The following is a 57,671-nucleotide window of genomic DNA, read 5'->3' on the forward strand; positions in this document are numbered from 1 at the left end:
CTACAATTTTGGATGCAATTTATTTACTTTCGGATCCCAAACAGAAGCCTCCAGGCTTTAATACTACTCTAGAGCTGTTGGCATATCTCCACAACGTTAAAAAAGGTAATAAATTTATATATAGGTTTTATAATACTGCATCTCCTCCCGTGCTTAGAGGAGATGAGATAAAATATGATGACATCATAAGATACGTTGAAAGTGGAAAAAGCAATGAGGTAAAGGCTTTATATTTAAGCCCGAGATTAATGTCTCGTTACACTAAATTTATCAAAGATAATTGGGAGGAAATTTCTAACTATACTGAAATATTTAATGAGATATTTAATGAAATTAACGAGATTAATGTTGAAGAATATTTAACAATGACGTTAGAACCTTTCGGCGGGACTTACACTTTTTACCTAATCAGAAAGGACGGCAAAAGGGTAAGGCTTTACGATGTTGGGGAAGGTGTGAAAATCTATATAATTTCAAGGATATTATATGAATACTTGAAGCCTAGTATAATTCTATGGGACGATATTGAGTCTCACCTGAATTCTTCATTACTAGGTAAAGTTATTGCTTGGTTTTCTGATATACCTTCCCAAGTTGTAGTCACTACGCATAACCTTGAGGTAGCAAAAGATATTGCAAAGGACGGTAAGTGCATTGTTGTTGATATAGATAAGGATGGTATATTAAGGGTAAAAGAAATACAGGATCTTGAGGAATATTTAAAGTTAGGTTTAGATCCTAGAGCAATAATTAGGGCGATAGGTAGTGGTAAAGATAAAGCTATTAACCCCTAGCTTATCTAGTGACTTCAATAGAGTGAAAAAAGAACTAAATAAGTATAACATTAAAATTTCGGAATCTAAAGATCAAAACGAGAATATTGACGCTTTAATATTTATTCTAGATGGTGAAAGAGACTTTAGAGTAATATTAACTATGGCAGCTATTGTATTAAATTGTAATAAAACTTTAGCATTTACAAAAACTTCGTATTTAGGAACAACTGGTATAGATAATTGGAATACGGTACTTAATAAGCTTAAGCAAGATGAGAGTGATATTTACAAACGAGCTAAGGTAATAGTTTTTATAGGTGATATAGACAACCAGCGTAAGTATGAAAATTTAATGAGCACTTTAGGGAATAACATCAAGGAAGATATTGACGGGGTTTATATTTTTCATGATGGTGATAAAATTGTCATTATTACTTATAATGGTGATTTAAATGATAATAGATTTTCATCACATGAGATAGAAGAAGATATTATAAAATTCCTAAAAGGAATCAATGAGCCTAAGGTCAATGAACGTATTTCAATGCTAAGAAATATTGTTGATGCAAAAGATTTTTATGATAAATTAAACAAAAATTTTAGGAATTTCAGATTAGGCTCTGAACTTTTTGATAACTTAGATAAACTTTTGATATATTTAATGATAAGACATAAGGAACATTGTAGAAAATCATTTTATAGATTAGATCATACATTAAGACTTATAGCCAATCCTTAAGATACATGGAAATTGTTCAATATATTTAATAGATGGTAGTTGTGCAATCGAAATAGACACGCAAGAGCTTATTCTCTTTTCCGATTTCGAGTTAACATAATGTGTGATGACATAAAAAATAACTTTAGGAAAATTAGGGAAAAGCCATTACGACTTTGTCGTAATTTCGTGATGAAATAAGGTTGTCACGGTGGAAATACACGAACTATCTATGTATAAGGAGAGGGAATTAACTCAATATATGGAGAAATTTCGCTTTTGTGTAAGATATATAGAATTATTTATACACTAAGGGTATTATACCTAAAGGGGATTTGAAAATAAGGCTTTTCATTGTGGCCAATAAGGATATTATAAATAGATTAGATCGAGAGGTAAATAAGATGAAGAGTTTTATACGTATTTTGAAAGGGATATAGGTATGAAATACTATATAGATAAGCCTATAGTACTTGCGTGCAAATCTTTGAGCGAAATTTGCAGTTATTAACAGTTTCTAATAAACCGTGAATTATGTATTTTATACGCAAAGTATTTCTTAGAAAGCTTTCTACCGCATTGTGTCTTGAAAGGTAGTAAGATGTTATGTAAGATGTGAAAATTTTCCATACGCTGTTGTGGATTATCCCGCTAAAAGGACAGAGAAGAATTAACGGGCAATGTCCCTAACTTCAGTGAAGCCCGAGGGCTGAGGATTGGATACAAATTCATGAAAATTCCATAAAACGTAGAAATTTAATATTAGAACTTACCATATATTTTTCCATAATAGTTACTATACTCTCTTAGTGAGGTTAGCATACTCACCCAGATAATAAAAGAAGCTTAATTAAAGTTTTTAAAACTGGCAAGAAATATGATATTGTGGCAAATCATATAAGATATGTTATTGATGCTTATACCACTTCTACCTTTACCCCTAATGATATCCAACGTAGGTTGCCTATAAAATTAGATCAAGACGTAAGGATAAATAAAAGGGGGCATAGAGTTATAACTATAACTTTTAGAACACCGGAAGATCAGAGAATTCTGGGATGTGGAGAGATTGATGAGATTTTATTAGGCTTAGGAATTTCGGCTTTCAGAATAATAATATCTAGAGTTATAACATATGAGATTGAAGGAGGAGTAATAGGCAGTAGTGCTGGTGGAACTGGAAGTTATGCGTATACCAAAAAACCTGACGTAAGTTTACTTATCGCTGTTTTATCCGGAGTAGCGGGATATTTAGTAGGAAGTACTGTGGAGAGAGTGGAGAAAATTCTGAAAGTTTGCAGAAAAAGGAACGGAATATGGGAAAATCTTTCAGAGAACGAATAAAGAAACGTGTTAATGATTTCTATGCATTGTATCTTTCAAGCATAGAGAAAAATGTTAGTAGAGATGTTTCTGCGTTTCTTTTACTTTGCGCCATAGAGGAGGAATCAAAGTATATTATGGAGTATTTAATTGAGAAGTGTAATGATCCTATATTAAGAAGGGATTTCAGAAGTAGATTATATAAAGACCATTTAATAAAATATAAAAATTACTTAGCTCTATCTTTGTTTTTAAGCGAGACTTCAGAACATGATATATATACTATAATAAATAATATTGTAAACGAAAGTAATAATTGGGTTAAGATAAGGAAAAGATATTTAGTAAAAGTTCATGAGGCAGAAAAAGAAGTAGATGAGAAAACTCTTAAGGAGTTAGAAAAGTATTACCTTTCAAGTAACGAAATTGAAACTTTCATTAGTGGGTTGAACCAAAGTGAGAGTTGTGAGATACTTAAAACATTATATCAGTTTTTAGTATAATGACTGTACTTTAGATCGTAGATTAATCCCTTTGTCCCTATATTTTCATTTTATCTTAAATCATGATTGGGTGTAAGGACTTATCTCTCGTAAACGAGTATTAGAACTCTTTAAAGCCAATTGCACTAAGGTCACGTTTCTGTCTTTTAGCCATATCGATATGAAGGATTATCTTGAGTGTGAAGATAGTATCGTCATTATGGTATAAATTTATTAATTAATGAAAATCTCTATAAGGAGAAGATACTAAGAAAAAGTTTTATACATCCTAATGTGAATCCAGAAATATAAATACCTTAGTGACGACACTATGTCCACACTCCATAACTTAAACAGTATCTCTAAGTTCATAAAGGATATTGTCTTGCCTTATAAGCTCTGATAAAGTATAAAACATCCAACAACAACACAGTAAGTAAGAAAAATAATAAATAACTAAAATCTCAGTTAAGCATAATGAAAGATGAGAAGATAAACATCGTGCTAAGAATCCTTTGGAAAGGAGGAGTTACTAGAGTTGCGGTTGAAGAAGCCAGAAATATGAAAAGCACACTAATAGTTTACAGACATGCCGGGACACAATATGACTTATCTAACATAGATGTGAAAGTCCTTTTTGACGGTAAATCTAAGTGGATTTTTAAAGTGTTAACATCTATTTATGCAGGTCAGAGGGGAGACGAGGCCACAGTAGACTTAGACAGAATCATAAAAGCCAGTGATATAATTAAAGGACCCGCATTATTTCACGATCAATTCGCCGGGTTAACGGGGTATTTAAGGAAAATAAAACACGGAGAAGATTACGCAATTTACATTCACGAAACCTCTTTTGATAACAAAGGAATAAAATGGGCTTTACCCAAATTTATGGAGAAAAAAATTTTAGAGAAGAGCAAATTAATAATCACGAACAGTAAATGGAACAAAGAGATCTTAGCTAGTAAGGGCTTTAGCGCTGAAGTAGTATATCCCGGTTGTTACCCCAGAGAGAGGATAAATCTTGAGAGAGAAAAGATTGTCTTGGCAGTTTCAGTATGGGATTCTGGAAGAAGGCCCGAGATTTACGGGGAGATTAGTAAAAAAATTAAGGGAAAACTGGTAATGGCGGGATATTGGACTAGACAAGACACATTAAACGAATTCATGAGTAAATATAAGGAGGTAATAATAACCGGGCCTATTTCAGAGAGTAAACTGCAAGAACTTTATGATAAAGCCTCAGTGCTAATACGATTCGGTTTTAATGAAAAAGGGCCCGGTATGGGAGTTTTAGAAGCTATGGGGGCTGGAATGCCCGTAATAGTAAATGAGGGTTTAGGTAGTAAGGAACTAATAAAAGATAACGGATATGTGGTAAGAGATTGGGATGAAGCTGTGGATAGAATAAATGAGATATTGGAAGATGAAAGTCTAAGGAAGAAAATGAGCATTAACTCTTGGGAAATTGCTAAAAGCTTGAGTTGGACTAACCATGCTAGAAAATTATATGAATTGTTAATGAAAATATATGAGTAAATGAAAGTGAAATACACTAGTTTAGATAATAATTTGACCATGCTTCGTGGAATTCAATTTTCTAGGTTTTAAGTCTTAAATTTTTGTAAATCAAGCATTAATTCAAAAGCAAAGTCTAACGTTATCTCTGATAAAAATTCAGCCCTAATCCATAAAGTAATTTGAGTGCGGACAATAATTTTGTTAATTCAAAATAAATTATATGAACTGTTCGTGTTCTATTGACAGAATGCGACGTAATACCTTTTTAGGGTGAGCACGGGAGTATTAATTGGGTGATACTACGGGAACTAGGTGGAATGTTCCCGTGCTCACCCAAGTAATATTAGTTTTAATGGAGTATATTAATCTTAAGCCTAGGCACGGGGAGCCGGACAAGGGGTATGAGGACGAGGGTTGATATCAAATATCATGAAACCCTATAAAAGTCCAACCCCTATGATCTAGTTACGACGAATAAAGTTTTAAATTTGAAGAAGAAAGAATATATGGGAATGTAAATGTACTCTCAAGAGTTTTACGATAACGGCTTTTTACCTCTCAACACCTCAATTAATGCACCGGTTCAGAGTTTCTCAATCAATTCTGAATATCCGAGAGTTGAGGAGTTTGCCGATGGCATTTTTATAAGATTTGGCGGAACTCCACGCGACGTAGAAGATCACGACGCAACAGTTCAGATCTGGAGGGACGAGAGAGGGAGAATAGTGTCCATAGACATAGTCTACTTGGATGACGAAGATGAGGCTCCTAAGTGAGTACGAGATAGTATCTATGTCTCCCGGTGTTATAAAAGCCAAGGTTAGCGGAGAAAACTTGATAATAAGGATATTCCTGGTTCCACTGCATGTCTTCGAGAATGAGGGGAAGTTCAGCGTTCAAGTGACTGCAGTAACTACAGCTGACACTGACAAGCCCAAGTTTGGGGAGGTCTGTTTACCTCAAAAGACGATGAGTCATAACGGTGTCCCCCCAGAGTCAGTCGAGGTTATAGTAAAACCGAGGCTGGAAATTAGAGTGGGTGATAAAGTAATAGAGGGCACTTTGGAGGTAACTAACGTAACCGTTTTCCCAGACTTGAGAGATCCGAACGGTAGTCCGTGTGTGATGGTCTCTTGGGTATTGTTCCAAACTGTGAGGTAACTGCTCATGCTTCGAGAAGGTTGGAAGAGCACGCTAAGGTTCTCATGTCTAAGGGGTTAAGTCCGCAAACACTTTTAGATGCTATAAGGAGGGTGTGCGAAAACCCCGACAGTTACGATAGAAGTCGAGGAGGAATAAGGTTTTCTTGTTTTTGTCTCGGCGAATTTTATATAGTTATTGTATATAAACTGACCTCCTTATATAAAACATATTAGTCAGATCTGCGTAATACAGATCTGACTGGGGTTGAGGCCGTTGACTTCCTTGGGCTCAAAGCTCGACGGGGAGCTTGGCCCGCCTCCAAACCGGAAGTTGGGCTTGAAGCCCGAATAGCATTTTACGTATTTTTCCTTCTCTTGAACAGTTTCTTAATCCCACCCAAAGACTGATACTTTTTATCATCCTCGATATTCTCTTGGCTCCCAACCTTAAGCCAAGAGAATACTTAAATGAGAGAACTAAGAGGAGGGAGAGGGCTTTCAAGGTTATGAAACCCTTGTTCCTAGCCCATGTGAGGAAAGAGCTCTTCTCTAAGCCTAGAGCTTTTAGCTCCCTAATTACTATTTCAATATCCCAACGGTTTTCCCATGTTATGTCTTCTGGTGTGTTGGTTGAGAAGAAGTATCTTTTTCCCATACCTTTATATTGTGTGTGTCGTATTAGTTGTACTGGGTGGTCTTTTACTATTTTGATCAAGTTTTTGCTATTTTGTCCAAGTTTTTTAGTACTGTTTCGTAGTTTGTGTTTGTTTCTTGTGCTATTTCTGTTGTTGTCCCACCAATTACTCCTCCTAGTACTAGTCTTTTCTCGCGTTAGTCAAGGCTGTGAAGATTTGTTGTAATGCTTCTTGAAGTTCCTTGTAATACTCTTAGAGTAATGAGTTTGATTCATCCGATATTTTGTTTGGTTAATTTTTAAAAAGTTTTTAAGGTTCCCTTAAACTGCAAGGATTTTCCTATAAATGCTATCCATAAAGTAATTTTGGCATAGAACTTTATATGCAAAGCCATAAAGAGAAACAATAAGCCTTCAAATTACGCGGAAACCCTATTTCAAGAATACCATGTCCTTTAGTTTTTCTTAGCCTACAGACAGAGTCGTTATTAAATTATAAATTTATTAGATAGAGAAACTCTCCATATAAAGTCATAGGAGCTCAGTCTTTCAGAAAAGTATTATAGCTTAATAATGATACTATCATTTATGTTTTTAAGTGATACGAAAATTTTCTTTATATTATTTATGTTATATAAGTGAAATTATACCTTCTCAATTTTTAACTTTCTGGAATTATAACATAGTTCTTTAACTTATCGTTTAATTAAATAGTTTTAGGTCAATAGTTAATAGTTTAGTATTTTCCTTTATATCAAGATAAAGAAATGCTGAAGCATAAAAAGGTAACTTCTCCCTCACAGCTAAGTTAATAGCTTCCATAGCAATATCCTTAACGTAAACTATCTTACATACTTTCTCTGTAAAACCTAGAGCATTTCTTAGCTGTGTAGCATTCTAGTTATCACTTAACAATACTATCCTTTTCCAAAGGAAACCTCAGCAAATGCTAAATCTAACATTAAGAAATCTTCATTATTCTCTTCTTTTTTAATTACTTTATCTGTAAAATTATCTACAAAGAAAAATGAGATTATAATAGAAGAAATTAGTCTTGAACTTCTATGTCTATTATAATTAAATCTGAATTACTTATATTTTTCATTTTAATTAAATTATTCTTTTCCCTTCTATAGATTTTCGTATTGACTCCTTCCTTACTCTATCCTCTATATACTTACTTATCTCCTTTTGCCAATCCACATTTACTAAATTTATTAATTCCCTTAGATTTTTTGATATCCATATACTATAAATGGTAGACACATAAATAGATTCTCATTAAAGTTAAAATTAATTAGGTTAGTAGTTTTTTAGGAAATTCCCTTAGGTTTTTAGCCGAGGAACTCTTCGATATAAGAATACAGTGTAATTCTATGTAAACGTATCCATAATAGAGGTACTAATTAGAAGTGATTAAAAAAGTATATGCTCTGTCAGCCTTTATAGGATCAAGATGTTCTTCTTAAGGTCTTATATTAACTTGTAGAGATCGTTGCTCTTTGAGCTATGAGCAAGTATAAAAATTGTGCAAAATCTTGAATCACAGTTTTTATCTGAACATATCTACTTTAGATGATGGAAGCAATTTTAAACATGGCCAACAATTAGCAATCCTTATTAGAGTTCTTACTTAAAACATTTATTATGGTAGATTATATTGCAAGATATGTCTTGCGGGATAGAGAGATTATTGTAAAGTACACTGCAGAGAATGACGATGAGAGTATTAAGCTAGCAAACTCCGTATGCGAAAAGTTAGGAGAAAGGGATATAGAAGAAGTGATAATAGGTAAAATTGTTGGTACAATCACTGGTGCTATTATGTGGCATTCAATTTCAGAAGATAACAGCATTACAACTGCTATATTTAGTGCAATTACCAATGCCTTAATAGGGCATATTGTAGATAATCTCATAGTAAAAGAAATTTACAGTAAGAAGTACCCTTGTATCAGACCAAGACAACTGTCAGACCTACATAAGTATATTGATATTAGGAAGTTAGAGGACGCAGTTAATGCACGTTGATGAAGTATTGCAGAAATGTGATCAAACATACGTTATTTTTGATACAAGCATAATTTTAGATTATATAAGGCTCTCAAGTAGAGATAAAAATCACAGGTTAGAAGTTTTATCGTATATAATAAATAACTGTAGGAATAAGGTCATTACTCTGTTAAATCTTGAGGAAATATTAGTAGGTAACATTGGAAATAAAGAGGAGATAGAGAATTTTATCTTCTATTCCTTTAAAATACTCAATATTACAGAGAAAGAGGCAGAAGTAACAGCAGAACTTGAAGTGAAGGTTAGAGAAGAAGGGCTAGGATTTAAGGGCGAAAATTGGAGGATAGACCTTTTTATTGCATCATTTGCATATACACGCTCTTACTACATCCTTACTAAGGACTCAGACTTCAAGAAAATATTGGATTGTAAATTACATTTATTACACATTATACACTATTTAGAGCTTCACGCTCAAGGAATTCAACGGCCTACAACCCCAAATTACTCAAAGCTAACCAATATGTTTTGTATATGGAAGTCGGATTACCAGACGGATGGATAATCCTATGGCAAGCCCTCTAGGCCCATCTTTATCCTTACTCTCACATATATTCAATGGTTGTTAAATACTTATACGCTTTGTATAATCTTTCAATCTATCCAGGTCTTTATCGTTAGAGAGGACATTAACTCCTTGTCTTTTAGCAATTACAGCCATAACTGCATCAACTGCGTCTACATCTCTGTCAAACATTAATGTAAACGCATCCGTAAAATCCTTAATGTCAGGATAGGCGAGTTGGGTGTTCTGTTGATATAATATTTTCAAAAATTTCTGACCGAATGCCAGATATTTATTCGCGACTTCCGGTTTATTTTTCTTCTTAGATTCAATTGCATTTTCCCTTATTACTTTCATAACTTCTGTAATAATAAGATCGGAAAATATAGGATCGTAGTTCTTAAGAAAATCAAATATCATGTCTCTCTTTTGTATAATGATATTTGTATCTACTAATACTCTTTCTCTCAATTCCATCACTATTTAGATAGCCAGTAGAGTTGTTGGAATAGATGATCCTTATATTTCTCCATCGTAAACTCTCCACATACCGGAACAATTTCTTTTCCTACGCCGTTAATTAGAGTAAACGCTAGGACTATGTATTCCGCCCTCTTTACCAGACTGCAGTCATTCAAATAGATAATTATAACCTCTGGGTCTACGGGGGTAAGATTATGCTTGATTTCCAACTTGTATTCCCAGTTAAGGTCTTTCAATACTTTTTCCAACTCCAGTGTCTTAACCTCAGGTAATACTATTTCTTCTAAATCTGAAGTCCTCACATATTTTAGCCACTCCTCATAGGTAGTGAAATACATAGGATTTCCTTCATTATCGATCTCTACGCGTAATATTTTTATCACAGGTAAATTCCATATGCTGCCAATCGAATAAGAAAGCTGTAAAAACGCATAGAGTAGGAATCTCTGCCCCGCTATTGTGTTCACTAATTGTGAAGTCTCTATCTCACGCAACTTTTCGTTGGTTAGGCTTATGCTAATTTTTCCTCACCTTTTACTATCTTTTCCACTTTATCGAGTAAATTCTTAATTGTCTCTATATTTACTTGCTTGTCTCTATAAATTATTTCAACTGCAGACTTTTTGGGATCATAAATATAGGGAGAAATGGCTATAGATAACAAGTATTCTGACTCTCTTAAGTTCCCTTCACCGCTATAATCTACTAATACGTATCCGGCTTTTTTATACTTAGATACTCCTCGCAGTTCGGCATCTAAAACATAAGATAGCATTACTTCAATTAAGTAGTTTGTAGTTAATAGCCTACCCAGTTCCGAAAGCTTAGAAACTGTATCTGCAACTTTTTCAATTGTAGTTTTACCTAAAGCTGATTGAAGAGTAATTTTCTTTTTATCGTTAAAGGAAACCTCATACATTAGTAATGATAACTCATCATATGATATAGTGGTAAAAGGAGGAGAGGGAATAGAAAACTTAAGATATGGTGCTTCATTCAGCGAGACTGAAGGTAAGCTTAGATTTGTCCTCTCGTTAGAAAGTATCTTCAAAATTACATCCTTTCTGGAATCTGTGATAAGTGAAACGGAAGCATACTGAAACTCAGTCATAATTAAAGTTTGAAGTTAATGTTAATAAGCTTGAACCTCCTTATCGCTTGCATGCCCGATTTTCATGGAAATAAAGCTAATAGACGTGGGTTCGCAACAGTAGGAGAATGTTGGATCTTCTGATTAGCACTTATAGGAAAATCGTTATATTTTTACGTTAGTTAAACATAAGTAAGAAATATTGTCCTATTAACTGAAAAATTGTTTCTGATAAACTAAATAAAGTAGGGGGAAGTAAATTCAAAGTATTTATTAGTTCATGAAAAAATATTATAACTTTTTATGGTAAGAGAATTTCCTTAAACTACTATCTTGGCTTAAGGTTGGGAGCCAAGAGGATATCGAGAATGATAAAAAGTATCAATCTTTGGGTGGGATTAAGAAACTGTTCAAGAGAAGGAAAAATACGTAAAATGCTATATGGGATAATATAGCCCTTTTCATAATAATTGTAAGGGACAAGCTTTACTTTAAGATGTAAAAGTGAGCTAAACAACAGAGATGACAAAATATACTTTGTACCGATAAATGTCATTTACCCTTTACATTTACTATAAAAAACACTATAATATTTGATCCTCATAAAAGTATCAAACTTAAATCCTCATTTCACCCCTAATATTAACTCTCTTCTTATTCAGTTCATCGGCATAATGTGGGATCACTAACATTCATGTAAGAACCGATTTGTCGTCCCCTCATCATATCATAAATTGATATAATAGGTATGGGTATATCTATTAAAATCTCAATAGCACCTCCTTTAAAATTGCCAGAAGGCTTAACAATACCAGAATACTTTATATGTCTAGGATCAACATCAGCTAACCTAAATCCACCGATCCTAAAAAACTCACTTTTATCTACAGCAAGCCAATTCCTAGCAATTGAAGGGGAATCTGTGAAAAGCGTAGTCCAGTAGGTTCCTTTGGGATTCTTCGTAGAGTAAACTATACCATTCTTTAGAATGAAACATAACTCTGCTCTATCCACATATCTATAAAGATAACCCGAATCATATATGAATACCATAAAGAGAATTAATCAACATTATTTAAAAACTTCTCTTTAATTCTGGTTTGTGGGTTACTTCTTTTTTCTCAAGGCTAATGTGGAACTTATTTTAAAACAACACTTTTTTTTAAAAAAAAAAAGATGAGTTTAACATCTGCAAAATGAAGGATTCAACAAGGCTGTTCTTACATGGGAATACATTCATTCAATACTTCGGATATCGCATTCATTATTATGATTGCATCATTAATAACATTATTAAGTGAAAGAGTAACGCGTAACATCCTATTCTGTACAACTGGCGTAACTTTGGCTCTATAAACTTCTTCATTACTCACACTAACTAGGGAACCGTTCCATATGAAACAATATGTATCCCCCCTAAGCGTATTTCTCTCTTCTATTCTAAGGTTTTCAATAGAAAGGGAATAAGTTTTTGAATCTACTATTGGGATACGTAATTCATCTTCTTCTTCCTCTCCTATCTTTCTATTACTTGCTGTAATTACTATTCTCTCTGAGTCAAATGGGTATAATTCATACTCCACAAAGAGGAAACCCTTCTCTTCCGTAAGCCTTCTTTTAACTTCATGCAAAGCTAATTCAAAAACCTCCGTTAAATATTTTAGATACTCACTCTCTAAGATGTGTACTGATCCCTTGTGTACTGATCCTTCTTGCATAAATAAAAAATAGTTATAACTCATATATAAGTCATAGAGCTTCTCACCATTATTATTCATAGAAGATGTTTTTTGTATGGCCTTCAATAGCCCGTTCTGACTTACGTATAATTGATTATTACAATTAGTAGTGTTTACCCGTGGCGTAACTTCCCCTTACTTTTAATCACTTCTAATTCCGCCACGGGCACCCCTCTTAAGGGATCATACACAGTCACCCTTAAATCATTGGGGCTGGTCGAGGGAAACACCACTACCCTCCCATCCACCTTTTTCATGAGATTAAGAGGTGCAATAGAATCCCTTTCTAACAATACTTCACCGCTTTCCAAGTACCTAGCATTCACCTTGAAAACTTTAATCACCCTACCCTCGTGAGCAGTGCCCGTCATCAAGTAGGGGTTAAAAACCTTGACAACCCTCTCAATGAGCTGCTTACTTTTCTTTAACTTCTCTCCAGTGAACGGGTTGAGAGAGGAAGTGTAAGATTCAGAAACCTCCGTAACTTCTATCGGCTGAGTTTTTAACATCTCAGTAAACTTGACTACGCTCCACTGGTGAATCCTATGCCTAAGCTTACTACTTTTATCACCCTCCATCCTCTTCTTAGCCCTTGAAGAAAACTTGCCAACAATAACTCTTGCATTCAAGTCCCTAGCTAACTCTACAATTCTCTTAACAGTCTTCCTCAGCACGTCAAGTTTCCTCTCCCTTTCCCTTAATCTCCTCAGCTTTTTCTTAATTAGCTCGTCCTTAGTTGAATATCCTTTAGTAATTTCTTTCCTTCTTATGGAGTAATTAACGACAATCCTCCCTAATCCAGTCTCATAACGCCTTATCTCCTTGAGCTTGAAATCCTCAAAAACTGCTAAGGTGGCGTTATTCTCATTAACGTCAATAGAAACGTAATTACCTTCTTTCGTCTCCACCTCAACCTCCTTCTCAAAAGTTAACCAAACTAGTACTTTCCTACCTACTAGCCTTAGCTTAAGCTCTTGTGAAACCCTCCAGCCTTTACTCACGTAATGAATAAATTGTTTAGTTACCTTGAGGGGAATATCAATCCAACCCTTATGAGTTAAGATGCTGACGGATATCTTGTTAAACCTCCAATTAATCGTGTTTGGAATAGAGATCATAACCCTTCTGTACTCTGGCTTATCCTTCCTCGTTAGTCCCCTCTTTTTCCTCTTTCTGAAACTCTTGATTATCCTACCAGCAATGATATAAGCACCTTCGATAACCCTAGATGGCAAGAAGGGATATTTCTTCTTATAATAATTGTAAAACCTCTCGTGTAACTTCTTCCTTGTAGTGGGCAAGTCCTCGGAGAGTATGATGTTAATCATTTCATTAACGATCACTTTCTGATACTCCTCAACCTCCTTTAACACATGATACTTCCAGTAGTTAAGAGGGTCGCTCTCTAGCTTAACAGTCCTTTTCAACGTCTTCAACACATTTAACCACCTTCTCGTACTTATGACCGTAGATCCTGGAGGCGAATGACTTGACTATTTCCACGAAGTCCTCCACCAGCTCTTGCATGTAGTCCTTTGGTTCCTCTTGAAAAGCAACGACTACGTCAACCCCATAAGCCTTGAAGAGCTCTACTAAGTAGTTGAAACCGAAACGCGTCAGCCTGTCCTTGTAAGCTATGACGACGGCGTCTATTTGCTTCCTCCTAGCCAACTCAATCAGCTTCTTTAAACCCCTCCTGTCCTCCTTCAGTCCAGACCCTACGTCCTTGATCTCCACAACGCTCACATCGCCGTAATTCTTCTTAACCCATTCCCTCAACGCGTTTAATTGCCTTTCCAGGTTGTCCTTTTGTGTATTAGACGAAACCCTAGCGTAAATTGCGATCTGTTTAAGCCTACCGCCACCGCTTAATAACCTCTCTACTTCGCTGTAAGGTATCCTCCACCTGCCGTTAATTTCGATGGCCTTTATTTTCCCTTCCCTAATCCACTTTATCACGCCACTCCTGCTCATCCCGAATATTTCGGCAACCTCACTGGGAGTTAGGTATCTCTCCACAATAATTAGAAGCGATTAAAAGTATTTAAAAGTTACTTAAAAATGCTACAGTCTAAGGAAATTCTCTTCATAAAAATATTTGCTCACAGAATAGCAAATACTGTAAACTACATTATCTATTTTTATTGCTTTCTGGCAAGAAATCTTCAATTAGTGATGAGGATGAAGGGTTTTATTTTGGGACGTTCAGTAGTAAATCTCTCGGTTTTCAAGTATAGTGTTAGCCGAGGTCTCCACGTGGGCCTAAGTAAGTTCTTGTAATGCGCATAAAAAGTCCTTAAAACTTCTGAGGTTTTGAATCCTCTCAGAACTAACTTCATTTAAATAATTAGGAAGCTGGTATTTTTCATAACTCCTAGTTCTTTTCAGCACATCAGAAGGTTTATGAACATTATGGAGAATCCATTCTTCTATCTCTTCATCAAATATTATTATAAAAATTTTCTTACCAACATTGCTATTTAATTCCTTGAGATGGGATCTGACTTCTTCATAAACTTCTTCTCTGTTTCTCCCGTCAGCATCTTGAAATATAAGGATTTTATCACATTTATCAATAATGTTCTTTATTATTCTCCTCATTTTATCTGTGCAAAGCTGGATTTTTCTATATGTATCCTTCCCCTTACAGATGTAAATTTCGCTATTAACGACCTTTAGCTCTATCAACCTCTTAATTACTCCTTCAATAAATGCGGGTGCGTATGTATCTTCTGTTAAAAGCGCTACTGTTATTCTATCCCCCATCTAGGAATAGAATAAGTACTCACTTAATAATAACCCTTTCTCACTTAACTCCTTTTTAAGCTCCTTAACATTACTAATTCTCTTCATTATACTCCTACCACCCTCTTTCTCAACCATTATTACATCTTCTACCTTTACCAAATCTATAACCATAGGCGAGTGGGTAGTGACAATTATCTGGGGTTCCGAATATTCGAAAACATCTGTAAGCCTTTCTAAAAAGTTAAGGTGTAACGAGTTCTCTACCTCATCAATTACTAATAATGAAGGCTTAAGCTTGTATATTACGGTCATTATGGCTATCATCTTAACAACTCCAGAAGGAATAGCAGATGAGTGTAAAAATACCTCCCTGTTTCCGACCCTCTCTAAAATATACATCACAAAGTTCCCCTCTGGGCTAACATCTACTTTAATAGCCATGTTTAGTTCTGTTAAGAATTCCTGAATTGGTTTAGGTAAATCGTTCAACAACCTGGGTAACCCAAAACCGTCTATTCTAATCCCGTAAGGGGAATTAAACGGTACCGGGCTTAACGCAGTATAGGGGTTTATACGTAATACTACAAAGTCACTGCCGAGCTTTGTTAAAAGGTCGAGTAGTTGAGGAGGGATAGGGAAACTAGATAGAGTCATGGGACCTATTCTTTGAACAGTATGGAATATGCTCAGTGAAGGGTCAATTTCGTACTTTTTATCATCGACGTAGACCTCATTATACCTCCTAGATATTTTTACACCTTGATGTTCTAACTCCTCTTCCAGCACTCTTAACCCGTCCTTCCCGTTAATTACTGTGCGGTAGTGGTAATTATCCCCTTGTACTTCAATTTCAACGTTTAAACTCTCATCGTTCATATAAACTAAGTTCTTATACCCTCCCCAGTAAAGAAAGGGGTAAGGAGGAAGTGATGAAGGTCTAATAAACTCCCTTAAAAACAAGAATACATCAACAAAATTGCTCTTCCCCGCTCCATTAGGCCCAACAAGTACATTAACCTTATGAAGGTCTATCCTGAGGTCGTCAAAGCTCTTAAAGTTCTTAACCCTTATCCATTGTATCATTTTAAAAAATAACAAAACCCTAAAAAATAACTCTTTCGATCAAAACTGCCGTTGCTAACAGTTTCAGATAAGTCATGAATTATATTCATTCAATTTTTCAAATCCTTTTAACGCTATTAGATAAGCTGAAGCCATATGCCTATCAAAACCTCTCTCCCTCATTAACCTCTCGTGCTCCTCAGAATTAGTAGTACCCTTTGGGCTAGGAGGGAGTCTGATAAACCAATCTTCATAGAGACTGTTGCTCTGATTGGGTTCTTTCCCCTCCTAGCTATTAAATATTCACTAGAAAAACCCATATTTAAATATATATCCCCGCCCTGAACGGTAGACCCAAAATCACCTCCTTAAAAATAAATCTATAGTATTAATAAGTGTTTCCACCAGATTAAATAGGGAATTTTCCAAATTTAGTAAATCTTCAGGGAACAAGAGGATCAGTAGTCGTCTGAACTCTTCCCTACCCATCACACTCTTAAATATAGTGTAGAAGGAGTAAAAGGCCATGGCCAGCACGAAGATCAGCGTGCGAAAGACGAACTTAGTGGAACTAGTGAAGGGAAGGAACGCCTTAATGTCACGATAAGAAGTCTCTATGGGGCCCCTTACCTTATTATACAACTTCAACACGTCCCCCTTTTTTAGGTCAAGGTTAGTAGCCCTAGCGAAATAAACGACCTCCCTCCTCTTCCTCCTAACCTTCTCCTTGCTATACACGAGGAGCCTAAACTTAACTTGCTCCTCCCTCCTCTTCCTCTTACTGTTAGTCGTGTACTCCCCGTCAAACTCCTCATAAACCTTCACGTCCCCAACGGGGACACCGATTATGTACTTAAACTGCGAAATGAAGTTAAGCACACCAACTGTATAGAAACCCGCATCAAGAGTTATCAACCTTATCTTTAACCCCATTGCGACGACTTGTTCCACGAGGGCCTTCACGATATCTTCCTTTGTCATGCCGTTCACTTGTGTGATGAAAGCCAGTAGGAGTATTTTCCCTCCATATTTGGTCGTCGCTGTCGCGTGGTTCCACGAGTTTCCCTTTTCCGAAGTCCCCAGTCCTTTAACTTGTTTCCCGTACCAAGTTTTGGTGGTCCAGTCTATTGATATGTCTATTTCCTTTACTCCCTTTAGTGTTTCCAAGGATATTTTCCTCATTTGTTCCAAGAGTTTCTCGACTACTTCTATTCCTTGCTCTTCTACGTAGTTCCTCACGGTCTGTGGCGACACGTTGTATGCACTTGACTTGTTTTCTATGGAACTGTTCCATAAGCACGCGGAGATTAGTGTCTTCCCTACGTCCTCTGCTTTTTTCCCTTTGAAGTCTAACATGGAAAGTAATTTATATCCTATCCGTTGGACGTTATTTTGGTGAGGGAGGTTTGGTATTACCATCTTGTCCTATCACGTGGTAATACTCCTCCTCCCTCACCATAAACCTTTCTCCAATTTATTGAATTCTTCATATCGTTATAAATTCAGTTATCTTATGTGAGTTTAATATTATCCTATGGTAATTATTTTTACTAATTAGATTTTGGGTCTACCGTGAAGGATGAGACTTTCAAACTTTTGTAAACTACGAATTATAGCATCTAAAAATTCTATACAGTAAAAATCTTGTCAAATAATCTACTACAAGGAGATGAAGCCATTACAGCGTCGACTGGGACATTACACCTTATTAATTATCCGTTTTTAAACTCGCATCACTCTATTTCAAATTCAGCGCCATGATAACCTTTAAAGTTCTATATCTTCAACCTTTTTACCATATAACGTTTTAAAAACTTTGTAATTAGACGAGCTTTAATTAACTGCATCTTACATCATGCACTGGTTCACTTCAAAATCTCCATATTAACACTTCTCAATGGCTCACATGAACACCATAAAATTCTTACGACTCTTATCGAATTTCTTTGAGAACACTTCCTCATTAAATAATATCTCTACTTATTCTTTATTCCAAATTTGGATTACTCGCATTAGGTTTAAAATTGTGTTTAAACATAAGTTTAAACATGGCAAAGACTATCACGATTTCTGAAGAGGCGTATAGGTTATTATTAAGTGAGAAGAGGGAAGGAGAGAGCTTTTCCGACGTTATTATAAGGTTGGTGAAGAGTAGTAGAAAAAATATTATGGATTATGCTGGTATTTGGGGAGATATGAATGATGAAGAGGTTAACAAACTGTTCGAAGATTTAAAGAAGATGTGGGAAAGATGGAATGTAAATGCTTAGATAGCGATATACTTATTGATTTTCTAAGGGGTAAGGAAAAGGCAGTGAAGTACATTGAATCCGTAAGAGGGAGTAGTAGGATAGTAACTACAGTAATTAACGTATTTGAACTGTATTATGGGGCTTTAAAATATAATAAGGATGTTGAGAAACTTGATGAATTTTTACAATCAGTAGAAATACTCCCATTTACAGTATCTGAGGCTAAGAAGGCTGCTGAAATAGAAGTAGACCTTGAAAATCGAGGAGAGGTAATAGGTTTAAAAGACGTGTTAATAAGTTCTATTGCATTAAATAATAATTGTACTATAGTTACCGGAAATGTTAAACACTTTGAAAGAATTCAAGGGGTTAAAGTTGAGAACTGGAAGTAAGAAAAGTAATATAACAAACTATCTGCGTACTTACTATAAAAAGAGTAAGCTAACTTGGCTAAAATAGCCGATAATTATTGGAAGAAGATGAGTCTATAAGAGGAATTATATGTCAGATTACTTCAGATTAAACTAATTACCTTCGTTATCTTATAAAGCTTTATTATCATCTATTTTCTGGTTCTGTAAAAGAATTAAAAATCATTTTGTCCCAGAAAATTCATAGTGTGTTATTGAGTTATTTCTATAAATGTAGACGTAAATTAATATGTTAATTTGATATTTATCTTTTTATAAAGAAAGCTCATTTATATCAACTATTCTAAGGGTCACACAAGCCTCGCATGTGTTATAGAAATCACTCCTATCCCTTCCCAACCTTATATTAACTTCTCTTACTTTCACGAGCGAGCGTCCAATGTGTAATTAATGTGAATAACTAAATAAAGTAAAAAGTTATAAAACACGTTTACCTAGAATTAAACTCACTTAATTACGACAAGTATGATAATATAAAATCAATTTATTAAATGTAGTTACAAATAATTCCGTAATTTTTGATAATAAAGGCTAAGAAAGCTTCTCTAGTATGTTTTATAACATAGAGTTTAACACAAAGTATAATCTAGGTGTAACCTCAATTAAGTATTACTATACCAGTTGAGTCTGTGATACTTATTTTTCATATGAAAATTTTGTTAATAAAGTAAATTACGTTAATTACGAATTAGACGCTCTCTCGAGGTGGTTTAAAAAAGTTAAGGCTATCCTCAGCTTTTAAATCTTTTATAAAATAAAAAATAAGTTAATAATAGTAAAAATTCATAATGTTTATTGACATTCATTATTGACATTCATTGACATAAAGTAAAGTTTATATCCAGCCTATTCAGATATAATATTATGGTAAGTAGTCTTAGTAGTAGGGATAAAGAATTGCTTACACCGAAAGAGGCTTGTGACATGCTGAATATTTCATATAGGACTTTATTGAGGTGGATAAATGAAGGGAAAATAAAGGCGGTTAAACTAAACAGTGGTAGAATAAGAATACCATTAGAAGAAATTGAAAAAGTTATGGAAGAAGAAGATAATGACAAAGACATAACTGCTATGATTATAAATGAATTTATGAATAGCTCGGAGCAACGAAAAAAGGACTATAAAAAATATACTGAGCTTGCTAAAGAGTTTGCTAGAAAGTTATTAAATAATACCATTATCCATATTTCGGTTTTACCTTCTACATATGAGAAATGTGGAATTGCGTGCTCTGAGGGGATCTCAATTTTAGGTAATATCTACGTATCTGAAGGTTTCTTTTCATTGCCCGAAAGCGTTAAAGAGTTTATAATAGCACATGAAGTAGCTCACATAATAAGAGGACATTCTATTACTAAATACGTGCTATCGATCTTCACTGGAGTATTACATGAAGAAGCACGGCAGTTAACAATGAGTAGTTTTAGAGACTCTAGAATCATTAAGAAAATAGCCAGGTTTTTTATTGGCGCTATTTTAGAAGCTTCTGTTTTATACGCAGATGCTACCGCTAACGCTCAAACAATAAAGCAACAAGAACTAGAAGCGGATAGCTATGCTGCTAAGTTAGTTGGTACTGAAAAGACAAAGGACTTTATTAAATTCCTTGAACTTTATAGGCAGGATTACAATAACATAAGCCATACCTCTCTTTTAGGGTTTCCTGCATTAACGATAGACGAGAGGATATCTAATCTAGAGAAATTAATTAAAGGAGGGTTAGATTGTGCCAATTTATGTTAATATGGTATTATTAAAGCCAAACAGTGACCAGATTACTGCATATTATATACCTCAAGAGGAAATACGAGGGAAAAACCAGAGTCAACTTATTAATTCTATAAAAATGCAAGAAGACCTAGTAGTCTCATGGTTACCTTTTCAATATGAGAATTATAAACAGGGATTATACGTAACAACTATTGATAACAATGAGCTGCCTTCAAGCTTAGATGAGACTTTAAGTATTAATATGGAAAAGGTAAAGATAGGTTCTTCTTCATACGTAGCAACGAATTTATTGAGAAACGCATTTAAAAAGAGTGCACAAAAGGACTTAACTAGATTTAATTGTAAGAAAGAGTCTTTTGGCGAGGATTTCTGCATAGAATTAGACCACAGAGACGCATTGAATTTAAATTTATCTGACTATCTATTCGATAAATTTTGTGATATTAACCCAGAGTTATGTGGAGAGAAAGATTCAGAATGTTCAAAATTATTTAATGTAGTTAAACGATATTTCTTTAAATTCCAGCACGTGAAAGAAGGGAATAAAGACGCTATTTATCTTGTCATAAATTTTTCTTATGGGGTTAGACAGAACCTCGTACTAAAACATATTATTTCTCTAATTGGAAATAATATTAACTATGTTATAGGTACAATTGTTAATGTTAAACATAATAGATCATATACTGAAGTCTGTAGTGTAAAATCAGTTGATATAAAATCTAATAAAATTAAGCTAGAATGTTATGGGAAAGAGAGGGAATTAGATATGGATAGCGATGCATTAATTACCATAAATCCTGTCTATAAGTCGTCAAGGTCACTCTTACAAAAAATATGCGCAAACTTTGATGAACATAAATATGAATTGAGCTCAAAAGTTAATCCAAAAGTATTTTATGATATTATTACAAATGACTTAAATACATTAGTAAAGTTAATTGATCAATACCTAGTATTAAATGGAATAAAATATAACCTGGATAACAAGTTAGCTGTGGTGATCTAAATGGAAATATTATATAATTTATATGAAAATTGTAAAGTCTACTACCGTATGGGATCTTCTGGTACTAACTTAGTGGACTCCAGATACTATATAATTAGGTTCGGTCCATATTCTAAAGCTTCTCCTACAGATCCTAATATTAATGTAGACCATTATAAGAAAGTGTTGATAATTTGCAATAGGAAAGATAAAAGACTATGCGATAACCTTAAAAATGACCTAGAGAAAGGCCTCCCTAACAATCTGATATTTAAGCCTTTTAATGAGATTTTTGGGACTAAACTAGATTTCCAAGTAGTTGAATACGACTCTGATAGATATGATGAAGAAAAAATTATGAAAGTGTATGAGGACGAATATGAACCAAGGACTTTTCCCCTAGTTATTACTCCTAAATTAGCAAAAAGCCAGATAGATAGTATCTACTATAGGGTTAAAGCGAGCTTCTTAGATAGTGGATTAGAAGAAAGGGCTACTCCGACACAAATAGTTACTGTGGATTTGCTTAAACAACGTGATGAAAATAAGAATACAAACTATAGCTGGTCATTATTGCCAATAGCAGTTCAGATGTTCACCAAGATGGGTGGTATACCGTATGCTCTTAAACAGAGCTGTATTAACATAGGAAGTGAATTTAACGTACACTTTATCGGTTTAGGGCTTACTAGTGATCCTAGGAATAAGTTGAAGAGAGTAGGATTTGTAACAATATTTAATGACAATGGTAGTCTTAGTTATATGGACTCTAATATTCTAGAGGATAATAAGACTGAATCTTATGGTAGGATAATATATAATGCTATAAATAGAATTGTTAACTTAAGTAACACTAATAAGAGCTCGAATTATAATATCCTTGTAGTCCATTATAGTGGTAAAAGTCTTAGTAAGGATGATGACCAACTTATTAGAAACGCAATTCAAATAGCTTTAAGTAAAAAAAGAAATATTGAGGTTTATGTAGCAAAGGTCAGTAAGTCTAATATATTCCTTATAGATACTGACAGCAAGACTACAGATAAACAAGGTAGCCTGACTTACCATCCTAGAATAGGAATAGTTCTTAAACTCAAAGATAATCTCTACCTTATGAATATGGGAGGAGCTATAACAGACAGGAAAATAAATTTACCTACTGGTGGATTTCCTTCTACTTTACTTATTTCTATCCATAAGGAACTCAGTAGTGGCGAATCTCTTGATGACGATGATCTAGTCAAAAGTGTGTTCATTATGTCTAGGGTAAGTTATTCTAATTTATCTAATCCAGTATTGAGTGAGCCTATAACAATCAAGTATTCTAGGAGTATAGCATATTTAACGTTGAGATTATCATACTTAAACGAGAAAATAGAGTTACCAGAACATATCAAAAAAGTAATGTGGTTTATATAGATATCTATTTACAGTTTGTATTATCAAAATAACATTTACATATTTTCTCCTCTTTTTCATACATCTCGTTTTCTTTTTTCTTTGTTTGTTTTGCTAGGTACTTATCATATGCGGATAACCCTATTATAATAATTAAAGGTATAATAGTAATTATACTTATTAATGAACGATAGATAACAAATAGTACACTGGAGGAGATTACACTTGAAAGCGTCGTTAGTAATGGAATTAAGTTGTTAGTAATATTATTTAATGAAAGAGTATATTTATCTATTTTACTATGTTTATCTTTTAAATCATTTATCTCCTTTCTTAACTTATCAATTTCATTATTTAATTTTTCATAATCTGATTTTACTCTTTTAAATTCCTTATCTAAATAATCTACAATTCTCGAAATTGCTGGATCTTTAGAAATTATATCAAAATGCTCAGCAATCTCATCGTTAACAGGTAACATCAGAAAATTTTTATAATGTTCAAATTCCTTTTGAGCGTTATCGATGTTCCCAGAGCCAAGTTGAATTAGTATTAGACTCTTAAAGAAGTAAGCATAGCTAAACTCATCTATGTCTATGTTATCGATCATTTTTCTCATTTCATCGCAGACTTCTTTTGAATAATTTATTGAAATTATACGTTTAAAGACTTCATTAAGTACTTCATACATCTTCTTCTCATCATAGCTAAATTTAATCCCATTAGTCCCAGTGAATTCATCATGAATTTTGTTAAATAGTTGTACAGCTTTATCCTTTTGTTTCTTTACAAAGAGTAAATGATAGGCGACTATCAAGTAAGGGTAATATGGAGAGGATAAACCAACAACTTTAGTGGAGGATCCGGTGCCATATACTAGATCATACAAATAGAGGTAGATGGGATGATCGGACAGTTTTTTAGAGTCATCTAAAGAGAGCTGAAGAATTAAAGAGTCGAGCAAATCACGTAAGGTATCGGTGAAGTAGTTTTCGGCCATAATTTTAAAACACCCAGTTATTAATTTTATGTTATATCAAACTGTTATATATTTATTAGACCAATAGACATGAAATTAGAGTTTTCGCAAATGTGCAGTTTGAGTAAATAAAGTTTAGAAGTAAGAATAAAAAAGATATAAAATGTATAAGTTTAGGACAAAAATTAGTTATACTAGAATTATAAATAGGTACTATAGTTTCTCTAAGAACCTATTGCCTTACTATTAATATATATAATTATATCTAAAATTAAACTTAATGATGCAATACATATAAGAAATTCCATAATTTTAGCTATAAATAGTATATCCTCTACTAGGAATGCTATATTATAATATGCTAAAATGGATATACTTACGGAAAATGCTAATAGTATAACAATTGATACTTTAACTATTGTTACTAACAAATTGTTTATAAACTCCAATATCTTGCTCATTTTAAAGAATTTAAGCTCAATCTTGTCAGACGGGTCTTTAATCCTAGCTAGCTCATTATCAGAAATACGTTCAATTAAAATCCAAATAACAACAAGAGAAATATCTAAACCAAAAATTAGAGCATCAACTATTGATGAAGCGTAGTCTAAAGGTAAAAAGTGAGCCAGACCGTTAAGTAAAGTTAGAAGTAAGGGGCCTATAATACTTACCAGAAATAGAATTGCATTAGTAATAGTTATGAATAAAATAGGAATATATAATATACAAGGTATAATAATACCGTAAATTCCTCTGATTATTTCTCTTTTTATATTGTTGTTGAAAGATCTAAAGAATAAAAATATATAAATAGCGTAAAGTCCAATAATTGCTAATAAATCTAAAAGAATATATTCAAGATCTCCTACTAACATACTTACATTATATATAGTATTATCTAGTTCTTCTTCACTAGCATTATAATATATTATGTTAAACACAGTATAGTTAGCCGTAAATGTTTCTGCACTATTAAGATTTTTTAGTGTTTTATTTAATGGGGAAAATATATAGCTAAATATTAATTTTTCAGTATTACTATAGATACTAGCCGAAGAAAAATATAAAATAAAGCCATATACTACTAGAGCAATTATAATAATTGCTATGATGCCAGGTATTATGTAATAAATTTTTTGAATCATTACTAAGACACCTTCTTATATTATCTCTAAAAATAAAAACTTTTTAAATTCATTTATGCTCTAATGTATCTGAATGAAGATTTTTCGGTAACCTTATTCGGGGTAGCATTTGTAGGAAAATCGTTATATTCTATATTTTAATTAACATTCTACAAATATTTATTACTAATTCTAAGATTATTGTAATATATAAGTGTTTTAAAATAGAAGACTTATAATTTAAAGCTTGGTATTGTTGAAAACCATCTATTCCTTAAATTTTCCGTAAAATGTTATATAGTAAGAACACACAAATCGGCATTAAGAGTGAGAGTGATTAGCATTTTACGTATTTTTCCTTCTCTTGAACAGTTTCTTAATCCCACCCAAAGATTGATAAATACTTTTTATCAACCTTGATATCCTCTTGGCTCCCAACTTCAAACCAAGGAAGTACTTGAATGAGAGGACCAGGAACAAGGAGAGGGCTTTCAAGGTTATGAAACCCTTGTTCCTAACCCATGTGAGGAAAGAGCTCTTCTCTAAGCCTAGCGCCTTTAGCTCCCTAATTACTATTTCAATATCCCAACGGTTTTCCCATGTTGTTATTATGTCTTCTGGTGTGTCATTTGTGTTGGTCGAGAAGAAGTATCTTTTTCCCATACCTTTATAATTGTCTATTACGAGTAGTTTTATGGGGGTACCTAGGTATTCTACTAGGTATTCCCCTTCGGGGAACTCGGCAACTGGCACGTGTCTGCCACCCTCGACAACACGTGAGTTTGCCTTGAGTTCCCCGATAGTGTTAGGTAGTAGGGTTTTTGAGTTTACGTACCATGAGTCGAATGAGATGGTGGTAACGTTGTACTCGTTTAGGATTGTTGGTAGTGTTTCTAGGTATAGTTGGATTTTTGTTTTGTATTCTGCTTTTTCTCCTTGAGTATTTCGGCAACTTTTTGTGGTATGTATGGTATTATTGTTACCACGTAGGTTTCGTTTGTCCTCAGGTCTTTTATTGCTATTATTAAGAGTTGTATTGCTGGTTCGTATCTTTGTGTTCTCTGCAGTAAAAGGCTTGTGTTCCGTTTCTTGATACTGGTATTGCTCTTGCGTATTCTTTGTGGTTGTGTGTGTCGTCTATTATTAGTTGTACTGGGTGGTCTTTTACTATTTCTTTTACTATTTTGATCAAGTTTATGTTTGCCAATTTGTCAAGGTTTTTTAATACTGTCTCGTAGTCCATGTCTACTGCTTGTGCTATTTCTGTTGCTGTCCCACCCATAACTCCTCCTAGTACTAGTCTTGTTAGTGTGTCTTTTCTCACGCTAGTCAAGGCTGTGAAGATTTGTTGTAATGCTTCTTGAAGTGTCTTGTAATACTCTTGGAGTAATGAGTTTGTATTCATCCGATATTTTGTTTGGCTAATTTTTAAAAAGTTTTTAAGGTTCCCTTAAACTGCAAGGATTTTCCTATAAATGCTAAGTGATAAAAAACATTAATAACTTTTGCATAACCGCTTTGCTGTTTCTATTGAAATATTTATGTATACAAGACTATCTAAAGTCTGGTCGTTTAAGCATAAATCTAAAGTCCATTTCCAATATTGCCCGTGAATAAGCTCAGTTTTAAGGTAAACTACTGCGTAAAAAGGTAGTTGTTGTAACGTTATAAAGACTCTGCGATAGAGCCCACAATGGATAATACCTTACCTAACATCCTTATTATCTGCATGTCGTTATTTATATATAGATAAATTATAAAAATTATCAATTCAATAAATATTATTATAGTCACTATAATAACCCATATATCCATAGTCATCACCTAGCTTTTCTTATTGGTAAGAATCGTTTTCATAACCATAAGAATGAGAGTGAGTGAAAAAATAAAAACTTTTTGCGTTTTTAAAGTTTCGATTTTTTGATATATTTGTTAATTAGTTAAGACAAAGTTAATTTTTGATGATATTAACTAATGCTTTTTTAGTAAGTTATGTTATTATAAATCTGTATTATTTGTGCATTGAATTATACTAATATAATAGAGAAAATTATAATTAGCAAAGGACACGTAATAGACATAATACTAACTGAAGATTTCTTTTTAATGAACAATAAAAATAAGGAAGTAAATTCAAAGTATTTGTTAGTTCATGAAAAATACTATAACTTTTTTATGGTAAGGGAATTTCCTTAAACTACTAATCATGAAAAGAATCTGTAGCAAAACTTTATCTATTTACGACTTCATTACGATTTATTATTACAGATAACTACCATAATGGTTATACTAAAACAGAACGCTAATTTTGTATTTAGCTAATTAAAAGCGTGGATTTGACGTAAAATATCACTCAGCGTATGTAGAGCATTTAGATCCCCATGTTTTTACTATTGTATGATTAAAGAACCTCGTCTCGACACACTAAGTTTGTTAACTTATAGCTCTTAAAATAGTGGATACGAACTTTAAGCCACGCGGTAAAAAGCCTTCTATGATTCTAATCTCGTCCTCACTAATTATCTTAAATAATTTGAAGACAGAGATGATAACAACTACTATTAGGAAATCCATAAAAACTGGGTCAACAATTATTTCATAAGCACCGATAAGAGGAGTAATTGAAAGGAGGATAAGTTCTTTCTTAGCCGGAATGAAAACTGAGGTTCTAATTGCATAAAACAGAACAAAGAGAGAAGAAATAGTAGCTACAATAATCTGAGATATAGCCCCTCCCATTATCCCTATTTTAGGAATCAACAAATAGGAAGTGAGCACTACTAGGCTACCGTTTAAAACTGAGAGGATGAGAAAAGGTCTCAAATCCTTCTTAGCCGCAATAATGAAATTAGTTAAGGATCCAATAGAAAACGGGATGGTAGTTGAAATTAAAAGTATTATAAATACTTCAAGTCCAGCCTTATATGCCGGAAAGAAGCGATTAATTACTATCTCACCTATGGGAATAGAAATTATTACAGCAAGAAAAGTTAAGAGCGATAGAAGTCTAAAGGAAAGAGAAGACATCTTTTTCTCGTCTTTTCCTAAAGCTTTGTAAAAAGACGCTGTTGGTAGTAAAACGTTTCCTAAAGCTCCTAAAATCATCGAAGGTACTCCGGCTACTAACGCAGAAAATTGATAAATGCCTAGGTAATAAGAACCCAACAAGTATGCTGTGGTTACTCTATCCCCTTGAGAAGAAAAGAAACCAGATAAAGAAGAGAGATAAAGAGGTAGACCTTCCCTGAAGTGCTTAAAGAGAAAGGCAAAGTCTGGAGAAGGAAAGACTAATCCGACTTTTCTGCTCAGAAATGCATAATTCATAGAGACTGAAATTATCCCTCCTAAAGTCCAAATCTCGATGAAGAGATAGATATTATGTAAAAGTACAGCGATTATTGATATTCCCCACCTTATAATTAGAAAGAGATTTCCTGTTATTGCTGATTCAGTGAACATGTCCATCCCTATAATTATTGCTGTTAATACGTTATTAAGGAGATAAAGGAAGAGATAAGGTATTGCTAACTTAACGTAATTTGGGAAAATGAGAAGAATGAGGAAAAATGGAATAGCCAGAAAGGGAAATGAGAGAAATTTTCCTATTATGCTCTTATTTACTTCTTTTCTTGCGTAAAGGTATGATATTTCCCTTGTTATTATTGCACCAGGAATGAAGTAAAAGAAGGCCGACGTAACTACTTCGAGGAGTTGGATTATTGCAACTTTTCCGAAGAATGCAGGGTTAGAAATTTTAGCAGTAATAATAAAGAATATTAAAGCAACTATGACATTAGTAGTAGTCACGCTGAGGCTCTTTAACGCATTCTTTATTGGATTCATTCAGTTTAGGTCTTCAGAAGTAAAATATTAAAGCTTTTCTCTAGTAGCCTTAGCTTTTTAAGGTCAGTTATGTTTCATAGTGTAACATTAAGCTGTAAATCCTCTTCCTAATATTCCAAACGTATATAAGACTATCAGTTTAACTCCTTCTTCATAAAGATTGGCTAACTTTAGGTTAATGGCGCCACTATTCCACACTCCCATTTATTTACTAGAAACTCATTTTCAGTTCACTACAAGGTTTATTAAATAAAAAAGATCTTATTTTAATATTTTTAAAATTTTACTGTACTATCTAACGGTTAACAGAAGGAGGACTTGATTAGAATTTCCATAATTTGAATCACTAGTCCAGCTTTTTACTTATTTAAATTTTTACTCCATATAAAATAAAACTTTGAGTGAAAGTTAACTACATCAATAAGTGGTTAGCATTTATAGGAAAATCCTTGCAGTTTAAGGGAACCTTAAAAACTTTTTAAAAATTAGCCAAACAAAATATCGGATGAATACAAACTCATTACTCCAAGAGTATTACAAGACACTTCAAGAAGCATTACAACAAATCTTCACAGCCTTGACTAGCGTGAGAAAAGACACACTAACAAGACTAGTACTAGGAGGAGTTATGGGTGGGACAGCAACAGAAATAGCACAAGCAGTAGACATGGACTACGAGACAGTACTAAAAAACCTTGACAAATTGGCAAACATAAACCTGATCAAAATAGTAAAAGAAATAGTAAAAGACCACCCAGTACAACTAATAATAGACGACACACACAACCACAAAGCAAGAGCACTACCAGTATCAAGAAACGGAACACAAGCCTTTTACTGCAGAGAACACAAGAGATACGAGCCAGCAATACAACTCCTCCTAATAACACTAAAAGACTTGAGGACAAACGAGGCCTACATAGTAACAATAATACCATACATACCACAAAAAGTTGCCGAAATACTCAAGGAAAGGGGAGAAAAAGCAGAATACAAAACAAAAATCCAACTATACCTAGAAACACTACCAACAATCCTAAACGAGTACAACGTTACCACCATCTCATTCGACTCATGGTACGTAAACTCAAAAACCCTACTACCTAACACTACCGGGGAACTCAAGGCAAACTCACGTGTTGTCGAGGGTGGCAGACATGTGCCAGTTGCCGAGTTCCCCGAAGGGGAATACCTAGTAGAATACCTAGGTACCCCCATAAAACTACTCGTAATAGACAATTATAAAGGCATGGGAAAAAGATACTTCTTCTCGACCAACACAAATGACACACCAGAAGACATAATAACAACATGGGAAAACCGTTGGGATATTGAAGTAGTAATTAGGGAGCTAAAGGCTCTAGGCTTAGAGAAGAGCTCTTTCCTCACATGGGTTAGGAACAAGGGTTTCATAACCTTGAAATCCCTCTCCCTCCTCTTAGTTCTCTCATTTAAGTATTCTCTTGGCTTAAGCTTGGGAGCCAAGAGAATATCGAGGATGATAAAAAGTATTTATCAGTCTTTGGGTGGGATTAAGAAACTGTTTAAGAGAAGGAAAAAGACGTAAAATGCTAAAGTGGTTTATAATGCATTTTAAATCCAAACGAAAATGCTAGTTTATACATTCCATATGGTAATCTTTTCACTATCTTTGAAACACCTTTGTCTAAGTTCAATCTATTTATAGAAATATACGACGAGTTTATAATATCTTCTAGTGTAGATCTTATTACTCCTACATACTTAAGTCCTCCTTCACTTATCATCCCAATGAAATCTCTCTCATTAGATCCTTCAGAATTTTCGACTAGTATTACATTAGCCCTCTCATTAAGAAACTTACAAATATTCAAATAAAACTTTCTATGTAACTTCCAACTTTCATCATAAACTTTTAATAACGTAATTTGATCATATTGAACGTAATTTTTAAGCGTATTTTCATTAAAATGTGGAGGATTACTTACTACCAAATCGAACTTTTCATTATCCGGTATTCCGTCCAACACATCTGAAACATAATACCTTACCTCTTAACTTGGTTTCCTCTATTGTCATTTTAACGTAATTAATAGCTTCAGGATTAATATCAGCAACTACCAATTCCTCACAGAGATTATGCGCAAGTAAAGAAAAACCTATAAATGCCGGTCCAGAAAATGCCTCAAAACACGTTTTTAATTTTCCTATAAGCCTCTTTATAATAAGTACGTAAAGTTGACCGAAAGAAGTTCCTCCCCCATCTAACTTTTCATCATAAAATATTTTTATTCCCCTAACACTGAACACTTTCATCATCTCACCTCTTATATATTAACCATCCTTGCATATACATTGCATCAAAACCTTTTAAAGCGAAGCTCCTCATGGCGTCCTGTGGTGTCTCAACTAATGGTTCACCGGCGAGGTTAAATGAGGTATTCATTATTAGCCCCTCACCCTTAATATCCTTGAACGCCTTAATCAAATCATACCAAGTCTTATTCTGATCCCTAGTTACAGTCTGTGGCCTAGCAGTCAAATCAACATGACAAGTGACCGGAACACGCTTACACACCTCCTCATCCTTATAACGTAGCATCAGTATCATGAACTCGTGGGAAACGGGATCTTTAAAGTAAGTGCCTTTGTCCTCATCTAGCAAAGACGGTGCTAATGGCCTCCACCACTCCCTACCCTTAATATCGTTGACCAGCCTCCAGTACTCCTTCCTAGTCGGGTCAGCAACAATCGAACGATTACCGAGTGCCCTAGGGCCCAACTCAGCCCTACCTTGATACCAAGTTACAATATAACCCTTAGCAACTAAGTCAGCAACAGCATTAACATCATCACCAACATACTTAGCCTTAAACTTACTATCTTGAACAACCTTCTTAATCACATCATCGTCATATTCCGGCCCTAGGTAAACGTTCTTCAGCCTTTGTCTCTTCATTTTGCCTCCCAACACATGCTCATAAACGTAAGCTGCAGCACCTATTGGCCCACCAGCGTCATTAGCAGCTGGAAAAATAAACATATCATTGAAGATCTTGGCGTAATGCAACTCCATATTAGCCTTAGCATTTAAAGCTACTCCTCCAGCTAAGGCAACTTTATCCTCACCCGTGTGATCTTTTGCCCACTTTGCAGTAGCTAAAACAGCCTCCTCAGTTACTTTTTGAACAGCCCAAGCAATGTTTACTGCATCTTGATTCAACTCACCACGGGGATCCCACTTAAGTTTACCACCTATAACCTTTTCAGCTATTTTACTATAGATAGCTTGATATATAATCTCATAATATTTTCTTCTTCTTATAACTTTATCATCTGAAATGTAAAATGGGATGCCATCATCTGAATTAATATTAACGAACGATCTTAATCTATCATAATATAGAGACTTTTTACCGTAAGGTGCTAATCCCATTCCTTTTCCAGGACCTTCCAGTCTTTCAAAAGATATCCCTACCATCATAGCCTCATAAAGAAATCCTAATGAACCATAAGAGGAGTACATAGATAAAATTTTCTCGAATTCTCCATCTTTTACCTTCCATATAACAGTAGCCTCGTACTCACCTGAACCATCTAAAGTGATTACAGTAGCAGAGTTAAAGCCAGAAAAATAATACGCTGAGGCTGCATGAGCTAAATGATGAGGCACAGAAAAAATTTTTATTTCTGACGGTATTGTTTCATGAGATTCTAAAATAGCTTTTGTAATAACTCTTTTGGCTAATGGTAAGAAATCTCCTCTTAAGTAACTCCATATATAATTATGTAACTCTGTAACTCCTACCAGCCCATGCATCACTGATATCTTCATAGTAAGATCGAAAAAACGATGTCGAGCTTCACTTGGAAGTCAGTATGGGAATCTCTTTTTTAGCGTAAAAAACGAGATGAATAAAATTCAGAAAAGAGTCAGAAGAACGCTAATTTTTGTAGAAAATTTTGTATATTAGAGGGCGGACCTTAACATATGAAGGGGAATGAAGACAAAGGGACTAAATCCTACAATAGGGACTTCGTCCGGTCCGCCCTCAAACTAATCTACACCTTTCTAACTAATATACTTTTCCCCGAAGAACTCCTCAAAACCTTACTTAAAGCTAGAGGAACCTACTTGAGTAGGCTTGGGAACGAGGGGAGGAGAGCATTAAAGCTCTTGAACAATATTGATGTTGATGATGTTAGAAAGGCATTAAGGGAGATGGGTAAGAAAGTCTTGAGGGAGACTAGGAATAGGAGAGTTGCTATTGACCTCCATTCCCAACCACAGTACCACAAGGATAAGAGTTTATTGAGTAGGATTAAGCCTAATAAGGGTACTTCTTGGGGTCTCGCTCAAATTGCAATTTTCCTCTTGAATAGGAAGAGTATTTTCCTTGATGTTTTACCTATAACTGTGAAAAATATTGCTGAGGATTTTAAGATGGTTATGCAAGTTGTTTTGGAGGAGTTGGACAAGTTTGATCTTAGGCTTGTTAGGGTTTATGCTGATAGGGAGTTTGCGGTGAATGAGGTTATTAAGTTTCTCTTGGGTCTTGGCGTGGATTTTGTTATTACCGCTAGGTATCAGATGTACAAGAAGTATGAGGATAAGTTGAGGGATGTTGATATTACTTATTGTGGTGTTAGGTATACTGGTTTTCTTTGTGTTAGGCATGTTAGTGGTGCTTATCTTGTTATTTTGAGGAAGGGGGATGGGATTATAGCTTTTCTTGTTAGTGGTGAGGTTGATGTTAGGACTGCTGTTGTTTTGGCTGAGGATTATAGGGAGAGGTGGGGTGTTGAGAATGCTTTTCGTTCGCTAGAGGAGTTTAGGGTTAGGACTAGGACTTGTGATGTTAGGAAGGAGTTGGTTCTTATTCTCCTCTGTTATTTTCTTTTGAATGTTTGGTTTTTGGTTCGTTCTTGGAGGAGGGTGAGGTTGTGGGAGTTCTGTCAGTCTCTCGTTGATTTTCTAGTCCTCAAGGAGATGAGGGAAGTTATTACACAAGGTTTACCTCAAGTTGGGGAGTTATTTTTCGTGAACTTCAGCTGACTCTATGCAACCCTTTTTAACCACGTGAAATTAATTCAATATTTCCTCTTTTTTTAATAAAAATTGATTTAATTATACTCTATATTATAAAATATATGTGGTCTTATTTGAATGGTACTGGTTTTGCTCAATTTTGGCTAATGTTATCATTTATCTCAGAAAAAAGAGATTCCCATACTGAAGTAGAGACAGATCCCAGTTTATTGCATAAGCGTCAATATCTTTTGGTTTAAATCCCATTTTCTTTAGAAATCTAAATGCTTGTATAAGTGCATTTAATGGCGGTTCTAATGGTGAATGTTTGTGTCTTGTGTATCTTTCTTCTTCAACAGCGAATATAAGCTCACCGTTATATATGACTGCAACTGCATGATCATGTTCTAAAGGCCAGTTAAAACCTATTACTATCATTTGGTAAGATTATATGTTTTGCTATATAAGCTTTACTAGGAATAGCAGTTATTCTACTTTCTCTTGGTAATATAAGATTCTCAGTACTACAGATAAAATTTTTAACTTTAACCCTAGACCCCAAATTCATTTTACAAAAACAATTCTAAGGATAATTATCAATTATATTGAAAAAATTTAGTAATTAGAGAAAAAGTTAAGGTGGATGGAGTGGTATTACCTTAAGGGAAGTAATACCTGACAATACCAGCCTCCATCCACAAACACTTGCACAAATCAAGAAAAAACACTTTCTATCATAAAATTCAAGGGTAGAAAGGCTGAAGAAGCCAAGCGAACACTTGTCATAGTAGCGCTAACAAATGATTCGGTAGAAAACAAGGCTAAGGAGTTTAACATATCACCACAAACAGTTAGAAACTATGTCAGTATGGGAATCTCTTTTTTCGTGTAAAAAATTAGATGAACAAAATTCAGAAAAGAGTCAGAAGAATGTTAATTTTTGGAGAAAATTTTGTATAAGCGAGGGCGGACCTTAACATACGAAGGGGAGTAAAGACAAAGAGACGAAGTCCTACAATAGGGACTTCTTCCGATCCGCCCTCAAACTAATCTACACCTTTCTAACTAATACACTTTTCCCCGAAGAACTCCTTAAAGCTTTACTCAAGGCAAGAGGAACTTACTTGAGTAAGCTTGGGAATGAAGGGAGGAGAGCATTAAACCTCTTGAACAATATTTATGATGTTAGGAAGGCATTAAGGGAGATGGGAAAGAAAGTCTTGAGGGAGACTAGGGATAGTAGAGTTGCTATTGACCTCCATTCCCAACCACAGTACCACAAGGATAAGCGTTTATTGATTAAGCCTACTAACTTCTTGGGGTCTCGTTCAAATTGCAATTTTCCTCTTGATTAAGAGTATTTTCCTTGATGTCTTGCCTATAACTGTGAAAAATATTGCTAAGGATTTTGAGATGGTTATGCAATTTTGGAGGAGTTGGACAAGTTTGATCTTAGGCTTGTTTATGGTGATAGGGAGTTTGCGGTGAGTGAGGTTATTCTCTTGGATCTTGGCGTGGATTTTGCTATTACCGCTAGGTATAAGATGTATAGGAAGTATGGGGACAAGTTGGGGGGTGTTGATATTATTTATTGCGGTGTTAGGTATACTGGTTTTCTTTATGTTAGGCATGTTAGTGGTGCTTATCTTGTTATTTTGAGGAAGGAGGTTAATAAGAAGGGTGAGGAGGATGGTATGATTATAGCTTTTCTTGTGAGGTTGATGTTAGAACTGCTGTTGTTTTGGCTGAGGAGGGGTGGAGTGTTGAAAATGCTTTTCGTTCGCTAGAGGAGTTTAGGGTTAGGACTTGTGATGTTAGGAAGGAGTTGGTTCTTATTCTCCTCTGTTATTTGGTTTGTTCTTTGGGTGAGGTTGTGGGAGTTCTGTCAGTCTCTCGTTGATTTTCTGCCTTAAGGAGATGAGGGAGGTTGTTGCACAATGTTTACCTCAAGTTAGGGAGTTGTTTTTCGTGAACTTAAGCTAACTCTATGTACCCCTTTTTAGCAACGTGAAATTAATTCAATATTTCTTTGTTTTTCTAATAAAAATTGATTTAATTATACTCGATGTTATAAAATATATATGGTCTTATTTGAATGATACTGGTTTTGTTCAATTTTGATTAATGTTATTATTAGTCTCTGAAAAAAGAGATTCCCATACTGACGTGTAGCATTTATAGGAAAATCGTTACATTTTTACGTGACGTTGAACATAAGTAAGAAATATTGTCCTATTAACTGAAAAATTCTTTCTGATAAACTAAATAGAGTAAGGGGGTAAATTCAAAGTATTTATTAGTTCATGAAAAAACATTATAACTTTTTATGGTAAGGGAATTTCCTTAAACTACTAATAGGAGGTGTACTAGGTTTGATGAAAATCTTTAAGCTGCGTTAAAGTAGAACAACTGTTATAAGTATAATTAAGTTAATCAATCTTAAATATGAGAAGGCCCTAAAGTAGAGGGTTTATAGATTAATGACAGTCTATTTGTCTTAGCAAGAATAATATAGCTGAACTCTAAGTCAAATTTGAAATAGTTCTTTATTATCCTTATCAAGGTCTCCTATAATTCCGTATCTAATAGCTCTCAAAGCCCACTTAAACCCCTTACTATAACCTAGAACCTCACATAACACAAATAGATCTCCTATTATTATTTTCCAAAAATTAGGATATATTCTTCTTCTTATCCATAAGTATACATCATTACGTAACATGAGATAATATCGCAAGAAACTTGAGTAGTAAGAGTAGTACTCAAATTTTTTATTTTTATTATTTTTATGACGTAAAGTATACAACGTATATAATGCAGTTAAAAACAACTTCCCACAAAATCTAGAGAATTGTCTTAGTCCTTCTCCGGGCTTATGTAATATCATTCTCTCTTTATATACTAATGGTAATACGCCTTGTCTCCTTGCTCTATAAGTATATTCAAGATCTAATCTATCTAAAAATAGATTTTCTAAAAAGGGATTTTTTCCTATATAGTCTATACGTACTATCATACCGCTATTTACGATTATCTTAGCATTGTAAAAATTAGAGTCAGATATCTTCTTCTCTATGGCCGTATTATCAATGTTAATGCTTAATATTTGTGGATCAATACCCTTAGCCTTTAGTTCTTCCGCTTCCTTCACAACTTTATTTGGATTAAAATTATCTAATATTACTGTGTCTTGATCTAGAAACATTAGATACTCTTCTCCTATTTCCTTAGCGAACTTAGCGGCATAATTATATGCTTTACCTAATCCATAATTTTTATCAAATTGAATAAAATAATCTGTAGATTTTAATTTTTCTAAGGGTTTTCTTGAATGATTATCTATGATAAGTATTTTATAATCTTTGCTTTTCTCTTTAATTTTAGAAACCATTTCAGTAACAAATTCCTCATCTGGGTTGTAAGTAACTATTGTTATAAGCATCTATTATTAAATATTACCAATTATCTTAATAAAATTAAGGTAAGAGAATATGGATCCATTTATTTCAGTTATAGTAACAGCATACCAGTACAGACCTTATATTATAGAGGCCTTAGAAAGTGTTGTAAAACAAGATTTGGATAAGGAGAAATACGAGGTGATAATAGTTACTAACTATGATGAGAATCATATTTCTAAGTATTTACACAGTAGCTGGAAATTTATTCAATCCAAAAACAGATGGATAGGGCCAAAAGTTTTTGAAGCACTCAAAGAAAGCTCTGGGGAAATTATAGTCTTTCTAGAAGATGATGATTTATTTGAAAGTAATAAGCTAAGAGTAATATATAATATATTCAAAGAAAAGTCAAGGCTCGGCTTTTATAGGCATAAGGTTAAAATTATCAACGAGCACGGTAAGGAGGCAAAATTATCTGATGCTTTATATAATTCACAAAAAATTCTAATTAATAAACGTCAATGCGATCTTAGAACTGCGTATCTTACGGTTTATAAAAATAGAAGTGGTTATGCATCAGTTTCATCTATGGCAATGAGCAGGGAAATCTTAGAACAGTATTCAGATTACTTGAAACAGATTCGTTTAGCAATTGACTCATTTTATCTAACAACTAGCTTTTTATCTAAATACGATATGCTATTTGATAATATAGTCCTTGGAAAATACAGATTGCAAAAACAATCTGGAACTTCATACTTAATAGATTTAAATGGTTTTATTGATCACTATTTCTTTGAATATTCAAATATATGCAAAGATCTCCAGATAAATTATAGATTGGCTAAAGGCTCTGACATTGAAGAATTTATGCTTCACGATTACTTATTTTCAAAAGTATTATACAAACTTTTTATTAACCCTACTAATAAAAATAACTATTATTATGATAAATGTTGTAAATTAAGCTTTTATGAAGTAGTAAGGATTTTAAATAATCCGTACGCTGAAGATACTCTTAAAAGGTTTATATTAGGAATAGTATCATATCTTCCATTTAAATTAAGGAAAATGGTTCTAAGAAAAATCTATGACTTTAGATTGAACATGTATAATGAATTATTTAGTCATTAAATATAATCAAATTCCATTCTCTTTATCTAATCGTATTGCAGTACATTGATAAAACTTAAAAATTAGACGGAAACAATAGTTTTAAAATGTTAAGTTTAAGAAAAATTAAGGTTTCGTTTTTATTACTTTATATAATACCCTTTATAATTGATAGTATACTATTATATACTTATTTAAATGGAGGAATAATATACTGGCTAGACTCAAATTTTCCTTTCAATCCCGCTTTATGGATCCGCAAAATCCTTTTTTACTACTGGAACGACCCTTTCTTTCCTGGGGCGCCACTTGCGTATAGCCAAGACTCCTTATTTACGGGGCTCATTATTTTCCTATTAGTTAATGTGCTTCATCTATCCTTAGAAATGGCTGAATTTTTTTATTTATTGATTTTTATTTATCTATCTCAAGTAGGATTTATCAGTCTATTAAGGATTATTCTAGGTCTTCTCGGTAAAAGGTATAACCGCAATCTTATTTTTATAGGCGGATTAGTAGGAGGGTTTATATATTCGTGGGGATTTTATTCTTATACGCCACCTATATTAGGGGTTAATTATCCGTTTTTCATCTTATATTCACTTTTTCCTATAGCTTTGTATCTAAGTTTAAAGTACATATTCGATGAGAAATTTGTTTCTATAACGTTAATTGCTTTATATCTAATTCTTCTGAGTGGTACTCAATTTTCTGCATTTACATATTTATTATGGGTTATAATAATATATACGACAATCATAACGTTTATCTGGATGTCTATTCGAAAGCCTTCTTTTATTCAATTTATTATAAAAAATGTAATTATAATATTTATTACAGTTATAGCTGGATTAGAACAGCTTTACCAAATATATAATGCGTCGTTAGGAGCATTTTATGTAGGCGTTCATGACAAGTTTTTGGGAAAACCGATAGTTATATCAGAAACAAACGCACAATACAATAGTTTCCCTTTAACTTCTTTTATATCTCTTTATACACCAGAAAAATATGAAATAGTTGGAGCATTGCTATTTGCATTAGTACTCTCTTCACTTCTTTTTACAAGAGATAAATCTAGCAGATTTTTCTCATTACTTCTATCTTTACTGCTAATTATCGGAGGAGCATCTAGCGGTGTGATAAACGTTTTACCTTTATATTCATTGCATTCAACCCCAATAGGTTTCGTTATAATAGGGCTAATGTATGGTATCCAGCATATTTTTTCTGGTTTTCCAATTTCCTTTATTGGAAGTTTATCAATAAGTTATTTGATTCCCCAGCTCTTTGAATATTTTAAGAGAAAGCGAAATTATATAAAAGCACTCTTATTATTAATCATTTTACTTATACCCTCATTATATGTTTATTCGAACTTCGAAACCGCATCTCTTCATACTGGGATTAGAGCATTCAATTTGCCGGTTAATGCTACCAATATTTTCTATCCACCTCAACAATTGATAGATGTAGGTAATTATCTTTCTGCACATGATGGTTTCTATAATGTAATTGAATTTCCAATGCAATATGCGGGGGGGATGTATGATGATAATGGAACAAAAGCAGTATGGTACACAATTTATCCTCTTTCAGACTATATAATGGGACAAATAATAAAATCACCAGCTTCAAACGTGGTTTATCCTATTTATCTCTACTTTCCCAGTTTTAACCTGAATAACGTAACCAACTATTTCGTATTATTAGGAGCAAAGTACATTGTTTTGAATAAACAAGAATACCCTGCACCAGGAGTTCCGTTAGGCCACGCTGGAGGATATCCATGGAATTATACAAAATTTATTGAGGTTCTATCTCATACACCTAATATCAGTTTAGTAATTGAAAACAGTTATTATAACGTATATGTAATAAACCTCAATGTTAGTCTACTCTACCCGTCAGAGGGAATAGTAAAAAATGTCAGCTATTATCACTTATTCTTTCTTTATGCTGATAATACGCTAAAAGCACAAAAGCAGAGTATAATTTATGGGCTAGGAGCAGTAAATATAACGAATATATCTGGTGTCCACATTAAAATCCTTATTGATTACTGTAATGAGATGTATACTGTAGAGGTCAACGCTCCTAGACCTTTCTATCTGGTGTTTGACGAGGGATACTCTCCACAATGGACTCTATATATCAACGGTAAAATTAACGCCAGGCATTATATGGCAAACGGATATGCAAATGCTTGGTTAATGCCTGCAGGAAATTATACAGCTGTAATTCAGTTAAGAATTATTCCTACTATTCATGAGTATTTTATTATATCATCTTTAGGACTAATAATAATATTATTAGTATTTATTTTCCAAAGATTCAGAGTATTTGATAAGATAGTAAAGAGAGGCTGAAATACCATGAAAAAAATCATAATTATGGCAGATTCTAATCTGGACTTTGGCGGTGGCGAGTATGTGGAGACTAAGTTATTGCAAGGTTTTAAAAATAAATATACAGATAGTATTCATGTAATATATAAAAATCATGATTGGAATTTTATAATCAATACGTTAAATAATCTTAAAAGGACAGAAATTAGACTAATTTTTGACCTAGATTACTGGCCTATTAGTTATGGCCAGTTAAAATTCATCTATCATAACTTTAGAATGAAGGAAATTAATTTCCTACTTGGTGAAAGCTACTATTATGCTAAGAAGCTGAAAGTAAGAAACGCTGTGCTTATTCAGGGTGCTGGACTAAATAAAATTAAATTAGGCATTCCGCTTAACGTATTAAACTATCTAAAGGTTAAGAGAAATTTTCCTATCGATGTATTTCTTAATGGTAAAAACAAATTTTACTACATTCTTTATAAAGGTATTAGGGAAAGTATTATATCAAAGATAATTAAATATTCGGGGACTATAGCTCGCGCATACGGAGTATCTAAAGGACAGCTAGATTCTTTAGGTCTAAGTAAGTCTAAGAAAGCTAGAGTTATGGATCCTCCATTAGCTGTAGATAAAGATTTAATAAGCAAACGGAAGGATTATGAGAAGAAAAAAGATTACCTAGTATTCTATGCTAGACTTATTCCTTTAAAGGGAATTTTGGAGATCCCTTATATACTTAAAGAGATAATGTGGATTGGTAATAATAAGGAATTAAAGTTAATAATAATGGGGAAGTTTCCAAATGATTCATTGAAAGATCTCTTTTTTAATCTTGTTAAAGAATTGAGATTAGAAGATAATATTGTTTATAAAGGTTTTGTACCTAAAGATGAATTACTTAATATTGTTTCTGAAGCAAAATGTGTAGTATACCCTTCACATGAGGATTCGTTTTCACTCGCAATTCTTGAAGCCTTAGCTGTAGGAACACCAGTAGTTGCCTACGACATCCCTGGTCCTAGATCCGTTTTCGGCGATTTAAGCGCAGTAAGATTTGTTGAAGAGTTTAATATAAGGCATATGGCAAGGGAAGTCACAAACATTTTAAGAATGAAGGAGGACGAGTACAATTCACTTATTTTCAATGATAAAATGGAAAAATTCCTTGAGAAGCACACAAATTGGGACTCAGTAATAGAGAATTATTATAAGGATTTAATGAGTCTTTAGTCCTTATAAGCATAAAGTTTACCTAAAATGAGCTTTCCAAATGTATTATGACATAGAACAGGTTTACTTACCTTTACTCTGAATCCAGCTTTCTCAAGCTTTTTCTTTAGTTCATTATAACCGTGATGATATTCCATAATTATCTGAGAAAAATACGCTAAAGTTGTCTCATCCTCACGTAGTATAAAGTCGTATTCGCAACCCTCACAATCGATCTTTAGTACGCTTCCTTCCTCAATCTGAAATTTTTGTATTATACTCTTAAGCGAATAGGAAGGAATTTTAGCACCATTAGCTACACGAATTAGTGGAGTAGGGCCTCCGCCTAAACGCGGGTCAACTAGCATAGTCTCATCCTTTCCGCAAGCAGCATTTACAATTAAAACGTTTTCAATATCATTTAACTTTATGTTTTGCTCAGCAATTTTCGCTATGCTCGGATATGCTTCGAAAGAAATTACACGCTTTGCACCTTTTAATGCAAAATATATTGAAGAATCCCCTATAGCTGCTCCACAGTCGATAACAGTCTTTCCTTTTACGTCTGCTAATTCATAATCTTCGTTTACAAAAACTCCTATGAAATCTCTTGCTCGGTAATTTCGTAGAATTACTTCATGGTCATTATAAATAAGTTTAACCATATTTTCATCGATATCAACTACATTAATTTTTTACCTTTTTTCTGGCTAGATATAAGAATGCATAATATGATGTAATTTTATACACTCTACTTGTTATCACAACTTTCTCATGGCCTTTTAGCTTAGCTTCAAAGGGATATTTGCCGAATATAGTCCTTAGTCCTATAATAAAAGGATTACTATATGACTTCATAATAAGAGGAATAAGATTATATGGGTATCTGTTAAAGTTACTAATAAGTACTTTCTTAAAAGATGTATAACCCATTATAAAAAAGTTAAAAGCTTTTGATTTTTATATTTTTGTGTTGAAGACTACAGTAATAATTACCGCATATAACAGAAAGGAATTCATAAAGAATGCTGTAAAATCTGTATTAGAAAACTCTCAAAGACCTACAGAGATCATAGTAGTGAAGAACTTTAAGGACAATGATATCGACTCTTTTCTCGATGCTAACGATGTGATTAATATGTATTCAGATGATATAACGCTTGGGGGAAAACTGTCACAAGGTATTTCCCAGGCCTCTGGAGACATAATATTCTTTTTAGAGGATGACGATCTATTTAGTAAGGAAAAGATTGCAGAAGTTTCACAAAAATTCAGTAAATACAAACTTGGTTTTTATCACAATTCTCAACTGATATTTTATGACGAGAAAACGATAATGAACACTGATACTCAAGACTTTTTATATTATGATAAAGTGAATTCAGAGAGGAAGGTAAATTATCTATTTCATAAACTTAAGGCCGGATTTAACGTCAGTTCCATAGCTGTTAGTAGAGATCTCGCAGTTAAATGTAATAGTCTATTAAAAAATGTCAAGATAACAGCGGATACTTTCTTATTCTTTTGTGCTATAGAAAATGAACTACCTATAATGGTTGACTTAAGGAAATTGACCTACTACAGAATCTTAAGGAGAAAAAGTGCTTACGAAAACCTAAATATCTCGCTATTTAAAATGCAATACGAGGACGCATTGTATTTTAAGAGCATATTTTCTAAAGAAATTTTAAGAAACCTTATTAAAATAATTATTGAACAGCGTGAGATTCTCTATAAGATTCTCTCTAAAGAAGTTACTAGGAAAGAAGCGATAATTTATACTTTCAGAATGGTAAAAGATTTAGTGTATTTTCCTAGCAAATGGAACACTTTTCTTCTTGGACTTAGTGTTTTATCTATTTTGTCGAGGGAGACAACTAGAAATATATTCATAAAAAAGATTTATAGTAATTCCATATTTTCTTGATTAATCTAGCTTTCACCTTTTATTTTTAATCAAGATATTTTATTATTAAGGATAATATAATAACTAGATATATTCTCATCTCTTTAGATTCGTTGCAGCCCTAAGACCTTTAAATAAAGAAAGTGCATATGTTACCATTTCTTAATATGCTTACGAATAACTTCATACTCAAATAATAAGTTGTAAATACTACTACTAAAACTGTATATTAATGCAATGTACTAAACCACTTAAGGTTAATAAACTTTTTATTTGGAAAGCTAGGTTGGGTTTAATTAAGAGTATATTATTCGATGTTAAAGGTAAAGGAAAGTTAAAAAGCTTTCAGATGATGATGAAGAATATATTTTAAGTTATAAGGGCATAAAATTTATCCTTACGTCCCGTCATGGATTAGGTCTACTCTCTATACCTTACTATGAACCCCGTGTTTATGATGTTATATTGTCGTCAAGAGGCAATGTATTTATTGATATTGGGTCTTTCGAAGGAGGATATGTATTATTTACATATAAAAATTTTAAGGAAATTGTTACCGTAGAACCTTCTCCAGATAACCTTAAGATTTTTAGAAAAGAATATACGTGTAAATAATATAAATAACGTTAAGATAGTAAACAAAGCCGTATCTTCTAAAAGAGGACGGGTCAAGCTTTACTTAGCAGATAATCCTTATAATTCCAGTATCGTCTTTAACTCGAACAGATACGTAGAAGTAGAAACGATAACTTTGGACGAACTTTTATCGCCCTATGATTCGATAGACCTCATTAAAATAGACGTGGAAGGAGCAGAACTGGACGTTATAAAATCTGGCATTAATCAGCTTCATAAGGTTAAGAAAATCGTAATGGAAGTAAGAAATCAGTATGAAAGCGAGATAGATAGTACCCTTATAAAAGAGGGTTTTAAGAAATGCATATTAGAGGATAGGGGTCACGAGAAGAACATATTATATTATGTAGGAGAGTAACAATTTAGTCTGATTTCTTATCGAAAAGAACTCAGCTCTTTTCCTGCAATTTGAAATTATCTCTTCTGAGTAGCCCTCGTTATATACCCTCATTGTTAATTTATAGAATTCCTCCTCATCTGAGGCAAGCCATCCAGTCTGCCCGTCTATAATTGTCTCTGAAGGACCTCCCGAATACTTAAAGGCTATGACTGGAGTTCCAGAAGCCATAGACTCTACTGGGATGTAACCATAATATTCAAAATCTACAGAATAAAGCGTAGCTAAAGCGGAAGAGTACAGATCCCTTAATTCTTCGTCTGAAACTTTCCCAAGATACTCTGCGTTTGGGATCTTATATCCTATAACTTTCATCTTAATTTTTTCAGCAATTTTAGCCAGTAACTCTACGTGTGAGGGATAGCCCCTCTTTAAGATTGCTAACACGAATCTTTCCTTGCTCTTAGAACTTTTAAAGAAGTCTACGTCAAGTGGCGGGTAAACAACACCTTTAGGACTCCTATTATAAAAGAGGGAAATATAGACTGCAGATGTTCTGCTGTTTGCCAGAACTAACTTGTACTTTTTAATATAGTTTGAAAATTTAACGATATTACGCCACAAGAATGGTGAAGCAAAAGTTGATATCAACTTATTCTTTTTGTAGAAAGGTTCCCAGAAGAATACACTGATAAGAACTCCTTGGTTCCAGTAAATTAAATTCTCCTTAAATTTAGAGAGAGGTATCAAATCATCAGTAGAAACTATATAAACTCCGTCCTCATTAAGGTATTTTTTAAATTTATTTAAAGGGAAAGAATAACCGAGCAGAATACTAAAAGATGAGAAAGATCCCAACTCTTTTTTAAGATTAATAACTTCTACTCCGTTTATTTTATTGTTATTCATGGAACTATTAAGCGTGATAATTACCGGCTCGTAATTACTTAACTCTCTTATCCCTCTTGCGAAGTTTAATATTGCCCTACTAGCTCCATCTCTTTCCTTAAGATGACTTGCGAGGAAAAAGACCTTCAAAGATCATTCCCTCTTAGCATATATAAATCCTAGGTTCTTTAACGTATGCTCTACCCTTATCTTATAACCGTTTTTAGATAAATTTTTTACAACGTCCTTATAGTCACTATCCCATTCTATGAGTAGTTCTGGTATCTCCTTTATAAAGGGAGAAATAAGTCTCTCGCAGCCATCACAGTCTATCTTAGCATCATCAAAAGGACCATAATCTTTTATTAATCTTTCCCAGCTGATGAAATTTTCGTTATCAACAGTGCCAACTCCCTTATCTACTACGATAACGTTGTTAATTCCGTTTGTCCTTAAGTTCTCCCTCATTAGCTCGATTTTCTTTTTATCTATTTCAACAGCAACAACTTCTTTAGCACCCATGGTTGAAAAATAGATAGAAGAATCTCCTACTCCAGCCCCTATGTCCAGAACTCTTTTTCCCTTGACGTTTATTCTCCAGTAGTCAGAGAAAGAGTCCCCAGGGTCACTTAATCTCCATCCTCTTAATGTAATTTCTCTACCGTTAAACGAGAATTTCACCGTATTGCAGTCGAGCTCTATTATTCTTAGCCCCGCTAATAGAACTGCTTCATTAGGTGTAAGATATAAAGTCTGTCCATTTCTTAAAGTACACTTTATTCTCTCTCTATGAAGATAAATACCAAGCATTACTGAATACCAGTTCTTGAAAGTCGTGCTGTAGTGTTTAATAAGTTCTAGCATTCTTTTAGGAGGAATAAACTCCATCTTTGTTAATTCCTCATGAGCTCTTATAAATATTGAGGACGTTTCTGTTACAGGTATTTAGCAAGTTCAAAGAATAACACATTAAGTCTTAATTAAATATTTCATTACTAAACCAGCAATTTCTCCGCGGAACCTATTAAAATAGATATCCGAGCATAAAGGGAATTCCCCTAGTTATATAAAGCAAGTAGAGGAGGAATTTATTCCCTTTACAGATATTCCTCTTCTTTCTCGAAATTTGTGTCAAGTTGGTATAAGGAGTTCCCTTTAACACTTTCACACTATTTCCGTATCTGTGGTATTTCTTTATAATATCTAAAAGCCTAGCATCACCGTAATGCATTATCAACTTATCCTTAAGCACAAAAACGTCTTCGCTTATCTTACTGGCTTCATAATAGATTAGTTCATGATCTGGGAAAATTATCTCGTTAAACTTTTCCTTTAGATTTTCTCTTAGAACCTTAAATGTCTTTTCTAGAATTTCTCTTCTGAAAAGCCTAGGTAATGCGAAACCTTTTATAGCCTCAGGAATATTACATTCCATTATATTCTCCTTATCAAGGTTAGCAAGTCTTATCCAGAAGGAGTTCCCAATCTCTTCCTCCCCTATTATTATCATATCATGATTTAATAAGGAGAGGATAGCTAACGCGTCCTTCCTTAAAACTCTGGTTTCATCTAGCAGGAGTTCATACTCTCCCCTAGAGTTACGATGAGCTAAGTATCTAGCTTTAAGAAGCTTTACCTTTTCTTTTATCTCTTTAAACCCATATTGACGTATAAGGTCTGAGACATTCTCGTCAGATGAGGAATTTACTATGATGACCTCGAAATCTTGAAAAGATTGATTTCTTAATGACTCAAAGAGCTGCTTTAGGTATTTTCCGTGCAGTACTGGAATTTCTATTGATATCATTATTAATTAGAGAACTATGCTTTAAAAACTCTACGTTTAGGAAATAAAGTGTGATTTACAGACTAGTTTTTATTATTCCTTAAAATTAGATAGTTCTTCAAGATGAATACGTAAATATTACATTTATTAGAAGATCATTATATCGATTAATTCTCTCTTTGAAGATAGACGATAAGAGTCAACTGACTGAAGAAATTTCATAATTTAGAAGTGTGTTCTTAAAACATCAAGTACTAAAAAATTAGTTAATATTTTCAAGGAACTTAATCAAAGACTTCAGCCTTTTCTAATGATGGGCATTGTAAATCCTTATCACTTATTATGACCTCCTTTATTGGCCAGTCTATATAAGAGTAACTTATGCATCTCTCATGGGGTGGAGAGTACTCATTATGAGTTATAAAGTAGATTACAATTGAGTCCTCTAATGCTTGAAACCCATGAGCAAATCCCGGAGGTATCCATAACATATAATGATTTTCCTCATTAAGTTCAGCTTTAACATATTTTCCAAAAGTAGGCGACGATTTTCTTACATCTACAGCAACGTCCAATATCCTACCTTTAGGAACAAATATTATTTTACCTTGTTCTTTAGGAGTTCTCTGATAGTGCAGACCTCTAACTACTCCCTTACGAGAGAATGACATATTAGTTTGTATAACATTAGGAATCCTCATTTTAGTGAAGTCCTCGGATTTAAATACCTCGAGGAAGAAACCCCTTTTATCTGGGAAGACTTTTGGCTTTATGAGGATAATACCCATTCCCAGATTTTCGAATTCAAAAGGCATAAAATTATATTACAGTAGCATATAAAAAGAACTATATGTACACTTTTACTCAGAGTCAAAGTACGACTATGTAAAAACAGGAACTTAACATATGTAAAGAAACTAAAGTAACAACGAACCATTTATTGACATAGCTGACCTATAGTAATAGCATACTCTTTACCTTAATTTTTTAACTCTCGTATATCGAGAAATTTCAAAATGCAGTAAATACGTAATCACCTAGCTGATTTATAAAAGCTTTATATTCTACATAGAAAATTATACTTAATGCGAACACTAATAACTGGTGCATCGGGACAGTTAGGCATAGAACTCTCACGCTTACTCTCAGAAAGACATGAAGTAATAAAAGTCTACAATTCTTCAGAAATTCAAGGAGGTTACAAACTCGACCTTACCGATTTCCCGCGACTAGAGGACTTCATAATAAAGAAAAGACCAGACGTAATAATTAATGCAGCAGCAATGACTGACGTAGACAAATGCGAAATAGAGAAGGAGAAGGCATATAAAATAAACGCTGAGGCAGTTAGACACATAGTTAGAGCGGGAAAAGTAATAGATTCCTACATAGTCCACATCAGTACCGATTACGTGTTTGACGGAGAAAAAGGTAACTATAAAGAAGAAGATATACCTAATCCCATAAATTATTACGGTTTAAGCAAGCTTTTAGGGGAAACATTTGCTCTACAAGATGATAGTTTAATAATCAGAACTTCTGGTATTTTTAGGAATAAGGGGTTTCCAATTTACGTTTATAAAACTCTTAAGGAAGGGAAGACTGTATTCGCTTTTAAGGGCTATTACTCTCCTATCTCAGCAAGAAAACTTGCTTCTGCAATACTTGAACTTTTAGAATTAAGAAAGACTGGGATCATTCACGTTGCCGGTGAGAGGATTTCACGTTTTGAATTAGCTTTAAAGATTAAGGAGAAGTTTAATTTACCGGGAGAAGTTAAAGAAGTTGATGAAGTTAGGGGGTGGATAGCTAAAAGGCCTTACGATTCCTCTCTCGATTCTTCAAGGGCTAGGAAAATACTTTCAACAGATTTTTACACATTGGATCTAGACGGTATGGTGGTGTGAATGGAGGCGGTAATTTTACACGGAGGTCAAGGTACTAGATTAAGGCCTTTAACTCACACTGGCCCTAAACAGTTAATAAAAGTAGCGGGAAAGCCTGTTTCCCAGTGGGTTTTAGAACAGATAAGGGATTCTGGAATTAGAGACGTAGTGATAGTTTTAGGTGATAATACCCCAAAGAGGGTTGTAGACTATTATGGTGATGGTAGTAAGTTTGGGGTAAATATTACCTATGTTTATCAAGGTAAGGCAAGAGGTTTGGCAGACGCAGTATATAAAGTTAAGGATGTAGTATCTAAGAAGTTTTTGGTTTATTTAGGGGACAATCTTGTGCCTTACGATCTGAGGAAGTTTATGTCGTTTAAAGGCTCAGCTTCTATACTTTTGGCTAAGGTTGATAATCCTAACCGTTTCGGAGTTGCTGTAATAAAAGAAAATAAGGTTGTGAAGTTGGTAGAGAAGCCTAAGGAACCTATTTCCGATTTAGCGTTAGTAGGTGTTTATGCATTTACTGACGAGATTTTTGAGGTTATTGAGAGTCTGAGACCTAGTTGGAGGGGGGAATTGGAGATAACTGATGCTATACAAGGCTTAATAGATGAAGGTAAAGAGGTTAATTACGAAATAGTCCAAGGGTGGTGGAAGGATACTGGGACACCTAGGGACATATTGGAGGCTAATTCTTTTTTATTAGATAGGTATACTGAGAGGAGGATTGAAGGTGATGTGGACAATTCTACTATAGACGGTAGGGTTATAGTGGAGAAGGGGACTGTGATAAAGAACTCGGTTATTAGGGGTCCCGTATATATAGGTAGGGATAGTAAGATAGTGAATTCCTATGTTGGTCCTTTCACTTCAATAGGGGATTCGAGTCAAGTTGTTGATAGTGAGGTTGAGTATAGTGTCATTTTGGATAATGTAAGGATTAAGGGGGTTTCACTTATGGATTCGTTAATAGGGAACAATTCTGTCGTGGAGAAGGGAAATAGGTGGCAGAGGCTAATAATAGGTGAGAATTCTTCGGTGATATTATGATAATTATTGGTGGTGCTGGTTTCATAGGCTCTGCGTTTGTAAGAGAGGTGAATAGGAGGGGAATTAAACCGGTTGTGATTGATTTACTTACTTATGCCGGAAGGATGGAGAACTTAATTGGTACTAATCATGATTTCGTAAGGGCTGACATTAGGAGTGAGGAGATTCATAATATTTTGAAAGAAAAAGAGTCTGCTAGTAATGTCGTTGTTAATTTTGCGGCTGAGACTCATGTGGATAGGTCTATTTATAAGCCTCAGGATTTTGTGACTACTAATGTCATAGGAGTAGTGAACCTACTAGAAGCTGCTAGGAAATATGATTTTAATTATGTTCATATTTCTACTGATGAGGTTTATGGTGAGGAGTGTGGGGATGAGGATTCTCCTTTAAAACCATCTTCACCTTATAGTGCTTCTAAGGCTTCTGCTGATTTATTCGTTAAGGCTTATGTTAGGACTTACGGGATTAAGGCTATAATTATAAGGCCTTCAAACAACTACGGCCCTAGGCAGTTCCCAGAAAAGCTTATTCCTAAGGTGATAATTAGGACTTTGATGGGGGAGTATGTCCCTATTTATGGTGATGGGAGAGCTGAGAGGGATTGGATTTATGTTGAGGATACTGCTAGGATAATTTATGATATTTTAGAAATGGCGGAATGGAGAGGGGAAGTTTATAATATTCCTGGAGGACAGAGGTATAGTGTGCTTGACGTTGTTAAGATGATCGGTGAGGTCATGGGGAGGGAGGTAAAAATTAAGTTTGTTAGTGATAGGCCCGGTCATGATAGGAGGTATTGTATGATTACTAAGCTTAAGTATGAGGTTACGCCGTTAAGGGAGGGGTTGAGGAGGACTGTTGAGTGGTATTTGAATAATAGGTGGTGGTGGGAGCCATTGATAAAGGATAAGTTCTTTGTAGAAGATGAGCCTTGGAAAGTAAAAGTTAGTAAATAATGCTAATACAAAGTAGTATAAATTCTTAGCTAAAGGTTTTTGATTTTATATCTTAAATAGTTTGGTAAACTTCTAAAAACTACATCATCTTCCCTTTTCTTTTAGTAGAGGAGAGTATAGATTCTCTATCACTGTTTGATAAAAAGGCTAGAAGTCACTTCTCCTTAAGATGATAACTTTCGCTGGAGTTTTTGTGAATGTCAGTTATCACAGTCTAATTCTTAGAAACCGAGTAAATAAAAGTTCACATTTAATGAATTAAGTGTTACTAGTCCTTCGTTAACATGTATAGTGAAGTAGCAGTACCAAAAGCGTCAATAGCTAGGTCGTAGAAGTTCTTCTGAGAAATATCATATGCTGCATTACCTAAGTTATATACTGCATGTAATGATGCAATTATTTTTCTCTTGCTCATTAAAGATTCTGCTAAGACAAAAATTATGTTTAATAAAACTTTTAGCGCATTCATATGCAGCCACTTTACTGAAAACTTATAAATCTTTTTTTCCATACTTATTGCTTTTTTGAATATTCAATTTTACCAATTTTTATGTTTATTAATTTCTCTTAATTTCAAGCGTTGGTTTAAAAAGTAGGCTTTACGTTGATTTTGATAAAAATTCAAGAAATACGCAAAAGAAGTGGGAAAAGACCAGTTAGTTATTTTAAGGTTTTGTGCCTTAGAAACAGTGTTACACAATTCATTAACTTCGCTATAACTTCTTCAAGTTCATTTTCCTTAGTATTCCAATAGCCCAGAAATAGGATATATTTGTTTTCCTCATTAGACTTACTTATCAAATTCATTTTTAGCTATTTGGAGGAATAAATATATTTATGAACTACTTATTTAAATATTTAGGAAGAGTGAGTGTAGATAATAATTTATTAATTCTGTGAAAATTGTATTAGGAGTAAAATTTAATTCAATTGGTTGTAAAATTTATTAGATAATATAATAAAGTAAAGTTATTGAAGTTTGATCTTTTAAAGATTTTTATTATCAGCCAGAGAATTTAAAAGAGTAATTCTAATATAATTATAATTAATTTGAAATTATTTTCATTATTAGACGCAGTGAAGTAAGTTGTAAATAACATAGTCTAAATTTATTAAGATGTTTTAAAAATTAATACATGATAAGTTTTGCGGCATTTAACACAAGAGAATAGATTAGAAGTTATAAAGACTTATATATATCATGAACTATCCTCATTAACTCCAAATTCTATCTTTCCCAAAATTGATAATCTAGTAAATGAATGTAAATCCGCAAAAAATAGTAACGATAATATCATAATTGAGAAATGTAAAGAGATTTACGATCTCTTTTATGGGTTAAGTTTAATATACAAAAGAAAATTTATAGCAAGAGAGGTAACTGCAGAGACGTGCGAATGGAACTATTACGGTGATGGAATACCATTGAAAAAATTGATACTAACCACTAATATAGATTCTTACACTGAAAAGAACTCGTGTAATTGCCAAAAGATAAATTGGATGAAATGTCAGGCTATAATACAAAGTTGTAACACATGCTTAATTAAGACAATAGCTGCTAACGCATTATCGGACAATAGTTTAAAGAATACCTTAATTAATAACGGTAAAAACTATTGTAAAAAGGGAAGAAATATAGATGATCCTATAATAGTGATAAAGTGTCCGGACATTCCAGATTTTTATGATTTTTATGTAATACTAGATGGTAATGGTAGGGCGTTGTACAAACTTTACGATAAAAATTTCAATTCTTCAGAAAAAATACCTGCATATGTAGGTGAATGTAAAGGTAATCCTAAGAATTTTTATGTACCAGAGGGAATGTACCACTTTATAGAAGAGATTAAGAATGGCAACTATGCAGAGATAATAAATAAAATCATAGAAATTTTGAATAAAAGCACAGAGAAAGCTAAGCCCTAGTATTTATGAAGACCTTATTTTCTAAGTAACATATAAACTATAGTATAATGATTATTATCTTCTATATAGTATTTATAGTGCTTTTCATAGTAAATGCTTTGACCATCAAAAGATGCACTGATTGACTTGAGTAACTTGCTTATTTTAACATCTTAAGCTATTTTACCTCATAGGTATTATGAAAAAGACTATATGTGAACTCATTCCAAAAATACTATACTCATTAAAAGCTTCCTTTTGTTTACTATTCTGTAGCTAATTATTCATCAATTAGGTACTTCGCTCAAGCATAAAGAATATATATTTATTGTCTATTTACTTACTAACGAAATGAATAGTTACTTCAGTAACGCGTATCCGGTTTATATATTTACAGTTACAAATTCTCATGTTGGTAGTGGATCCTCAGTAAGTGAAGAAGTGGATTTACCATTTCAGAGGGATCATCTTGGATACCCTACTATCTATGCCTCCAGCCTAAAGGGAGCGATAAAATCATACCTTATTAATACTATTTCAGATTCCGAAGAAAGGAAAAACGTAGAAATCCTATTCGGCAAAGATTCAACCCCAGATGAAGTATCGAAGGTAGTAATCCTAGATGCAGTTCTTCTTCTTATCCCTGTTAGAATAATTCCAATCTCTAAAGACTTTGAAGGAGTTTACTCATATGCTACTACAGAAGAGCTTCTGGAGACAGCTAAGTCATATTTGGATGCTGTAAGTAATTTATTAAGAACTCAGAATACTGAGAAAAATGTTGACTTTTTCCTAGCTGGTAATGGGGATAAAGAGTTAATTGTGAACGAGAGCTACTTTAAATTTAAAAAAGACGATGAACTAAAAAAGAGTTATTCTATTTTAATTCCTCCAGAAATTAAGAGTGTTATGGTATTTAGGGGCAATACTGGTAGGGATATAATTAACAGGTCTCTAATTAGGGTTAGGAGGATAAGGATAGATAGAGAAAAGAAGACTGCGTCTGAACGAGGGCTATGGAGTGAAGAATATGTACCGCGCGGGACATACTTTTTCACTATAATTTTAGTAAGGAGTGATAAAGAAAAGAATATTAACGAAATATTCAAGAAGTTTAACGATAAACTTCTTAATTATATTATTATTGGAGGTCATGAGACCATTGGTAAAGGAATAGTTAGACTTATGTGGTGGTCATATGGTTGAGGGGGTAAAGCTTGCTATTAGCATTTTTCCTAAAGTTATATTGCAACTTAAAGATAATGAAACCCTTAAGCTCTTTAGAAGTAGATGTAGAGACTTTCCAGAAGAAACACTAAATAGTGGTTTTGTGCCCACTTTTCTCTTCTATTTATCTAAATCCGATCTCTGCACATTAGTTAAATTTGTGAATTACCTAAATAATGGTGGTTCGGACATTAAAATAGGTAATCTCAGAAGTACTGAAACTTCTTATACAGTATATTCAGCATTGATTCTCTATTTCCTTACTAATGAAGAACTAAAGGAAAAGTTCTTAAAAGAAATTAACCTTGATGAACTATGCCCTAAGAATAATGTTACTCAAAGTGCAAATGCACTGATGCATCTCTTAAATAATCTATATTCTAACTCGTCTATTGTTACTTTGCTGATGAAGGATTACCTACTTACTCTGAAAAGGCTTGCAGAGGCGTTGATAAATGTATGAAGAAGTAATGAATATTGAAGCTAAGGCATTATATCCCATTGTTGGAGGATATAACCAGTATCCAGTGAGCTTAAAAGTTGGTTATGAAGAGCCCATAAGGTCTACTGAGATTAAAGGGCTTTGGAAATGGTGGACTAGGATTCTAATTGAGAGTGCGATTGAAAGAAAACGGCATGGTGTAACAAAATATAATGACCTTAATAAATTGCTTGAAGATTTTTTTGGGAGCACGAACTTTAAATCTCCCATTAGAGTCAGGATTGAAATTGAAGATAACTTTATCACTATTTTTAAAGCAATCTGGGATTTTATAATAAGAATTCTTGAAAATAGAAAAGTTACTGTTAAATCTGAAAACACTCAGAATTTAAACATAGCTGACACTATAATAATTCCTACTATCAACATTAATATTGGAAATAGCACTATCTTTAAAATTACTGAGAATAATCATGTGATTAGAGTTAAGAGAGAGAATAACCCCGAAAATAATACTCTTAATATAACTCTAGATCTTAACGCAAAAAAATTAACAGCTACCCTCAATAACAATCAAATTGAATTAAAATTAAGAGATAAAACACTTGATAAGTATTTGCGTCTTGATAAATTATCTGACTTTCTTTCGATTCCGCGTATTATGCTAGATTTATTGAAATACAATAATAAAGGTGTAATTGTAAGCAATGAAATAACCTCAACAGAATCTGAAATCTTAGCAGATATAATCATGGAAATACTTACTGCCTTCTTAATTCCTAAAGAAATTAAGTTTCGTATTATTGTTGAGGTTGATAAGGAGAGAATTAATAAAGAAAAGCTGCGATTTGCACTTTATTCTCTACTTATCTTTTTAATAATGGGAGGAATCGGGAGAATTTCGAATAGAGGATTAGGCTCACTTTCTCCTTTATCACTAGAGTGCAAAGACAAGGAATTATGTGGAGATTTACAGTCTAGGTTTGATAACTTTAAGAGAATATCTAGAGATAAGGAGCTTTCAGAATTTATTCGGAGACTAATAAATGAAACGATGTCTATGTTAAATGATGAGATAACCAAGACTATTAGAATGGATAAATATAAGGATATATTCTTCTTCTCTGATTCTTCATTAAGATATATCTTAGCTAAGCAAGTCAAGGAACCCATTAAGGCCATTAATATGCTGGGTAAAGCCACTTCGTTGCGTAATGTTGGAGGTAGAAATTTCGCAGAAGAGGTATTTGGAAGCCCAAGAGGTTCAAACAAACACCGATCCCCGTCACTCTTCAGGTTTAAAATTCTTGAAATACAAGGTAAATATTATTTATTACAATATTTTCTGGATAAATATGATAAAAATAAAAAACGACTGATTGATAAATATAAAAATAAAATAAATGAATTTATTAATAAAATTAAAATTTCGGAGGATGTGACATAAATGGATTTGTATAAAATTCTTAATATGATTGATAAAAATTATTTTTCACCAAATAATAAAAATCGACTCGGAAAGACAAATCTTTATTCATTACTACAACTTGAGGGCATACTAGTTAGCATGCTGAGAATGTACAGTGAACATAAAATAGACCAACTACGAGACTTGCCTATTTCTGAGATTTATAAAAGCTATATAAAGTTTAAGGATAATAATCAGAATAATTACGAGACCTATAAGATAGAAGAAATATATGATACCAAGAAGAGACATATAGCTGAATTACTTTCGATTATGTATAATCCAGGTTTTGAAATTGTAAATAAGATGATGGAAGAGATTAAATCGGCATTGCGTGAAATGAACTATAAGTTTATTGAAGTTAGAATAAAGACCTCATCAAAGACACTTGTTGGTGTCTCAACTAATTTCGGATATACGATCTTTGAGAACGGTATCTCATTTGATCCTTATTTAAATGTACCTTATATCCCAGCATCAGAAATTAAAGGGTTGTTAAGAAGTATGACAGATGATGAGAAATTAGCGGATAAATTATTCGGTAGTGAAGAATCTGAAGGGATTTTGATGATAACTGATTCATATCCCATACAAGCAGAGGGGAGTATTTTCTTACCCGATATAATAACGCCCCACTACGTTAATGCTGAAGATGAGTCAAGAGTACAGCCTAAACCCTCCATTAGGTTTGTAATAGCACCTAAAGTAACTTTTGATTTTTTCATTTACTATAAAAATCTGGATACATATTTAAGGAAAGTTTTAGAGCAATTAATTATTAAAATGATAAAAGAGGGTATAGGTAGTAAGACGTCTCTAGGTTATTCCTTGTTTACAGTAGTTTACATAGACTGGACTTACGGTGAGTAAAATGAGTCTCAAACCCATGAGTGAAATAATTAAAGAGAAATTTGCAGCATTATTACATGATCCTCCTAATAAACCGTTTATATTTAGCCTTAATGCTTTTAATGAGGAAAAAAGAATTAGCCACGTAAAAGTGGCAAAAACATTAATATCTCATCTAGATTTTTTAGGAAAA

Annotated in this window: 56 protein-coding genes and 6 pseudogenes (2 of these 62 cut by a window edge); 34 read left to right on the forward strand and 28 right to left on the reverse strand. The window is 33.5% G+C overall.

Annotated elements, in window-relative coordinates; genetic code table 11:
* From STK_RS10680 to STK_RS10710, 8 genes and pseudogenes are all read left to right on the forward strand, one after another.
* Positions 1-794, forward strand: the final stretch of a protein-coding gene (locus tag STK_RS10680) for an AAA family ATPase (RefSeq protein WP_010979991.1). 892 nt of this gene lie to the left of the window's left edge; only the last 794 of its 1,686 coding nucleotides appear in the window; its start codon lies off the left edge, out of view; it ends in the stop codon at positions 792-794.
* Positions 766-1,515, forward strand: coding sequence for a hypothetical protein (locus tag STK_RS10685; protein ID WP_010979992.1), 750 nt, complete (start codon positions 766-768; stop codon positions 1,513-1,515). Before STK_RS10680 ends, STK_RS10685 begins: the two co-directional genes overlap by 29 nt.
* Positions 1,516-2,379: 864 nt before the next feature.
* Positions 2,380-2,838: a hypothetical protein gene (locus STK_RS10690; RefSeq protein ID WP_010979993.1), complete on the forward strand. Its 459-nt coding sequence runs from the start codon at positions 2,380-2,382 to the stop codon at positions 2,836-2,838.
* Positions 2,811-3,320: a hypothetical protein gene (locus STK_RS15385; protein ID WP_010979994.1), complete on the forward strand. Its 510-nt coding sequence runs from the start codon at positions 2,811-2,813 to the stop codon at positions 3,318-3,320. Before STK_RS10690 ends, STK_RS15385 begins: the two co-directional genes overlap by 28 nt.
* A 456-nt stretch (positions 3,321-3,776) precedes the next feature.
* Complete coding sequence (locus STK_RS10700) at positions 3,777-4,838, forward strand: glycosyltransferase family 4 protein (RefSeq protein ID WP_010979995.1); 1,062 nt, start codon at positions 3,777-3,779, stop codon at positions 4,836-4,838.
* Positions 4,839-5,109: 271 nt separating this feature from the next.
* Positions 5,110-5,199 (forward strand): annotated as a pseudogene (locus STK_RS15390) (IS6 family transposase); the annotation flags it as partial.
* A 139-nt stretch (positions 5,200-5,338) separates the two neighbouring features.
* Positions 5,339-5,596 (forward strand): hypothetical protein, encoded by a 258-nt coding sequence (locus STK_RS10705; protein ID WP_052846677.1) that lies wholly within the window; start codon positions 5,339-5,341, stop codon positions 5,594-5,596.
* Positions 5,580-5,981: a hypothetical protein gene (locus STK_RS10710; RefSeq protein ID WP_198429686.1), complete on the forward strand. Its 402-nt coding sequence runs from the start codon at positions 5,580-5,582 to the stop codon at positions 5,979-5,981. Before STK_RS10705 ends, STK_RS10710 begins: the two co-directional genes overlap by 17 nt.
* 337 nt (positions 5,982-6,318) lie before the next feature.
* On the opposite strand, the pseudogene STK_RS14955 reads toward STK_RS10710, so the two are convergent.
* A pseudogene (locus STK_RS14955) lies at positions 6,319-6,813 on the reverse strand (transposase).
* Between the two features lie 1,430 nt (positions 6,814-8,243).
* Between STK_RS14955 and STK_RS10725 the strand changes: the two are divergent.
* Together STK_RS10725 and STK_RS10730 are read left to right on the forward strand one after the other, a co-directional pair.
* Positions 8,244-8,627, forward strand: a complete 384-nt coding sequence (locus tag STK_RS10725) for a hypothetical protein (protein ID WP_010980001.1) — start codon at positions 8,244-8,246, stop codon at positions 8,625-8,627.
* Entirely contained in the window at positions 8,617-9,174 is a 558-nt protein-coding gene (locus STK_RS10730; RefSeq protein WP_010980002.1) for a type II toxin-antitoxin system VapC family toxin, read from the forward strand. Before STK_RS10725 ends, STK_RS10730 begins: the two co-directional genes overlap by 11 nt.
* 60 nt (positions 9,175-9,234) lie before the next feature.
* Here STK_RS10730 and STK_RS10735 read toward each other — a convergent pair whose 3' ends face one another.
* Genes STK_RS10735 through STK_RS10745 form a run of 3 tightly spaced genes read right to left on the reverse strand, consistent with a single transcriptional unit; the run spans position 9,235 to position 10,768 of the window.
* Complete coding sequence (locus STK_RS10735) at positions 9,235-9,651, reverse strand: PIN domain-containing protein (RefSeq protein WP_232616473.1); 417 nt, start codon at positions 9,649-9,651, stop codon at positions 9,235-9,237.
* Positions 9,652-9,653: 2 nt separating this feature from the next.
* Complete coding sequence (locus tag STK_RS10740; RefSeq protein ID WP_198429687.1) at positions 9,654-10,151, reverse strand: hypothetical protein; 498 nt, start codon at positions 10,149-10,151, stop codon at positions 9,654-9,656.
* A gap of 17 nt (positions 10,152-10,168) precedes the next feature.
* On the reverse strand, positions 10,169-10,768 hold the full coding sequence (locus tag STK_RS10745) for a hypothetical protein (RefSeq protein WP_010980005.1): 600 nt from the start codon (positions 10,766-10,768) through the stop codon (positions 10,169-10,171).
* 293 nt (positions 10,769-11,061) lie between these two features.
* Here STK_RS10745 and STK_RS15395 point away from each other — a divergent pair.
* Positions 11,062-11,180: pseudogene (locus STK_RS15395) on the forward strand (ISNCY family transposase); the annotation flags it as partial.
* A 230-nt stretch (positions 11,181-11,410) separates the two neighbouring features.
* Here STK_RS15395 and STK_RS10750 read toward each other — a convergent pair.
* The 8 genes from STK_RS10750 to STK_RS10780 form a co-directional block, all read right to left on the reverse strand.
* The gene (locus tag STK_RS10750; RefSeq protein ID WP_010980006.1) at positions 11,411-11,800 is read right to left on the reverse strand and encodes a hypothetical protein; all 390 of its coding nucleotides are present in this window, start codon (positions 11,798-11,800) and stop codon (positions 11,411-11,413) included.
* A gap of 167 nt (positions 11,801-11,967) precedes the next feature.
* Complete coding sequence (locus STK_RS10755) at positions 11,968-12,465, reverse strand: hypothetical protein (RefSeq protein ID WP_052847002.1); 498 nt, start codon at positions 12,463-12,465, stop codon at positions 11,968-11,970.
* A gap of 134 nt (positions 12,466-12,599) precedes the next feature.
* Entirely contained in the window at positions 12,600-13,925 is a 1,326-nt protein-coding gene (locus tag STK_RS10760) for an IS200/IS605 family accessory protein TnpB-related protein (protein WP_010980008.1), read from the reverse strand.
* Positions 13,897-14,505: an IS607 family transposase gene (locus STK_RS10765; protein ID WP_010980009.1), complete on the reverse strand. Its 609-nt coding sequence runs from the start codon at positions 14,503-14,505 to the stop codon at positions 13,897-13,899. Before STK_RS10765 ends, STK_RS10760 begins: the two co-directional genes overlap by 29 nt.
* A gap of 243 nt (positions 14,506-14,748) precedes the next feature.
* The gene (locus tag STK_RS10770; protein ID WP_010980010.1) at positions 14,749-15,252 is read right to left on the reverse strand and encodes a hypothetical protein; all 504 of its coding nucleotides are present in this window, start codon (positions 15,250-15,252) and stop codon (positions 14,749-14,751) included.
* The gene (locus tag STK_RS10775) at positions 15,253-16,317 is read right to left on the reverse strand and encodes an AAA family ATPase (RefSeq protein WP_010980011.1); all 1,065 of its coding nucleotides are present in this window, start codon (positions 16,315-16,317) and stop codon (positions 15,253-15,255) included.
* Between the two features lie 161 nt (positions 16,318-16,478).
* Positions 16,479-16,616, reverse strand: coding sequence for a hypothetical protein (locus STK_RS15400; protein WP_198429688.1), 138 nt, complete (start codon positions 16,614-16,616; stop codon positions 16,479-16,481).
* Between the two features lie 40 nt (positions 16,617-16,656).
* Entirely contained in the window at positions 16,657-17,715 is a 1,059-nt protein-coding gene (locus tag STK_RS10780; protein ID WP_010980012.1) for an ISH3-like element ISSto14 family transposase, read from the reverse strand.
* Between the two features lie 629 nt (positions 17,716-18,344).
* Here STK_RS10780 and STK_RS10785 point away from each other — a divergent pair.
* The 5 genes from STK_RS10785 (at position 18,345) to STK_RS10805 (ending at position 23,120) form a co-directional block, all read left to right on the forward strand.
* Positions 18,345-18,566: an antitoxin VapB family protein gene (locus STK_RS10785; protein ID WP_010980013.1), complete on the forward strand. Its 222-nt coding sequence runs from the start codon at positions 18,345-18,347 to the stop codon at positions 18,564-18,566.
* On the forward strand, positions 18,548-18,940 hold the full coding sequence (locus STK_RS10790; protein WP_052846680.1) for a type II toxin-antitoxin system VapC family toxin: 393 nt from the start codon (positions 18,548-18,550) through the stop codon (positions 18,938-18,940). The genes STK_RS10785 and STK_RS10790 overlap by 19 nt, the downstream gene beginning before the upstream one ends.
* Positions 18,941-19,843: 903 nt before the next feature.
* On the forward strand, positions 19,844-20,725 hold the full coding sequence (locus tag STK_RS10795) for a helix-turn-helix domain-containing protein (protein ID WP_010980015.1): 882 nt from the start codon (positions 19,844-19,846) through the stop codon (positions 20,723-20,725).
* Positions 20,709-21,722: a hypothetical protein gene (locus tag STK_RS10800; RefSeq protein ID WP_010980016.1), complete on the forward strand. Its 1,014-nt coding sequence runs from the start codon at positions 20,709-20,711 to the stop codon at positions 21,720-21,722. Before STK_RS10795 ends, STK_RS10800 begins: the two co-directional genes overlap by 17 nt.
* Positions 21,723-23,120: an argonaute/piwi family protein gene (locus STK_RS10805; protein WP_010980017.1), complete on the forward strand. Its 1,398-nt coding sequence runs from the start codon at positions 21,723-21,725 to the stop codon at positions 23,118-23,120. It abuts the gene before it with no gap.
* A 4-nt stretch (positions 23,121-23,124) separates the two neighbouring features.
* On the opposite strand, the gene STK_RS10810 is transcribed toward STK_RS10805, so the two are convergent.
* The 5 genes and pseudogenes from STK_RS10810 to STK_RS10835 form a co-directional block, all read right to left on the reverse strand.
* Positions 23,125-24,099 (reverse strand): hypothetical protein, encoded by a 975-nt coding sequence (locus STK_RS10810; RefSeq protein ID WP_010980018.1) that lies wholly within the window; start codon positions 24,097-24,099, stop codon positions 23,125-23,127.
* 203 nt (positions 24,100-24,302) lie between these two features.
* Positions 24,303-25,223: a hypothetical protein gene (locus STK_RS10815; protein ID WP_010980019.1), complete on the reverse strand. Its 921-nt coding sequence runs from the start codon at positions 25,221-25,223 to the stop codon at positions 24,303-24,305.
* 324 nt (positions 25,224-25,547) lie between these two features.
* A pseudogene (locus STK_RS14965) lies at positions 25,548-26,607 on the reverse strand (transposase).
* 260 nt (positions 26,608-26,867) lie between these two features.
* A complete protein-coding gene (locus STK_RS15405; RefSeq protein WP_198429689.1) occupies positions 26,868-27,017 on the reverse strand; it encodes a hypothetical protein in 150 nt (49 codons plus the stop codon).
* 618 nt (positions 27,018-27,635) lie between these two features.
* Entirely contained in the window at positions 27,636-29,045 is a 1,410-nt protein-coding gene (locus STK_RS10835; RefSeq protein ID WP_010980022.1) for a lipopolysaccharide biosynthesis protein, read from the reverse strand.
* Between the two features lie 505 nt (positions 29,046-29,550).
* On the opposite strand from STK_RS10835, the gene STK_RS10840 reads away from it, so the two are divergent.
* The gene (locus STK_RS10840; protein ID WP_010980023.1) at positions 29,551-30,612 is read left to right on the forward strand and encodes an ISNCY-like element ISSto10 family transposase; all 1,062 of its coding nucleotides are present in this window, start codon (positions 29,551-29,553) and stop codon (positions 30,610-30,612) included.
* A gap of 4 nt (positions 30,613-30,616) precedes the next feature.
* Here the strand turns inward: STK_RS10840 and STK_RS15740 are convergent, their stop codons facing one another.
* Genes STK_RS15740 through STK_RS10855 form a run of 3 tightly spaced genes read right to left on the reverse strand, consistent with a single transcriptional unit; the run spans position 30,617 to position 32,844 of the window.
* On the reverse strand, positions 30,617-31,054 hold the full coding sequence (locus STK_RS15740) for a hypothetical protein (RefSeq protein WP_010980024.1): 438 nt from the start codon (positions 31,052-31,054) through the stop codon (positions 30,617-30,619).
* Entirely contained in the window at positions 31,032-31,340 is a 309-nt protein-coding gene (locus tag STK_RS15745; RefSeq protein WP_232616474.1) for a hypothetical protein, read from the reverse strand. The genes STK_RS15740 and STK_RS15745 overlap by 23 nt, the downstream gene beginning before the upstream one ends.
* Before the next feature lie 4 nt (positions 31,341-31,344).
* Complete coding sequence (locus STK_RS10855; RefSeq protein WP_198429690.1) at positions 31,345-32,844, reverse strand: carbamoyltransferase C-terminal domain-containing protein; 1,500 nt, start codon at positions 32,842-32,844, stop codon at positions 31,345-31,347.
* A 171-nt stretch (positions 32,845-33,015) separates the two neighbouring features.
* On the opposite strand from STK_RS10855, the gene STK_RS10860 reads away from it, so the two are divergent.
* Positions 33,016-34,080, forward strand: a complete 1,065-nt coding sequence (locus STK_RS10860) for an ISH3-like element ISSto8 family transposase (protein WP_010980027.1) — start codon at positions 33,016-33,018, stop codon at positions 34,078-34,080.
* 150 nt (positions 34,081-34,230) lie between these two features.
* Here the strand turns inward: STK_RS10860 and STK_RS10865 are convergent, their stop codons facing one another.
* Entirely contained in the window at positions 34,231-34,491 is a 261-nt protein-coding gene (locus STK_RS10865) for a carbamoyltransferase N-terminal domain-containing protein (protein ID WP_010980028.1), read from the reverse strand.
* 283 nt (positions 34,492-34,774) lie between these two features.
* On the opposite strand from STK_RS10865, the pseudogene STK_RS14970 reads away from it, so the two are divergent.
* Positions 34,775-34,918: pseudogene (locus STK_RS14970) on the forward strand (DUF4322 domain-containing protein); the annotation flags it as partial.
* A gap of 115 nt (positions 34,919-35,033) precedes the next feature.
* Positions 35,034-36,036 (forward strand): annotated as a pseudogene (locus STK_RS14610) (ISH3 family transposase); the annotation flags it as partial.
* Between the two features lie 544 nt (positions 36,037-36,580).
* Here STK_RS14610 and STK_RS10875 read toward each other — a convergent pair.
* The gene (locus STK_RS10875) at positions 36,581-37,495 is read right to left on the reverse strand and encodes a glycosyltransferase (protein ID WP_010980031.1); all 915 of its coding nucleotides are present in this window, start codon (positions 37,493-37,495) and stop codon (positions 36,581-36,583) included.
* Between the two features lie 49 nt (positions 37,496-37,544).
* On the opposite strand from STK_RS10875, the gene STK_RS14615 reads away from it, so the two are divergent.
* The 3 genes from STK_RS14615 (at position 37,545) to STK_RS10890 (ending at position 42,151) form a co-directional block, all read left to right on the forward strand.
* The gene (locus STK_RS14615; protein WP_010980032.1) at positions 37,545-38,588 is read left to right on the forward strand and encodes a glycosyltransferase family A protein; all 1,044 of its coding nucleotides are present in this window, start codon (positions 37,545-37,547) and stop codon (positions 38,586-38,588) included.
* Between the two features lie 86 nt (positions 38,589-38,674).
* Positions 38,675-40,936, forward strand: a complete 2,262-nt coding sequence (locus tag STK_RS10885; RefSeq protein ID WP_010980033.1) for a hypothetical protein — start codon at positions 38,675-38,677, stop codon at positions 40,934-40,936.
* Positions 40,937-40,942: 6 nt separating this feature from the next.
* Positions 40,943-42,151, forward strand: a complete 1,209-nt coding sequence (locus STK_RS10890) for a glycosyltransferase family 4 protein (protein ID WP_010980034.1) — start codon at positions 40,943-40,945, stop codon at positions 42,149-42,151.
* Here the strand turns inward: STK_RS10890 and STK_RS10895 are convergent.
* The gene (locus STK_RS10895) at positions 42,148-42,795 is read right to left on the reverse strand and encodes an FkbM family methyltransferase (protein ID WP_010980035.1); all 648 of its coding nucleotides are present in this window, start codon (positions 42,793-42,795) and stop codon (positions 42,148-42,150) included. The genes STK_RS10890 and STK_RS10895 overlap by 4 nt on opposite strands.
* A gap of 305 nt (positions 42,796-43,100) precedes the next feature.
* Here STK_RS10895 and STK_RS10905 point away from each other — a divergent pair, with 305 nt between their 5' ends.
* Positions 43,101-44,057, forward strand: a complete 957-nt coding sequence (locus STK_RS10905) for a glycosyltransferase family 2 protein (protein ID WP_010980036.1) — start codon at positions 43,101-43,103, stop codon at positions 44,055-44,057.
* Between the two features lie 553 nt (positions 44,058-44,610).
* The gene (locus tag STK_RS14975; RefSeq protein WP_084742671.1) at positions 44,611-45,030 is read left to right on the forward strand and encodes an FkbM family methyltransferase; all 420 of its coding nucleotides are present in this window, start codon (positions 44,611-44,613) and stop codon (positions 45,028-45,030) included.
* Here the strand turns inward: STK_RS14975 and STK_RS10915 are convergent.
* The 4 genes from STK_RS10915 to rfbC all read right to left on the reverse strand — a co-directional run bounded on the left by STK_RS10915 (position 45,010) and on the right by rfbC (position 48,498).
* A complete protein-coding gene (locus STK_RS10915; RefSeq protein ID WP_052846685.1) occupies positions 45,010-46,047 on the reverse strand; it encodes a glycosyltransferase in 1,038 nt (345 codons plus the stop codon). The two genes, STK_RS14975 and STK_RS10915, sit on opposite strands and share 21 nt — an antisense overlap.
* Positions 46,048-46,050: 3 nt before the next feature.
* A complete protein-coding gene (locus tag STK_RS10920) occupies positions 46,051-46,785 on the reverse strand; it encodes an FkbM family methyltransferase (protein WP_010980038.1) in 735 nt (244 codons plus the stop codon).
* 136 nt (positions 46,786-46,921) lie between these two features.
* Positions 46,922-47,704, reverse strand: coding sequence for a glycosyltransferase family 2 protein (locus STK_RS10925; RefSeq protein ID WP_010980039.1), 783 nt, complete (start codon positions 47,702-47,704; stop codon positions 46,922-46,924).
* 263 nt (positions 47,705-47,967) lie between these two features.
* Positions 47,968-48,498 carry a dTDP-4-dehydrorhamnose 3,5-epimerase gene (rfbC, locus tag STK_RS10930; protein ID WP_010980040.1) on the reverse strand — a complete coding sequence of 177 codons (531 nt, stop codon included), beginning with the start codon at positions 48,496-48,498 and terminating at the stop codon, positions 47,968-47,970.
* A 270-nt stretch (positions 48,499-48,768) separates the two neighbouring features.
* Between rfbC and STK_RS10935 the strand changes: the two genes are divergently transcribed.
* From STK_RS10935 to STK_RS10945, 3 genes are read left to right on the forward strand one after another with little or no spacing between them, the layout of a single operon-like run.
* Positions 48,769-49,590, forward strand: a complete 822-nt coding sequence (locus STK_RS10935) for an SDR family oxidoreductase (protein WP_010980041.1) — start codon at positions 48,769-48,771, stop codon at positions 49,588-49,590.
* On the forward strand, positions 49,591-50,625 hold the full coding sequence (locus tag STK_RS10940; protein ID WP_010980042.1) for a glucose-1-phosphate thymidylyltransferase: 1,035 nt from the start codon (positions 49,591-49,593) through the stop codon (positions 50,623-50,625). It begins immediately after the preceding gene.
* Positions 50,622-51,584, forward strand: coding sequence for a dTDP-glucose 4,6-dehydratase (locus tag STK_RS10945; protein WP_010980043.1), 963 nt, complete (start codon positions 50,622-50,624; stop codon positions 51,582-51,584). The genes STK_RS10940 and STK_RS10945 overlap by 4 nt, the downstream gene beginning before the upstream one ends.
* Positions 51,585-51,852: 268 nt before the next feature.
* Here the strand turns inward: STK_RS10945 and STK_RS10950 are convergent, their stop codons facing one another.
* On the reverse strand, positions 51,853-52,053 hold the full coding sequence (locus tag STK_RS10950) for a hypothetical protein (protein WP_052846687.1): 201 nt from the start codon (positions 52,051-52,053) through the stop codon (positions 51,853-51,855).
* 677 nt (positions 52,054-52,730) lie between these two features.
* Between STK_RS10950 and STK_RS10955 the strand changes: the two genes are divergently transcribed.
* The 6 genes from STK_RS10955 to cas10 all read left to right on the forward strand — a co-directional run.
* Positions 52,731-53,513 (forward strand): hypothetical protein, encoded by a 783-nt coding sequence (locus STK_RS10955; RefSeq protein ID WP_052846689.1) that lies wholly within the window; start codon positions 52,731-52,733, stop codon positions 53,511-53,513.
* A 330-nt stretch (positions 53,514-53,843) separates the two neighbouring features.
* A complete protein-coding gene (gene cmr4 / locus STK_RS10960) occupies positions 53,844-54,698 on the forward strand; it encodes a type III-B CRISPR module RAMP protein Cmr4 (RefSeq protein ID WP_010980046.1) in 855 nt (284 codons plus the stop codon).
* Positions 54,691-55,182, forward strand: a complete 492-nt coding sequence (cmr5, locus tag STK_RS10965) for a type III-B CRISPR module-associated protein Cmr5 (RefSeq protein ID WP_010980047.1) — start codon at positions 54,691-54,693, stop codon at positions 55,180-55,182. The genes cmr4 and cmr5 overlap by 8 nt, the downstream gene beginning before the upstream one ends.
* Positions 55,175-56,608 carry a type III-B CRISPR module RAMP protein Cmr1 gene (gene cmr1, locus STK_RS10970; protein ID WP_010980048.1) on the forward strand — a complete coding sequence of 478 codons (1,434 nt, stop codon included), beginning with the start codon at positions 55,175-55,177 and terminating at the stop codon, positions 56,606-56,608. The genes cmr5 and cmr1 overlap by 8 nt, the downstream gene beginning before the upstream one ends.
* Positions 56,609-57,499 carry a type III-B CRISPR module RAMP protein Cmr6 gene (gene cmr6 / locus STK_RS10975; RefSeq protein WP_010980049.1) on the forward strand — a complete coding sequence of 297 codons (891 nt, stop codon included), beginning with the start codon at positions 56,609-56,611 and terminating at the stop codon, positions 57,497-57,499.
* A gap of 1 nt (position 57,500) precedes the next feature.
* On the forward strand, positions 57,501-57,671 hold the 5' portion of the coding sequence (cas10, locus tag STK_RS10980; protein WP_052846691.1) for a type III-B CRISPR-associated protein Cas10/Cmr2. 2,817 nt of this gene lie beyond the right edge of the window; 171 of the gene's 2,988 nt are visible here — the first part of the coding sequence; its start codon is at positions 57,501-57,503; its stop codon lies beyond the right edge, outside the window.

The sequence above is a fragment of the Sulfurisphaera tokodaii str. 7 genome, assembly GCF_000011205.1.
In the GTDB taxonomy this organism is placed as follows: domain Archaea; phylum Thermoproteota; class Thermoprotei_A; order Sulfolobales; family Sulfolobaceae; genus Sulfurisphaera; species Sulfurisphaera tokodaii.

Bases quoted from the DNA above. Each gene is read 5' to 3' on its own strand.
- STK_RS10745 (WP_010980005.1), bottom strand. From the start codon at position 10,768: ATGACTGAGTTTCAGTATGCTTCCGTTTCACTTATCACAGATTCCAGA.
- STK_RS10785 (WP_010980013.1), top strand. From the start codon at position 18,345: ATGGCAAAGACTATCACGATTTCTGAAGAGGCGTATAGGTTATTATTA.
- STK_RS10705 (WP_052846677.1), top strand. From the start codon at position 5,339: ATGTACTCTCAAGAGTTTTACGATAACGGCTTTTTACCTCTCAACACC.
- STK_RS15400 (WP_198429688.1), bottom strand. From the start codon at position 16,616: ATGGGTTTTTCTAGTGAATATTTAATAGCTAGGAGGGGAAAGAACCCA.
- STK_RS10890 (WP_010980034.1), top strand. From the start codon at position 40,943: ATGAAAAAAATCATAATTATGGCAGATTCTAATCTGGACTTTGGCGGT.
- STK_RS10840 (WP_010980023.1), top strand. From the start codon at position 29,551: ATGAATACAAACTCATTACTCCAAGAGTATTACAAGACACTTCAAGAA.
- STK_RS10875 (WP_010980031.1), bottom strand. From the start codon at position 37,495: ATGCTTATAACAATAGTTACTTACAACCCAGATGAGGAATTTGTTACT.
- STK_RS10735 (WP_232616473.1), bottom strand. From the start codon at position 9,651: ATGGAATTGAGAGAAAGAGTATTAGTAGATACAAATATCATTATACAA.
- STK_RS10885 (WP_010980033.1), top strand. From the start codon at position 38,675: ATGTTAAGTTTAAGAAAAATTAAGGTTTCGTTTTTATTACTTTATATA.
- STK_RS10860 (WP_010980027.1), top strand. From the start codon at position 33,016: ATGAAGGGGAATGAAGACAAAGGGACTAAATCCTACAATAGGGACTTC.
- STK_RS10925 (WP_010980039.1), bottom strand. From the start codon at position 47,704: ATGATATCAATAGAAATTCCAGTACTGCACGGAAAATACCTAAAGCAG.
- STK_RS10835 (WP_010980022.1), bottom strand. From the start codon at position 29,045: ATGAATCCAATAAAGAATGCGTTAAAGAGCCTCAGCGTGACTACTACT.
- STK_RS10865 (WP_010980028.1), bottom strand. From the start codon at position 34,491: ATGATAGTAATAGGTTTTAACTGGCCTTTAGAACATGATCATGCAGTT.
- cmr1 (WP_010980048.1), top strand. From the start codon at position 55,175: ATGTATGAAGAAGTAATGAATATTGAAGCTAAGGCATTATATCCCATT.
- STK_RS15405 (WP_198429689.1), bottom strand. From the start codon at position 27,017: ATGGATATATGGGTTATTATAGTGACTATAATAATATTTATTGAATTG.
- rfbC (WP_010980040.1), bottom strand. From the start codon at position 48,498: ATGCCTTTTGAATTCGAAAATCTGGGAATGGGTATTATCCTCATAAAG.
- STK_RS10710 (WP_198429686.1), top strand. From the start codon at position 5,580: ATGAGGCTCCTAAGTGAGTACGAGATAGTATCTATGTCTCCCGGTGTT.
- STK_RS10725 (WP_010980001.1), top strand. From the start codon at position 8,244: ATGGTAGATTATATTGCAAGATATGTCTTGCGGGATAGAGAGATTATT.
- STK_RS10775 (WP_010980011.1), bottom strand. From the start codon at position 16,317: ATGATACAATGGATAAGGGTTAAGAACTTTAAGAGCTTTGACGACCTC.
- STK_RS10770 (WP_010980010.1), bottom strand. From the start codon at position 15,252: ATGGGGGATAGAATAACAGTAGCGCTTTTAACAGAAGATACATACGCA.
- STK_RS10730 (WP_010980002.1), top strand. From the start codon at position 8,617: ATGCACGTTGATGAAGTATTGCAGAAATGTGATCAAACATACGTTATT.
- STK_RS10810 (WP_010980018.1), bottom strand. From the start codon at position 24,099: ATGGCCGAAAACTACTTCACCGATACCTTACGTGATTTGCTCGACTCT.
- STK_RS10755 (WP_052847002.1), bottom strand. From the start codon at position 12,465: ATGCAAGAAGGATCAGTACACAAGGGATCAGTACACATCTTAGAGAGT.
- STK_RS10945 (WP_010980043.1), top strand. From the start codon at position 50,622: ATGATAATTATTGGTGGTGCTGGTTTCATAGGCTCTGCGTTTGTAAGA.
- STK_RS10805 (WP_010980017.1), top strand. From the start codon at position 21,723: ATGGAAATATTATATAATTTATATGAAAATTGTAAAGTCTACTACCGT.
- STK_RS10780 (WP_010980012.1), bottom strand. From the start codon at position 17,715: ATGGTAATACCAAACCTCCCTCACCAAAATAACGTCCAACGGATAGGA.
- cmr4 (WP_010980046.1), top strand. From the start codon at position 53,844: ATGAATAGTTACTTCAGTAACGCGTATCCGGTTTATATATTTACAGTT.
- STK_RS10935 (WP_010980041.1), top strand. From the start codon at position 48,769: ATGCGAACACTAATAACTGGTGCATCGGGACAGTTAGGCATAGAACTC.
- STK_RS10790 (WP_052846680.1), top strand. From the start codon at position 18,548: ATGGAATGTAAATGCTTAGATAGCGATATACTTATTGATTTTCTAAGG.
- STK_RS10950 (WP_052846687.1), bottom strand. From the start codon at position 52,053: ATGAATGCGCTAAAAGTTTTATTAAACATAATTTTTGTCTTAGCAGAA.
- STK_RS15745 (WP_232616474.1), bottom strand. From the start codon at position 31,340: ATGAAAGTGTTCAGTGTTAGGGGAATAAAAATATTTTATGATGAAAAG.
- STK_RS10855 (WP_198429690.1), bottom strand. From the start codon at position 32,844: ATGCATGGGCTGGTAGGAGTTACAGAGTTACATAATTATATATGGAGT.
- cmr5 (WP_010980047.1), top strand. From the start codon at position 54,691: ATGGTTGAGGGGGTAAAGCTTGCTATTAGCATTTTTCCTAAAGTTATA.
- STK_RS10700 (WP_010979995.1), top strand. From the start codon at position 3,777: ATGAAAGATGAGAAGATAAACATCGTGCTAAGAATCCTTTGGAAAGGA.
- STK_RS10815 (WP_010980019.1), bottom strand. From the start codon at position 25,223: ATGATTCAAAAAATTTATTACATAATACCTGGCATCATAGCAATTATT.
- STK_RS10920 (WP_010980038.1), bottom strand. From the start codon at position 46,785: ATGGAGTTTATTCCTCCTAAAAGAATGCTAGAACTTATTAAACACTAC.
- STK_RS10895 (WP_010980035.1), bottom strand. From the start codon at position 42,795: ATGGTTAAACTTATTTATAATGACCATGAAGTAATTCTACGAAATTAC.
- STK_RS10940 (WP_010980042.1), top strand. From the start codon at position 49,591: ATGGAGGCGGTAATTTTACACGGAGGTCAAGGTACTAGATTAAGGCCT.
- STK_RS14615 (WP_010980032.1), top strand. From the start codon at position 37,545: ATGGATCCATTTATTTCAGTTATAGTAACAGCATACCAGTACAGACCT.
- STK_RS10750 (WP_010980006.1), bottom strand. From the start codon at position 11,800: ATGGTATTCATATATGATTCGGGTTATCTTTATAGATATGTGGATAGA.
- STK_RS15385 (WP_010979994.1), top strand. From the start codon at position 2,811: ATGGGAAAATCTTTCAGAGAACGAATAAAGAAACGTGTTAATGATTTC.
- cmr6 (WP_010980049.1), top strand. From the start codon at position 56,609: ATGGATTTGTATAAAATTCTTAATATGATTGATAAAAATTATTTTTCA.
- STK_RS10795 (WP_010980015.1), top strand. From the start codon at position 19,844: ATGGTAAGTAGTCTTAGTAGTAGGGATAAAGAATTGCTTACACCGAAA.